Source organism: Georgenia thermotolerans, from assembly GCF_009193185.1.
GTDB lineage: Bacteria > Actinomycetota > Actinomycetes > Actinomycetales > Actinomycetaceae > Georgenia > Georgenia thermotolerans.
This window is the reverse complement of record NZ_VUKF01000014.1, coordinates 55843-102229: the sequence shown is the minus strand read 5'-3', so window position 1 is coordinate 102229 and position 46387 is coordinate 55843. Positions and strand designations below refer to the sequence as shown.

Annotated in this window: 46 protein-coding genes and 1 pseudogene; 23 read left to right on the top strand and 24 right to left on the bottom strand. The window is 74.8% G+C overall.

Annotated elements, in window-relative coordinates; translation table 11 throughout:
- A partial coding sequence (locus tag GD970_RS08730; RefSeq protein WP_152202492.1) for a chromosome segregation SMC family protein occupies positions 1–2544 on the bottom strand: 2544 nt, incomplete at its 3' end.
- A gap of 128 nt (positions 2545–2672) precedes the next feature.
- On the opposite strand from GD970_RS08730, the gene GD970_RS08725 reads away from it, so the two are divergent.
- Entirely contained in the window at positions 2673–3122 is a 450-nt protein-coding gene (locus tag GD970_RS08725; RefSeq protein ID WP_152202491.1) for a VOC family protein, read from the top strand.
- 12 nt (positions 3123–3134) lie between these two features.
- Here GD970_RS08725 and GD970_RS08720 read toward each other — a convergent pair whose 3' ends face one another.
- The 11 genes and pseudogenes from GD970_RS08720 to GD970_RS08670 all read right to left on the bottom strand — a co-directional run bounded on the left by GD970_RS08720 (position 3135) and on the right by GD970_RS08670 (position 16479).
- The gene (locus GD970_RS08720; RefSeq protein WP_152202508.1) at positions 3135–4091 is read right to left on the bottom strand and encodes an MsnO8 family LLM class oxidoreductase; all 957 of its coding nucleotides are present in this window, start codon (positions 4089–4091) and stop codon (positions 3135–3137) included.
- A gap of 165 nt (positions 4092–4256) precedes the next feature.
- A complete protein-coding gene (ndk, locus tag GD970_RS08715; RefSeq protein ID WP_152202490.1) occupies positions 4257–4691 on the bottom strand; it encodes a nucleoside-diphosphate kinase in 435 nt (144 codons plus the stop codon).
- 60 nt (positions 4692–4751) lie between these two features.
- Positions 4752–5177 carry a DUF4233 domain-containing protein gene (locus tag GD970_RS08710; protein WP_152202489.1) on the bottom strand — a complete coding sequence of 142 codons (426 nt, stop codon included), beginning with the start codon at positions 5175–5177 and terminating at the stop codon, positions 4752–4754.
- A 194-nt stretch (positions 5178–5371) separates the two neighbouring features.
- The gene (gene dhaM, locus GD970_RS08705) at positions 5372–6154 is read right to left on the bottom strand and encodes a dihydroxyacetone kinase phosphoryl donor subunit DhaM (protein ID WP_226925235.1); all 783 of its coding nucleotides are present in this window, start codon (positions 6152–6154) and stop codon (positions 5372–5374) included.
- Positions 6151–6789, bottom strand: a complete 639-nt coding sequence (gene dhaL / locus GD970_RS08700) for a dihydroxyacetone kinase subunit DhaL (RefSeq protein WP_152202488.1) — start codon at positions 6787–6789, stop codon at positions 6151–6153. Before dhaL ends, dhaM begins: the two co-directional genes overlap by 4 nt.
- Positions 6790–6891: 102 nt before the next feature.
- Entirely contained in the window at positions 6892–7893 is a 1002-nt protein-coding gene (gene dhaK, locus GD970_RS08695) for a dihydroxyacetone kinase subunit DhaK (protein ID WP_152202487.1), read from the bottom strand.
- 324 nt (positions 7894–8217) lie between these two features.
- Positions 8218–9894: a bifunctional folylpolyglutamate synthase/dihydrofolate synthase gene (locus tag GD970_RS08690; RefSeq protein ID WP_152202486.1), complete on the bottom strand. Its 1677-nt coding sequence runs from the start codon at positions 9892–9894 to the stop codon at positions 8218–8220.
- Positions 9894–13154 carry an isoleucine--tRNA ligase gene (gene ileS / locus GD970_RS08685; RefSeq protein ID WP_152202485.1) on the bottom strand — a complete coding sequence of 1087 codons (3261 nt, stop codon included), beginning with the start codon at positions 13152–13154 and terminating at the stop codon, positions 9894–9896. Before ileS ends, GD970_RS08690 begins: the two co-directional genes overlap by 1 nt.
- Positions 13155–13421: 267 nt before the next feature.
- Entirely contained in the window at positions 13422–13976 is a 555-nt protein-coding gene (locus tag GD970_RS21580; protein ID WP_155524116.1) for a hypothetical protein, read from the bottom strand.
- A 57-nt stretch (positions 13977–14033) separates the two neighbouring features.
- Positions 14034–15554: a N,N-dimethylformamidase beta subunit family domain-containing protein gene (locus GD970_RS08675; protein ID WP_152202483.1), complete on the bottom strand. Its 1521-nt coding sequence runs from the start codon at positions 15552–15554 to the stop codon at positions 14034–14036.
- A gap of 156 nt (positions 15555–15710) precedes the next feature.
- A pseudogene (locus tag GD970_RS08670) lies at positions 15711–16479 on the bottom strand (SDR family oxidoreductase).
- Positions 16480–16569: 90 nt separating this feature from the next.
- Here GD970_RS08670 and proC point away from each other — a divergent pair.
- Together proC and GD970_RS08660 are read left to right on the top strand one after the other, a co-directional pair.
- Complete coding sequence (gene proC, locus GD970_RS08665; RefSeq protein WP_152202482.1) at positions 16570–17391, top strand: pyrroline-5-carboxylate reductase; 822 nt, start codon at positions 16570–16572, stop codon at positions 17389–17391.
- Between the two features lie 115 nt (positions 17392–17506).
- Positions 17507–18760 carry an endonuclease/exonuclease/phosphatase family protein gene (locus GD970_RS08660; RefSeq protein WP_152202481.1) on the top strand — a complete coding sequence of 418 codons (1254 nt, stop codon included), beginning with the start codon at positions 17507–17509 and terminating at the stop codon, positions 18758–18760.
- 34 nt (positions 18761–18794) lie between these two features.
- Here the strand turns inward: GD970_RS08660 and GD970_RS08655 are convergent, their stop codons facing one another.
- The 4 genes from GD970_RS08655 to GD970_RS08640 form a co-directional block, all read right to left on the bottom strand.
- Positions 18795–19811 (bottom strand): TIGR03842 family LLM class F420-dependent oxidoreductase, encoded by a 1017-nt coding sequence (locus GD970_RS08655; protein WP_152202480.1) that lies wholly within the window; start codon positions 19809–19811, stop codon positions 18795–18797.
- Between the two features lie 16 nt (positions 19812–19827).
- Positions 19828–21246 (bottom strand): dihydropyrimidinase, encoded by a 1419-nt coding sequence (gene hydA, locus GD970_RS08650; protein ID WP_152202479.1) that lies wholly within the window; start codon positions 21244–21246, stop codon positions 19828–19830.
- Positions 21247–21258: 12 nt separating this feature from the next.
- Positions 21259–22107 (bottom strand): nitrilase-related carbon-nitrogen hydrolase, encoded by an 849-nt coding sequence (locus tag GD970_RS08645; protein WP_152202478.1) that lies wholly within the window; start codon positions 22105–22107, stop codon positions 21259–21261.
- A gap of 153 nt (positions 22108–22260) precedes the next feature.
- Entirely contained in the window at positions 22261–23289 is a 1029-nt protein-coding gene (locus tag GD970_RS08640; RefSeq protein WP_152202507.1) for a HoxN/HupN/NixA family nickel/cobalt transporter, read from the bottom strand.
- 300 nt (positions 23290–23589) lie between these two features.
- Here GD970_RS08640 and GD970_RS08635 point away from each other — a divergent pair, with 300 nt between their 5' ends.
- The 18 genes from GD970_RS08635 to GD970_RS08545 all read left to right on the top strand — a co-directional run bounded on the left by GD970_RS08635 (position 23590) and on the right by GD970_RS08545 (position 38572).
- Positions 23590–23919 (top strand): hydrogenase maturation nickel metallochaperone HypA/HybF, encoded by a 330-nt coding sequence (locus tag GD970_RS08635; protein WP_152202477.1) that lies wholly within the window; start codon positions 23590–23592, stop codon positions 23917–23919.
- 3 nt (positions 23920–23922) lie between these two features.
- Entirely contained in the window at positions 23923–24840 is a 918-nt protein-coding gene (hypB, locus tag GD970_RS08630) for a hydrogenase nickel incorporation protein HypB (RefSeq protein WP_152202476.1), read from the top strand.
- 46 nt (positions 24841–24886) lie between these two features.
- Positions 24887–26254, top strand: a complete 1368-nt coding sequence (locus GD970_RS08625) for a hypothetical protein (RefSeq protein WP_152202475.1) — start codon at positions 24887–24889, stop codon at positions 26252–26254.
- Positions 26251–26772 (top strand): hydrogenase maturation protease, encoded by a 522-nt coding sequence (locus GD970_RS08620; RefSeq protein WP_152202474.1) that lies wholly within the window; start codon positions 26251–26253, stop codon positions 26770–26772. The genes GD970_RS08625 and GD970_RS08620 overlap by 4 nt, the downstream gene beginning before the upstream one ends.
- A gap of 11 nt (positions 26773–26783) precedes the next feature.
- The gene (locus tag GD970_RS08615; RefSeq protein ID WP_152202473.1) at positions 26784–27878 is read left to right on the top strand and encodes an NADH-quinone oxidoreductase subunit B family protein; all 1095 of its coding nucleotides are present in this window, start codon (positions 26784–26786) and stop codon (positions 27876–27878) included.
- Complete coding sequence (locus GD970_RS08610; RefSeq protein ID WP_152202472.1) at positions 27875–29674, top strand: nickel-dependent hydrogenase large subunit; 1800 nt, start codon at positions 27875–27877, stop codon at positions 29672–29674. Before GD970_RS08615 ends, GD970_RS08610 begins: the two co-directional genes overlap by 4 nt.
- On the top strand, positions 29667–30209 hold the full coding sequence (locus GD970_RS08605) for a NifU family protein (protein ID WP_152202471.1): 543 nt from the start codon (positions 29667–29669) through the stop codon (positions 30207–30209). Before GD970_RS08610 ends, GD970_RS08605 begins: the two co-directional genes overlap by 8 nt.
- Positions 30206–30802 carry a DUF5947 family protein gene (locus GD970_RS08600; RefSeq protein WP_152202470.1) on the top strand — a complete coding sequence of 199 codons (597 nt, stop codon included), beginning with the start codon at positions 30206–30208 and terminating at the stop codon, positions 30800–30802. The genes GD970_RS08605 and GD970_RS08600 overlap by 4 nt, the downstream gene beginning before the upstream one ends.
- Entirely contained in the window at positions 30799–31002 is a 204-nt protein-coding gene (locus GD970_RS08595) for a hypothetical protein (RefSeq protein ID WP_152202469.1), read from the top strand. The genes GD970_RS08600 and GD970_RS08595 overlap by 4 nt, the downstream gene beginning before the upstream one ends.
- Positions 31003–31049: 47 nt before the next feature.
- Complete coding sequence (locus GD970_RS08590; protein WP_152202468.1) at positions 31050–31247, top strand: hypothetical protein; 198 nt, start codon at positions 31050–31052, stop codon at positions 31245–31247.
- A gap of 58 nt (positions 31248–31305) precedes the next feature.
- The gene (locus GD970_RS08585) at positions 31306–31566 is read left to right on the top strand and encodes a HypC/HybG/HupF family hydrogenase formation chaperone (protein ID WP_152202467.1); all 261 of its coding nucleotides are present in this window, start codon (positions 31306–31308) and stop codon (positions 31564–31566) included.
- Positions 31563–32348: a DUF6390 family protein gene (locus GD970_RS08580; RefSeq protein ID WP_152202466.1), complete on the top strand. Its 786-nt coding sequence runs from the start codon at positions 31563–31565 to the stop codon at positions 32346–32348. The genes GD970_RS08585 and GD970_RS08580 overlap by 4 nt, the downstream gene beginning before the upstream one ends.
- The gene (locus tag GD970_RS08570; RefSeq protein ID WP_226925233.1) at positions 32345–33526 is read left to right on the top strand and encodes an ABC transporter substrate-binding protein; all 1182 of its coding nucleotides are present in this window, start codon (positions 32345–32347) and stop codon (positions 33524–33526) included. Before GD970_RS08580 ends, GD970_RS08570 begins: the two co-directional genes overlap by 4 nt.
- Positions 33519–34589, top strand: coding sequence for a FecCD family ABC transporter permease (locus tag GD970_RS08565; protein ID WP_152202465.1), 1071 nt, complete (start codon positions 33519–33521; stop codon positions 34587–34589). Before GD970_RS08570 ends, GD970_RS08565 begins: the two co-directional genes overlap by 8 nt.
- Positions 34582–35358: an ABC transporter ATP-binding protein gene (locus GD970_RS08560; protein ID WP_152202464.1), complete on the top strand. Its 777-nt coding sequence runs from the start codon at positions 34582–34584 to the stop codon at positions 35356–35358. Before GD970_RS08565 ends, GD970_RS08560 begins: the two co-directional genes overlap by 8 nt.
- Positions 35359–35535: 177 nt before the next feature.
- Positions 35536–36633, top strand: coding sequence for a putative F420-0 ABC transporter substrate-binding protein (locus tag GD970_RS08555; RefSeq protein ID WP_405002569.1), 1098 nt, complete (start codon positions 35536–35538; stop codon positions 36631–36633).
- Positions 36630–37679 carry an iron chelate uptake ABC transporter family permease subunit gene (locus GD970_RS08550; RefSeq protein ID WP_152202463.1) on the top strand — a complete coding sequence of 350 codons (1050 nt, stop codon included), beginning with the start codon at positions 36630–36632 and terminating at the stop codon, positions 37677–37679. The genes GD970_RS08555 and GD970_RS08550 overlap by 4 nt, the downstream gene beginning before the upstream one ends.
- A complete protein-coding gene (locus tag GD970_RS08545) occupies positions 37676–38572 on the top strand; it encodes an ABC transporter ATP-binding protein (protein ID WP_152202462.1) in 897 nt (298 codons plus the stop codon). The genes GD970_RS08550 and GD970_RS08545 overlap by 4 nt, the downstream gene beginning before the upstream one ends.
- 63 nt (positions 38573–38635) lie before the next feature.
- Here the strand turns inward: GD970_RS08545 and GD970_RS08540 are convergent, their stop codons facing one another.
- The 3 genes from GD970_RS08540 to GD970_RS08530 are packed head-to-tail and all read right to left on the bottom strand — an operon-like array spanning position 38636 to position 40303.
- Positions 38636–39652 carry an NAD(P)-dependent alcohol dehydrogenase gene (locus GD970_RS08540; RefSeq protein WP_226925232.1) on the bottom strand — a complete coding sequence of 339 codons (1017 nt, stop codon included), beginning with the start codon at positions 39650–39652 and terminating at the stop codon, positions 38636–38638.
- Position 39653: 1 nt separating this feature from the next.
- Entirely contained in the window at positions 39654–39869 is a 216-nt protein-coding gene (locus GD970_RS08535) for a helix-turn-helix transcriptional regulator (RefSeq protein WP_152202461.1), read from the bottom strand.
- Complete coding sequence (locus tag GD970_RS08530; protein WP_152202460.1) at positions 39869–40303, bottom strand: hypothetical protein; 435 nt, start codon at positions 40301–40303, stop codon at positions 39869–39871. Before GD970_RS08530 ends, GD970_RS08535 begins: the two co-directional genes overlap by 1 nt.
- A 184-nt stretch (positions 40304–40487) precedes the next feature.
- On the opposite strand from GD970_RS08530, the gene GD970_RS22470 reads away from it, so the two are divergent.
- A complete protein-coding gene (locus GD970_RS22470) occupies positions 40488–40616 on the top strand; it encodes a hypothetical protein (protein WP_264372234.1) in 129 nt (42 codons plus the stop codon).
- Positions 40617–40638: 22 nt separating this feature from the next.
- On the opposite strand, the gene cofE is transcribed toward GD970_RS22470, so the two are convergent.
- The 5 genes from cofE to GD970_RS08505 all read right to left on the bottom strand — a co-directional run bounded on the left by cofE (position 40639) and on the right by GD970_RS08505 (position 45145).
- The gene (cofE, locus tag GD970_RS08525; protein ID WP_319593455.1) at positions 40639–41517 is read right to left on the bottom strand and encodes a coenzyme F420-0:L-glutamate ligase; all 879 of its coding nucleotides are present in this window, start codon (positions 41515–41517) and stop codon (positions 40639–40641) included.
- Positions 41514–42518: a TIGR03557 family F420-dependent LLM class oxidoreductase gene (locus GD970_RS08520; protein WP_152202459.1), complete on the bottom strand. Its 1005-nt coding sequence runs from the start codon at positions 42516–42518 to the stop codon at positions 41514–41516. The genes cofE and GD970_RS08520 overlap by 4 nt, the downstream gene beginning before the upstream one ends.
- 76 nt (positions 42519–42594) lie before the next feature.
- Entirely contained in the window at positions 42595–43044 is a 450-nt protein-coding gene (locus GD970_RS08515) for a TM2 domain-containing protein (protein WP_152202458.1), read from the bottom strand.
- A 253-nt stretch (positions 43045–43297) separates the two neighbouring features.
- A complete protein-coding gene (locus tag GD970_RS08510) occupies positions 43298–43696 on the bottom strand; it encodes a cupin domain-containing protein (protein ID WP_152202457.1) in 399 nt (132 codons plus the stop codon).
- Between the two features lie 102 nt (positions 43697–43798).
- Positions 43799–45145 (bottom strand): family 4 glycosyl hydrolase, encoded by a 1347-nt coding sequence (locus tag GD970_RS08505; RefSeq protein WP_152202456.1) that lies wholly within the window; start codon positions 45143–45145, stop codon positions 43799–43801.
- A 33-nt stretch (positions 45146–45178) separates the two neighbouring features.
- Between GD970_RS08505 and GD970_RS08500 the strand changes: the two genes are divergently transcribed.
- Positions 45179–46282 (top strand): carbohydrate kinase family protein, encoded by a 1104-nt coding sequence (locus tag GD970_RS08500; protein ID WP_152202455.1) that lies wholly within the window; start codon positions 45179–45181, stop codon positions 46280–46282.
- Positions 46283–46387 lie beyond the last annotated feature (105 nt).

Below are 46387 nucleotides of genomic sequence, written 5' to 3'. Positions count from 1 at the left end.
CACCTCGGCGGCCACCTGCGCCTGCGCGGCCCGGCGGGCCTCGCGCTCGGCGGCCTTGCGGCGGGCCTCGCGCTCGGCGCGGGCGGCGGCGGCCAGGGACGCGGCCCGCCCGGACAGGTTCTTGGCCTGCTCCTCCAGGCCCCGCAGCGCCAGGCGCGCCTCGGTCTCGGCGGCGCGGGCGGCGCGGGCGGCCTCGGTGGCCCGGTCGCGGGCCGCGGTGGCGCCGGCGAGGTCGTCCTCGGCCTGGACGGGCTCGCGCTGGGCGATCTCCAGCCGCTCGGCCAGGGCCTTCAGCTCGGCACCGTGCTCGGCGATCTCCGCCTCGACCCGCTCGATCGCCGGGCGGGCGCGCTCCGCCTCGGCCTGCGCGCCGCGCAGGGTGGACCCGAGCCGGCCGAGCTGCTCGGCGACGGCGGCCAGGCGGGCGTCCGAGGCGTGCAGGTCCTCCAGCGTCGCCCGGGCGCGCTCCCGGGCGGCCTCGACGCGCTCGCGCGCCGGTCCCAGGGCGAAGCGGGCGCGCTCGGCCCGGGCGGTGGCGGCGTCGACCGCCGCGGCGGCCTCCTCGTGGGCGGCGTGCAGCTCGAGCACGCTCGGCGCCCCCGGCGCCCCGCCGTGGGCGGCCGCCGCGGAGAGCACGTCGCCAGCACGGGTGACGGCGGTGAGGGCCGGGTCGGCCGCGAGCGCGCGGCGGGCGTCGGCGAGGTCCTCGACGGCGACGACGCGGGCGAGCAGGTGCTCGACGGTGCCGCGCAGCGCCGGGTCGGCGACGGTGACCAGCTCGGTGGCCGGGCGGGCGCCGTCGCCCGTGGGAGCCGCGCCGCCCGGCGCGGGGGCGCCGGCGACGAGGAGGCGGACCTGCCCGGCGTCGCCGTCGCGGGCCTGACGCACGGCGTCGACGGCGACGTCGACGGACTCCACGACGGCGGCCTCGGCCAGCGGGCCGAGCACCGCGGCGACGGCGTTCTCCCAGCCGGGCGCGACGGTGAGGTGCTCGGGCACCGTCCCGCGCAGGCCCGGCAGCCCGGACTCGACCAGGGCGCCGGTGCCGTCCTTGCGGCGCAGGGACAGGGCCAGGGTGTCGCGGCGGGCGGACCAGGTGGCGCGGTCGGCCTCGGCGGCCCGCTCCTCCTCGACGAGCGCGGCGACGGCCTGCTCGGTGTCCTCCAGCTCCGCGGTGGCCGCCTCGTGCGCCTCGTCCAGGCCCTCCTCGCCCTCCTCGACGCCGGCGACCTGCTGCTCGAGGGCGGTGAACTCGGCCTGCGCCGTCGCCGCCCGCTCCTCCGCAGCGGTCAGGGTGGCGCGCAACCGGCCGAGCTCGGCCTCGGCGGCCTCCAGCCGCGAGCGGCGCGCGCCCACCTGACCGGTCAGGCGCGCCAGCCCCTCACGCCGGTCGGCGACGCCGCGGTGGACGGCGGCCAGGGCCCGCTCGGCGTCGCGCTCGGCCTCCTCCGCGGCGGCCCGCTCGTCCACGACCCGCTCGAGGCCCTGGCGGGCGTCGTCGAGGCGGGCCTGCAGGGCCTCCTCCTGCTCACGGGCGGCGGCGGCCCGGGCCTCGAGCTCGTCCGGATCGCGGCCGGGGGTGGGCTCGGCCGTGGGGGCGCCGAGCAGGCGGCAGCGCTCGGCGGCGACGTTGCCCAGGGCGCGCAGCCGCTCGCGCAGCCCGGAGAGCTGGTACCACACGTCGGTGGCCTGCCCCAGGCGCGGGGCGGCCGCGGCGGCCTGCTGCTCGAGGGCGGCCAGGCGGTGGCGGCCCTCCTCCTGGGCGGCCTCGACGTCGGCGCGGCGCTCGCGCAGCGCCGTCTCGTCGGCGACGTCCTGGGCAAGGGCGGCGCTGAGCTGGACGAGGTCGTCGGCGAGCAGCCGGGCGCGGGCGTCGCGCAGGTCGGCCTGGACCACCTGGGCGCGGCGGGCGACGTCGGCCTGGCGGGCGAGGGGGCCGAGCTGGCGGCGGATCTCGGCGGACAGGTCGCCGACCCGGGCGAGGTTGGCCTGCATCGCCTCGAGCTTGCGCAGCGCCTTCTCCTTGCGGCGGCGGTGCTTGAGGACCCCGGCGGCCTCCTCGATGAAGCCGCGACGCTCCTCGGCGCTGGCCTGCAGCACCGAGTCCAGCCGGCCCTGGCCGACGATGACGTGCATCTCCTTGCCCATGCCGGTGTCGGAGAGCAACTCCTGGATGTCGAGCAGGCGGCAGGGGGTGCCGTTGATGGCGTACTCCGAGCCGCCGGAGCGGAACAGCGTGCGGGAGATCGTCACCTCGCTGTACTCGATGGGCAGCACGCCGTCGGCGTTGTCGATGGTCAGGGAGACCTCGGCGCGGCCGAGGGGGGCGCGCGAGGAGGTGCCGGCGAAGATGACGTCGGCCATCGACCCGCCGCGCAGGGTCTTGGCGCCCTGCTCGCCCATGACCCAGGCGAGGGCGTCGACGACGTTGGACTTGCCCGAGCCGTTGGGGCCGACGACGCAGGTGATGCCGGGCTCGAGGTGCAGGGTCGTCGCGGACGCGAAGGACTTGAATCCTCGCAGCGTCAGCGTTTTCAGGTGCACCCGCGCAGCATATTGCCCACCGGGGACGCGCCCGGGCAGACATCCCCAGGCGGCGGCGCGCCGGGCCGGCCAGGCCCGGCGCCGCGACGGGCCGTCGCCGCGGCCGGCCGGCCGTTACGGTGCCCGTCATGGATCAGCGGTTGAGCTTCATCACCCTGGCGGTGCCCGACCCCGCCGCCTCCCGGCGGTTCTACGCCGACGGGCTCGGCTGGGAGCCGGCCTTCGAGGCCGAGGGCGAGGTGGTCTTCTTCCTCGTGGCGCCCACGGTCGTGCTGTCGCTGTGGCGGGCGGACGACTTCGCGGCGGAGGTCGGGCCGCTCGACCGCCGGCCGGGGACGGCGCCGCTCACGCTCGCGCACAACGTGCCGACCCCAGCGCAGGTGGACGCCGTGCTCGCCGAGGCCGTCGCCGCCGGCGGCACCCTGGTCGGCGCGGCGCAGGACCGGGAGTGGGGCGGCCGCTCCGGCTACTTCGCCGACCCCGACGGCTACCGCTGGGAGGTGGCCTACAACCCCGGGCCGATCGGGGAGCAGCTCATGCGGGCCGCCGGCCTGCTCGGCGAGGCGCCCCCGGCCTGACGCCGCGAGCCCCTACGGCGTGAACAGCCCGGCCAGCGCGGCGTCGGCCCGGGCCTGCTCCGCGCGGTCGTAGGTCGACGTCGTCGCCATGACCTCGTCGACGCCCTGGCGGGCGAGCCGGCCCAGCCGCTCGGCCACCTGGTCCGCGGTGCCGTAGACGGCCTGGGCCAGGAACCGCTCGACGCTGGCGCGCTGCTTGGGCGTGCGTGGCCGGTCCCGCACGGCGTCGACGTCCTCCAGGGGTGGGAAGGCGCCGGTGGCCCGCGACGCGGCCATCGCCCAGGCCTCCGGGAGCAGCAGGTCCCGGGCGCGTTCCTCGGTCTCGGCGATCATCACGGTGACGCCGGCGATCACGTACGGCTCACCCCCGGCGGCGCGCACGTCCCGGCGGTAGGCCGCCAGCGTCTCGACCAGGTCGGGCGGGGCTCCGCCGACCGCCACGGGCAGGCCCGCGCGTGCGGCGAGGGTGAGGCCGTGGCGTCCCGCGAGGAGGAAGAGCGGCGGGGGCGCGGGCAGCCGGGGCATGGCGGTGATCGGTCCGCGGCCGGCGAGGAACGCGCGGACCGCGTCGACGTCGGCGAGGAAGCGCTCGGGGTCCGCGTCCGTGGCGCCCAGCGCCTGGCGCACCGGGGCGCTGAACCCGAGCGAGCGCCCCAGGCCGAGGTCGATCCGCCCGGGATGGAGGCTCTCGAGCACCGCGAACTGCTCCGCGACGACGAGCGGGGCGTGGTTGGGCAGCATCATCCCGCCCGAACCGACCCGGATGCGGGCGGTCCGCGCCGCGACCGCCGCGGCCAGCACGGCCGGGCTGCCACTGGCGATGCCGGGCACGCCGTGGTGCTCGGCCACCCAGAACCGGTGGTAGCCGAGCTCCTCGGCCCGTCGCGCGCGCTCGATCGTCGCCGCGAGGGCGAGCGCGTCCGGCTCGCCCGCGCGCGTACGCGATCGGTCCAGCAGGGACAGGGGCAGGTCGAGCGCGGCCATCGCCCAGGGCAACCGTCCAGCGGCAGCCGATATTTCGGCGTGGCGTCGGCTTGTCTGGTGCTCAGGTAGGCGAAGACTCCGTACGGCATACATATCCGTACGGAGTCCTCGGCTAGGGGCGTGATCGCCCGGGATTCGTGCCCCGACGACTCAGAGAGCGGGGAACCAGAGCCCGATCTCGCGGGCGGCCGACTCCGGGGAGTCCGAGCCGTGCACGAGGTTCTGGACGACGGCGGTGCCCCAGTCGCGGCCGAGGTCGCCGCGGATGGTGCCCGGAGCCGCCACGGTGGGGTCGGTGGTCCCGGCCAGGGACCGGAAGCCCTCGATGACCCGCTGCCCCTCGACGACGGCGGCAACGACCGGGCCCGAGAGCATGAACTCGACGAGCGGCTCGAAGAACGGCTTGCCCTGGTGCTCGGCGTAGTGCTGGGCGAGGAGGTCGCGGTCGGCGGTGCGCAGCTCCAGCGCGGCGATGCGGTAGCCCTTGGCCTCGATGCGGCGCAGCACCTCGCCGGTGAGCTGGCGGGCGACGCCGTCGGGCTTGACGAGGACGAGGGTGCGTTCGGTCTCAGAAGTGGTGGTCACGTCCCGGCACACTACCGGCCGCGCTCGACCGATTCCCAGGACCACCAGGCGCGGGGCCGGTCAGGAGTGGGTGCGGTGGTACTCCAGCTCCGCGGCGTAGCGCTCCTGGCGTTCGACGTCGATGCGGCTCCCCACGCGCAGGGCGACGACCCAGATGACCGCGAAGATCGCGCCGACGATGAACATCATCGGCAGCACGAAGCCGGACAGCAGCAGCAGCGCCTGGATCACCGATCCGAGGACGTAGCCGAGCCTGTGCCTGAGCAGGCCGGCGCACAGCGCGCACGCCAGCATGGCCGCGCCCCCGATGGCCCACACCACGCCTGGCTCGGCCAGCCGCAGCCCGAACGCCACGAGCGAGGCGAACAGGACGATGAAGACCTCGCTGACGAGGACCGACATGGCGAGGGTCTTGCGGGCGGAGCCCGGCGGGCGGGGCGCTCCCGGGGCCGGGCTCGCCGGCGCGGAGGACGTCTGGCTGCTCACCGTGCCAGGTTACCTACCCCGCGCCGGCGTCCACCCTCCCCGGCCGCGGAAGCCGTCACGCACCGTCGGCCCCTCGCGCGCAAACGTGACGACTCACGGCGAACTTGACGCCTCGCGACCAACTTGACGTCTCGCGACCAACTTGACGTCTCACGACCAACTTGACGTCTCACGGGAGGGGCGGGCGGGGGGCGCTACTCCTCGCCGAAGCCGTCGGCGACGGCCTGGGCGACGGCGGCCATCGCCTCCTCGGCCTGGGTGCCGCTGGCCCGCACGTGCATCTCGTCACCCTTCTCCAGGCCCAGGCCCATGAGGGCCAGCACGCTGGCGGCGTCGACCTCGTTCACGGAGACCTCGGCGTCGTAGCCGGCCACCAGGCGGGCCAGCAGCGCCGCGGGGCGGGCGTGCAGCCCGACCTTGTTGTGCAGCGTGAACGTCTCGGTCAGCTCCCCGGCCGCCGTCTCGGGCTCCGCCGCCGCGCCGGCACCCGCCGCGCCGTCGGCCCCCGCGGGCACCGCGCCGGCGGGCTCCGACGGCGCCCCGGTGCCCTCCGCGGCCGCGCCGAAGCTGCGGGCGGCCTCGGCCACCGCGGCGGCCACGGCGGCCGGCGCGGCACCCGACTGGGCGGCCACCGCGCCGGCGACCGCGCCCTCCACCAGGGGGCCGTCGGCGAGGACGACCCGCTCGCGCGCGTCGTCGTCGAGGAACTCCAGGACCGACTCGGCCGTCATCGTGGCCGAGCCGAGGTCGGTGAGCACCACCACCCCGCTGATCCCCGGCTCGTCCAGCAGCCCGGTCACCGCGGACTCGACCTTGTCGAAGCTCGTGCCGACGCGGTCGTCGTCGGTCCCGCCGGCGGGGCGCAGGCGCACGTCGGGGGCCATCTGGGCGGCCACCTCGACGACCCCCTCGGCCAGCCGAACCGAGTGCGAGACCACCACGAGGCCGGCGCGGGCCGTCCCGTCCCCCGCCGTCACAGCGCCGCCGCCGCCTCGGCCGCCGCGGTGAGGAGCAGGGAGGAGGACTCGGCCCCGGGGTCACGGTGCCCCGCGGACCGCTCGCCGAGGTAGCTGGCCCGGCCCTTGCGGGCGACCATCGGGATGGTCGCGTCCGAGCCGGCCGCGGCGGCCTGGGCGGCGGCGCGCAGCGCGTCGGCCGGCCCGCCGCCCTCGTCGGCCGTCATCCGCGCGGCCTCGGCGGCCGGCTCCCAGGCGTCGACCATGGTCTTCTCCCCCGGCTCGGCCTTGCCGCGGGCCTTGATGCCCTCCAGGCCGGCCGCGAGCATGGCCGCCACCCCCGCGGCGTCGAGCTCGCCGTCGACCGCCTTGGCCGCCCGCAGGAACGCGGTGCCGTACAGCGGGCCGGCCGCCCCGCCGACCGTCGACATCAGCGTGGTGGCGACCGTCTTGAGCACGTCGCCGACCGTGTCGGGCCGCAACGTGGCGAGCTTGGCGGTCACGGCGGTGAAGCCGCGGTCCATGTTCTCGCCGTGGTCGCCGTCACCGATGGCCCGGTCGAGCTCGATCAGGTCGATCCGGTGGTCGGAGACCGTCTTGGCGGCCCGGGCGACCCAGTCCAGCGCCCAGTCGGTGCCCAGGGTGGCAGCGCTCATGCATCCTCCTCGATTCTCGTGCCCGTGAGGGCGCTCACAGCGTGCGCCGCCCCGGCGCGGCGGTCAAAACCGGCGCCGGGGCGGCGGCGATCCCGTCCGCCGTCAGAGCCCGCGCCGCAGCGCGGGGGTGTTGACCGGCGCGTCCCACAGGGCGGTGAGGTCCTCGTCCAGGCGCAGGACGGTGACCGACGCACCCTGCATCTCCAGGGACGTGATGTAGTTGCCCACCAGCGACCGGCTCACCGTCAGCCCGCGGTTCTCGAGCACGTCGCGGGCGTGGTTGTAGACCAGGTAGAGCTCGGACAGCGGGGTGCCGCCCATGCCGTTGACGAAGAGCAGCACCGGTTCGCCGTCGGCGAGCTTGAGGTCCTCGAGCACCGGGTTGAGCAGCTGGTCGGTGATCTCGTCGGCGGTGGCCATGGGGACCTTGTGGCGGCCGGGCTCGCCGTGGATGCCGATGCCGATCTCGATCTCGTCCTCGGCGAGGTCGAAGGACGGCTTGCCGGCGTGCGGCACGGTGCACGCCGTCAGCGCCACGCCCATGGACCGGACGTTGTCGATGACCTTCTGGGCGACGGCGGTGACCGCGTCGAGGTCGTCGCCGCGCTCGGCGGCGGCGCCGGCGATCTTCTCCACGAGGACGGTGCCGGCCACCCCGCGCCGGCCGGCGGTGTACAGGGAGTCCTCCACCGCGACGTCGTCGTTGACGACGACGGAGCGCACCGTGATGTCCTCGGCCTCGGCCAGCTCGGCGGCCGTCTCGAAGTTGAGCACGTCGCCGGTGTAGTTCTTCACGATGTGCAGCACGCCGGCGCCGCCGTCGACGGCCTTGGTCGCCTCGAAGATCGGCTCGGGGGTGGGCGAGGTGAACACCGCGCCGGGCACCGCGGCGTCGAGCATGCCGGGACCGACGTAGCCGGCGTGCAGCGGCTCGTGGCCCGAGCCGCCGCCGGAGACCAGGCCGACCTTGCCCTGGCGCGGGGCGTCGGCGCGGACGACGTACATGGGGTCCTCGTTGACCCGCACGAGGTCGGCGTGCGCGCGGCCGAACCCGCGCAGGGACTCGGCGACGACGGTCTGGGGGTTGTTGATGAGCTTCTTCACCGACGTGCTCCTTCGGTAGCCGGGGAGGGTCCGATACCGGACCACGGCCTTATCCTCGCCCCTCCCGGCACCACCCGACCAGCATTTGGCCGTCCGTGCACGACGAGCGGACCGCGGTGAGCAGGTGTGCCGCGCCTCACGGGGTCTCGCGAGGCCCGGCGGCGCGCCCCGCCATCCGCCGGGCACGACGACGCCGAACGCCGACGAGGTCGAGGTTCTGGTCGCAGGTGCAACCAGAACCTCGACCTCGTCACGTTCTCCGACCGGCTGGCGCAGCCACAGTGGCAGGTTGGCTGCTGCCGGCACGGAGAACCGGGCGCGGCCTCAGGCGGAGGTCTTGCCCATCAGCGCCCGCGCCTCGGCCGCGAGCAGCACCGAGCCGGCCACGAGCACCCCGGTGGTGGTGACCACCTCGTCGGGGTCCCGCTCGGCCAGCGTCGCCGCCTTGTCGATGGCGTCGTCGAGCCGCTCGGCCACGTACACGCGGTCCTCGCCGAAGACGTCGACGGCGATCTCGGCCAGCTCCTCGACGTCCATCGCCCGGTCGGTGGTGGCGTGGGTGATGACCACCTCGCTGAGCAGCGGCTCGAGGCCGGCGAGGACCCCCTCGGCGTCCTTGTCCGCCATCACCCCGACCACGCCGACCAGGTGGGAGAAGGCGAAGGCCTCCTCCACCGCCGCGCGCAGCGCCTCGATGCCGGCGGGGTTGTGGGCAGCGTCGACCAGCACGGTGGGGCTGCGCCGGACCAGCTCGAGCCGGCCCGGGGAGTCGACGTTGGCGAAGCCCTGCTCGACCACGCCGCCGTCGAGGGCGCCGCCGCCGAAGAACGCCTCCACCGCCGCGAGCGCGAGGAGCGCGTTGTGCGCCTGGTGCTCGCCGTGCAGCGGGACGAAGACGTCCTGGTAGACCCCGGCCGGGGTGCGCAGGGTGAGCAGCTGCCCGCCCACGCCCAGCTGCCGGTCGAGCACCTCGAGCTCCTGGCCGTCGCGCAGCAGCCGGGCGCCGTGCTGGGCGGCGGCGGACATGATGACCGCGTCGACCTCCTCGGCCTGGTCCGCGGAGATGACCGTCGAGCGGTCGGTGATGATGCCGACCTTCTCCCCCGCGATCTCCTCCAGGGTGTGCCCGAGCCAGCGCTCGTGGTCGCGGTCGATGCGGGTGAGCACCTCCACCGTGCCGTCGGCGACGTTGGTGGCGTCCCAGCGCCCGCCCATGCCGACCTCGACGACGGCGACGTCCACCGGCGCGTCGGCGAACGCGGCGTACGCCATGACGGTGAACACCTCGAAGAAGCTCAGCCGCGGGCCGCCGGCGGCCTGCGAGCGGGCGTCGACCATCTCGACGTAGGGGGCGACGTCCTCCCACGTGGCGATGAACTGCTCGGGGCTGATCGGCTGGCCGTCCAGGGCGATGCGCTCGCGCACCGAGTGCAGGTGCGGGGAGGTGAACCGCCCCGTGCGCAGGCCCCGTTCGCGCAGCAGCCGCTCGACCATCCGCGCGGTGGAGGTCTTGCCGTTGGTGCCGGTGAGGTGGACCAGCGGGTAGGCCTTGTGCGGGTCGCCGAGCAGCTCGAGGACGTCGGCCACCCGCTGCAGGCTGGGCTGGACGTCGTGCTCGGGGGCGCGGGTGAGGATGGCCTGGTAGATCCGCCGGACCTCCTCCTCCGCCTGGGCGTGCGCGACGGCGCCGGCCCGCTGCTGCGCCTCGGTGGGGCCGGCGTCCTCCTCGTGCAGGACCTCCTCGGCCACGTCCGGGTCGGGCCCGGTGAACAGCGGCGAGCTGAGGAGGGCCTTGAGGCCCGCCTCGTGCTCGTCCTCCGCGCGCTCCTCCGCGGTGGGCGCGGCCGCCTCGTCGTCGGGGGCGTCGGCGGCCGCCATGAAGGCGGCGATCCGCTCGCGGGCCTCGCGCTCGGCCTCGGCCGGGTCGCGGGGGGACCGCTCGCCCTCGGGGGTGCGCTCGCCCTCGGGGGTGGGCTCGCCGTCGTTGGTGCGCTCGCTCATCACGCCTCCATCTTCCGCACGCGGGCCTCGGGGGCGTCGACGTCGCCGGCGGAGGCGGCGACCTCCAGGGCGAGGGTCTCGCGGGCGATGAGCTCCTCGTGGGCCTGGACCCACGCGAGCTTGTCCGCCGGGACGACCAGGTCGAGGTGGATCCGGTCGGCCACGTACAGGTCGGCGGCCTTGCGGGCGTCCTGGACCACGCGCACGACGTCGCGGGCGTAGCCCTCGGCGGCGAGCTCGTCGTCGACGGCGATGTCCAGCACCACGAACCCGCCGCCGGGCAGCACGGCGGCGACGTGGGCGTCGCCCTCCCGGCTCTCCACCTCGGTGGTGAGGGTGAACTCCTCGGGCAGCAGCTCGATGCCGTCGGCGACGACGACGCCGTCGCCCTCGCGCTGCTCCCAGAAGCCCTCGCGGGCGGCCTTGATGGCCCGCTGCACGTCCTTGCCCAGCCGCGGCCCGGCGGCCCGGGCGTTGACGGTGAGCTTGGTGACCACGCCGAACTCCTCGGCGGCGCCGTCGGCCAGCGCCCGCAGGTCCACGCGCTTGACGTTGACCTCCGAGGCGGCCAGGTCGGCGAACGGCGCGAGCGCGGCCGGGTCCTCGACGACGACGGTGAGGGTGCGCAGCGGCTGGCGCACCCGCCGGGCGTGCGCCTTGCGCAGCCCCAGGGTGGCCGAGACCACGTCGCGGACCTGGTCCATGGCCGCGACGAGGGCGTCGTCGGCCACCGTCTCGGGCAGCTCGGGCCAGTCGGTCAGGTGCACGCTGCGCCCGCCGGTCAGGCCCCGCCAGATCTCCTCGGTCACCAGCGGCGCCAGCGGCGCCATGACCCGGGTGAAGACCTCCAGCGCGGTGTACAGGGTGTTGAACGCGCCGGCGTCCTCCTCCCAGAACCGGTCGCGCGAGGTGCGCACGTACCAGTTGGTCAGCAGGTCGAGGTGCTCGCGCAGGGACTGCACCGCCCCGGGCACGTCGTAGGCCTCCAGCTGGGCCCGGACGCCCGCGGCCAGGTCGCGGGTGCGGGCGAGGAGGTAGCGGTCCATGACGTGCAGGGCGGCCACCTCCTCGGCGTCGTCCAGCGCCACCGGGCGGGCGAGGTAGCCCTTGCCGCCGTCGAGGGTGCCGGCGTAGAGCGCGAAGAAGTACCAGGCGTTCCACAGCGGCAGGAGCACCTGGCGCACGTTCTCCCGGATGCCCTCCTCGGTGACGATGAGGTTCCCGCCGCGCACCACCGGCGAGCCCATGAGGAACAGGCGCATGGCGTCGGAGCCGTCGCGCTCGAAGACCTCGTTGACGTCGGGGTAGTTGCGCAGCGACTTGCTCATCTTGCGCCCGTCGGAGCCGAGCACGATGCCGTGGGAGACGGCGGTGCGGAAGGCGGGCCGGTCGAACAGGGCGGTGGCCAGCACGTGCAGGGTGTAGAACCACCCGCGGGTCTGCCCGATGTACTCGACGATGAAGTCGCCCGGGTTGTGGTGGTCGAACCAGTCCCGGTTCGCCATCGGGTAGTGCACCTGGGCGTAGGGCATCGACCCGGAGTCGAACCAGACGTCGAGGATGTCCGGGATCCGGCGCATCGTGGACTTCCCGGTCGGGTCGTCCGGGTTGGGCCGGGTCAGCTCGTCGATGTAGGGCCGGTGCAGGTTGGGCTCGCCGTCGGGGCCGAGCGGCAGGCGGCCGAAGTCGGCCTCGAGCTCGGCGAGAGAGCCGTAGACGTCGGTACGCGGGTAGGCGGGGTCGTCGGAGACCCACACCGGGATGGGCGTGCCCCAGTAGCGGTTGCGGGAGATCGACCAGTCCCGGGCGCCGGCGAGCCAGTGGCCGAACTGCCCGTCCTTGATGTGCTCGGGCACCCAGGTGATGTCCTGGTTGAGCTCGACCATGCGGTCGCGGAACTCCGTGACCCGCACGAACCAGCTCGTCACCGCCTTGTAGATCAGCGGCGTGCGGCAGCGCCAGCAGTGCGGGTAGGAGTGGTCGTAGGTCTCCTGGCGCACCAGGACCGCGCGCTCGGCCTCGGGACGACGGGCCAGCGGGCCGGTGCCGCGCTTGAGGTCGGCGATGATCGCCTTGTTCGCCTCGAACACCTGCTGGCCGGCGTAGTCGTGCACCTCGCTCGTGAACCGGGCGGCGTCGTCGACGGGCACCACGGTGCCGATGCCGTGGGCCTGGCACACCGCCATGTCGTCCTCGCCGAAGGCCGGGGCCTGGTGGACCAGCCCGGTGCCGTCCTCGGTGCTGACGTAGTCGGCGGCCACCACCTGCCAGGCGTTCGGGCCGGGCGCCTGGTCGTCGGGGCGGCCCAGGAAGTAGTCGAAGATCGGCGCGTAGCGCCGCCCGGCCAGCTCGGTGCCCGGGAAGGCGGCGACCACGTCGGGCTCCTCGCCCAGCTCGCGGGCGTAGGCGTGCAGGCGGGAGCGGGCGAGGATGACCCGCTCCCCGGCCAGCGGCCCGTCCTGCGGGGCGACCGCGACGTACTCGATGTCCGGGCCGACGGCGACGGCGAGGTTGGACGGCAGGGTCCACGGCGTCGTCGTCCAGATGAGGGCCAGCTCGCCGGTCTCCAGGCGCACGCCGACGGTGACCGAGGGGTCCTGGCGCATCTGGTAGACGTCGTCGTCCATGCGCAGCTCGTGGTTGGACAGCGGGGTCTGGTCGTGCCAGCAGTACGGCAGCACCCGGTAGCCCTCGTAGGCCAGGCCCTTGTCGTAGAGCTGCTTGAAGGCCCAGATCACCGACTCCATGAAGGTGGGGTCGAGGGTCTTGTAGTCGTGGTCGAAGTCGACCCAGCGCGCCTGGCGGGTGACGTAGTCCTGCCACTCCTGGGTGTAGCGCAGCACCGAGTCGCGGCAGGCCTTGTTGAAGGCCTCGATGCCCATCTCGTCGATCTGGGTCTTGTCGGTGATGCCCAGGATCCGCTCGGCCTCGAGCTCGGCGGGCAGGCCGTGGGTGTCCCAGCCGAAGCGCCGCTCGACCCGGTGGCCGAGCTGGGTCTGGAAGCGGCCGACGACGTCCTTGACGTACCCGGTGAGCAGGTGGCCGTAGTGGGGCAGGCCGTTGGCGAAGGGCGGGCCGTCGTAGAAGACGAACTCGTTCTCGCCGTTCTCGCCCGCGGGCCGGTTGTCGATCGAGGCCTGGAAGGTGCCGTCCTGCTTCCAGTACTCGAGCACCTCCTGCTCGAGCGCGGGGAAGCTCGGCGAGGCCTGCACCTCGCTGCCCGGGCGGTGGAGAGGGTAACGCTGCGGCTGGTCAGCCAATGCTGCTCCTCGGTCGGTGACGACTTGTGCTGGCTGCGAGGACGACGCCGCCCCGCGGGTCCTCGCCCGCGCGGCCGGTGCCGCGGTACCACCTCGCTTGCCCCGCCCGGCGTGCGCCGGTCGTGACCGCTCGAGAAAGGCTGTGACGGGCCCTACCCGTCCGGTTCTACTGGGGGCCGGGGGGCCCTGTTCTTCCGGAGGCTCGCCGGTGATGGCCGGGTCGACGCCTGTTCGGGGAAGTCTAGCGCCGACCTGGGGGTGGCGCCGTCAGGGCGCCGCCACCCCCGGGAGCCGTTCGGTGAGGCCGCTCCACCAGATCGCCTGGACCAGTGATGCCGCCAGCACGGCCAGGGCACCGGCAACCGTGGCCGGCCGCAGGCTGGCGGACCACAGCAGCGTCAGGCGTCCGGCCCGCGCGGCCGGTGCCTGAATCAGCGCCGCGTAGGCCGGCGCCCACTCCTCCGGCGGCCCGAGGAAGACCTGTCGGCCGTGCTCGTCCACGAACCCGCGCAGCTCGGCGAGCTCCGCCATCTCCTCGTCGATGTGGTCGCGGCGGACCGTCGCGGCCGCCGCCTCCGTGGTGCTCACCACCAGCGCGATCTTCCGGCCGTGGATGCGCACGTCCTCGCCGTCGCGCACGGCCAGGCAGCGGCGAGGCCCGTCCGCGAGCACCGTGACCGCCACGGGGACGCGACGCCCGGCGCGGATGCGGGCCGGTGCGCGCCGGGCGCTGCGGTCGCGCCAGGCGGCGAGGGCGAAGCCGCCGACGAACTGCGCGAGCAGCACGACGCCGAGGACGATCAGGTACTCCCACCAGGCCACCGACGGAGCGTAGGGCCGCCGCTCGGCGCCCGAGACGAGAGTCGGACGCGGGCGCGGTCACGATCCGATCTCGGTGACGTTGTCGACGGCCGGGTGCGCCGCGCCGGCCGGGCCGGCGGCGAAGGCGTGCAGCAGGTTCGTCGTCACGCGGCTGACGATCGCCTCGTTGCGGGCGGCGTCGGCCCCGGTGCCGGCGCCGCGGTCCAGCGCCCGGACCCACATGTTGGTGCCGACGTTCAGCACGCCGGCCCCGCTCGGGGTGGAGTAGTAGGCCATGTCGGCGAACGAGCGACGCCCGCCGCAGGTGACCGGGGAGTGCGCGAGGACCTGGATGGGCCGGGGGGTGGGCACCGCGAGGTTGACCCGGTCGTACTCGGAGCCGACCAGGCGGGGCAGGGTCGTCCCGGGGCCGGCGCCGCTCCCGGCGAACAGCCACGCCGGGGTGGCGGTGAGGACCATGGGTGCGCGCACCGGGTTGCACTCGTAGAAGGTGCCGGTCAGGTCCGACTGCGGGCGCGGGCGGGGACCGCGGGGCCAGTCCGCCGTCACCTCCGCGTCGTTCTTGCCGAGCAGGGGGTCCAGCCGCGGCTCCTTGTAGTCGATCTCCAGGCGCCGGTCCCCGGTGGCGGCCCGGTCGAAGCGGATGTGCCGGTAGACGGCGTTGGCGCCGAGGAAGGCGACGTTCGTGCCGGCGTCGCGGGCGGCGGTGAGGCGGTCGCGCATGGCGGTCGACCAGTACTCGTCGTGGCCGAGGGAGATCACCGCGCGGGCGCCGCGCACGGCGTCGGGGTCGCGGTCGAGGTCGACGTCGGTGAGGTAGCCGAGGTTGATGCCGCTGCGCTCGGCCAGGCGGACGGCGGGCAGCTCGTCGATCAGGTACAGGCCCGTGCCGTCGTTGCGGTCGTAGGGCCGGTCGAAGCTCACCGCGTAGGAGCGGTCCGGGTAGCCGCGAGGGCCCTTGTAGAGGCTGCGCCCGCCCCAGCCGTTGTAGGCCTGCCAGGTCGTCACGGCGTTGAGGATCAGGACCCGGCCCGCGGCGTCCGGCGTGCGCAGGGTGAGCGGGACGTAGGTCTGACCACCGGAGTCGGCGGTGAGGCGGATCAGGTAGTTGCCCGGCGCCCAGCCCGCGGTCGGCATGGTCAGGGAGGGGCGCCAGGGGGCGCTGGCCGTGCGGGTGTCCGCGGTGGTCGTCGCGGGTGGCTGCCGGTGGCCGGCCACACGGGGCGAGGACCAGTACCGGCGGGCCCCGACGCCGTCGTACCAGCCCACCCGGAACGCCTCGGCACGGAACCGGGCCGCCGTGGTGGACACGAACAGGCGCACCTGCCGGCCGGGCTCGGCGCTGACGGTGTCGGCGTAGCCCTCGATCTCGCCGGGGCCGCTCGGCCGGGCGATCTGCCAGCCCGGCGTGCCGGCGTGGGCGTTCTCGGTGCGCACCCAGTCCGCGGAGGCGGCCGGCGGGCCGCTGGCCTCCGGCGGGGACGGGCTCGCCGGGACCGACAGGGACGACGTCGGGGTGCAGGCGGCGCAGAGCAGGGCGGCGGAGGCTGCGAGGAGCCGAAGTCGGCGCGAGCTCACGGCGCGCCCCCTTCCGGTGCGGCCCGCGGCGCCCGGCCCCGCGGCCGGCACGTCGCGCCCGCCCGACCACGTCATCGGGCGGCACGAGGAGCCTACGCGCGGCCCGGCCGGCCCCGCAGCGGGTGCAGCCGGCCGCGGCCGCGGCCCCGCGCTTCCTCAGCCCTCGCGCGCCACCACGGTGTTGGAGGCCTGCGCGCGCGGGCGGATGACGAGCTGGTCGATGTTGACGTGGGCGGGGCGGGTCAGCGCCCAGACGATGGCGTCCGCGACGTCGTCGGCCACCAGCGGCTCGGCCACGCCGGCGTAGACGCGCTCGGCGGCCTCGGCGTCGCCGCGCAGCCGCCTGAGGGAGAACTCCTCGGTCCTGACCATGCCGGGGGCGATCTCGATGACGCGCACCGGCTGGCCGACCAGCTCGAGGCGCAGCGTGGCCGGGATCATCCGCTCGGCGTGCTTGGCGGCCGCGTACCCGCCGCCGCCGGGGTAGGTGTCGTGGGCGGCGGTGGAGGTCACGGTCAGCACGTCGCCGCCGCCGTCGGGCCCTGAGGTGCGGCAGCAGCGCCTGGGTCAGCCGCAGGGTGGCGAGCACGTTGATCTCGTACATCCGGGCCCACTCCGCGACGTCCCCGGTCTCGACGGGGTCGGTGCCCAGGGCGCCGCCGGCGTTGTTGACCAGCGCGCGCAGCGGGCCGGCGCCGCGCACGTGGGCGGCCAGGGCGTCGACGTCGTCGGGGTCGCTGAGGTCCGCGGGGAAGGTCGCGCAGCCGGTCTCCGCGGCGAGGGCCGCCAGACGGTCCGCGCGGCGCGCGGTTGCCAGCACCTGCCAGCCCTCGGCCCGCAGCCGCCGCACGGTGGCGGCGCCGATGCCGGAGGAGGCGCCGGTGACGACGGCGCGCGGGCGGGTGGGCTCGTGGGGCGATGGCATGCCGCCATCATGCCGCCCCCGCGCCATACTGTGCCGACGGGCCGGGGCCGAGGGTCCCGCGCGAGCAGAGCGACGAGCAGAGGGAGCAGCATGCGGGTCGGGTTCATCGGCGCGGGCAACATGGCCGGCGCAATCGTGCGGGGAATCGTGGCGTCCGGGTCGGTCGCCCCCGAGGACGTAGTCGTCACCAGCGCCCACGGCAGCTCCGCCCAGGCCCTGGCGCGGGAGACCGGCGTGGACGTGCTGGGCACGAACGAGGAGCTCGTGGAACAGGTGGGCGCCGGCGGGGTGGTCGTCCTCGCCGTCAAGCCGCACCTCATCCCTGAGGTCCTGCGCCCGTTGCAAGACCTGCTCGCCGAGAACGGCTCCCTGGTCGTCTCCCTCGCCGCCGGCACCACGCTGGCCCGGCTGGAGGAGCTGCTGCCGCCGGGGCAGGCGGTGGTGCGGGTCATGCCCAACGTCAACGCCCAGATCGGTGCGGGGATGGCGGCCGTATGCGGCAACGCCGAGGCCGGCGACGAGCAGGTCGACACCGTCGTCGGGCTCTTCGAGGCGGTCGGGCGCGCGATCGTGCTGCCCGAGCGGGACTTTGCCGCCTACTCCGCCATCGCCGGGTGCTCCCCCGCCTTCGTCTTCACCTTCATCGACGCCCTCGCCCGCGGCGCGCTGCGCAACGGGCTGCCCAAGGCCCAGGCCGTGCGCATCGCCGCGCAGGCGGTGCTCGGCAGCGCGCAGATGGTCCTCGAGCGGGCGGCCGACGGCGCCACCCCGGCCGACCTCGTCGACATGGTCACCTCTCCCGGCGGGACGACCGTGGCGGGGCTGGTGGCCATGGAGGAGGCGGGCTTCTCCCCCGCCGTCGTCCGCGGCGTGCAGGGCGCGGTCGAGCGGGACCGCGAGCTCGGCGGCTGACCGCCCGGCCCACGCCGGCCGCCACCGCCCCCGGTGGCCCGCCCGCGCGACCGCGGACTGTCCCCAGGCGTCCCAAACTCTTTCCGTCCGATGACCAAGTTGTTACCTTGGCCATATGCGGACGCGAACGCGGGCGCTGGGGGCGCTCGGGGCACTGACGGTGGCAGCCGTCGGTGCGGCCGCGCCCGCCGGCGCGGCCACCGCGAGCGCGGCCCGCGACCACCCCGCCACGCTCCGGGTGGCGACCTTCAACACCTCGCTCAACCGGTCCGCGCCGGGCGAGCTCGTCGCCGACCTCGCCTCGGGCACCGACCGCCAGGCGCGCGCGGTCGCAGCGATCATCCGGACCACCGCCCCCGACGTCGTCCTGCTCAACGAGTTCGACCACGACGACGCCGGCGAGGCCGTGGACCTGTTCCGCCAGCGCTACCTCGAGGCCGACGACGCCGCGGACGGGTCGCCCGCCGTCGACTACCCCTACGCCTACGCCGCGCCGGTCAACACCGGCGTGCCCTCCGGCCACGACCTCAACCACGACGGCGCCGTCGGCGGCCCCGACGACGCCTGGGGCTTCGGCGCCTTCCCCGGCCAGTACGGCATGGTGGTGCTCTCGCGCTACCCCATCGCCGAGGACGAGGTGCGCACCTTCCAGCACTTCAGGTGGCGGGACATGCCCGGGGCGCTGCTGCCGGACGACCCGGCCACCTCCCAGCCGGCGGACTGGTACGCCCCCGAGGTGCTCGACGAGCTGCCGCTGTCGAGCAAGTCGCACTGGGACGTCCCGGTCGAGGTCGGCTCCACCACCGTGCACGTGCTCGCCGCCCACCCCACCCCGCCGACCTTCGACGGCGCCGAGGACCGCAACGGCCGGCGCAACCACGACGAGATCCGGTTCTGGGCGGACTACGTCGCCGGCGAGCGGGAGGGTGCCTACATCTACGACGACGCCGGCCGCCCCGGCGGGCTGGCCCGCGGCGAGCGGTTCGTCGTCGTCGGGGACTACAACGCCGACCCGCTCGACGGGGACTCCACCGACGGCGCCATCGACCAGCTCCTGGACTCCCCGCGCCTGCGCGACCCCGGGCCGACCTCCCGCGGCGCCGTGGAGGCGGCCGCCACCCAGCGCGGCGCGAACGTCACCCACCGCGGCGACGCCGCCCTGGACACCGCCGACTTCGCCGACACCCCCGGGCCGGGCAACCTGCGGGTGGACTACGTGCTGCCCTCGCGCAACCTGCCGGTGCGCGACGCGGGGGTGTTCTGGCCCATGGCGGACGAGCCGGGCTCGGAGCTGACCGGCCAGTACCCGTTCCCCAGCTCCGACCACCGCCTCGTGTGGGCGGACCTGCACGTGCCCGGGCTGCGCTGACCCCGTGCCCGGCCTGCGCTGACCGGCGGGGCGGTCACACCTTCGCGCGCACGGCCTCCCGCATCGCCGGGATGACGTGCTCGCCGTACACCCGGAGGGTCTCCTCCTTGTTGTCGTGCATGAGGTACCCGGCGAACTGGGTGACGCCGATCTCGCGCAGCCCGGTGAGCTTGGCGACGTGCTCCTGCCACGTGCCCAGCACGCAGAACCGCTCGACCACCTCGTCCGGCACGAACTCGGTGTGCGTGTTCCCCGCCCGGCCGTGCTCGTTGTAGTCGTACCCGGTGCGGCCGGCGATGTAGTCGGTCAGGGAGTGCGGCAGCTCCGCGTCGTGGCCGTACCGGGCGACGAGCTCGGCGACGTGGTTGCCCACCATGCCGCCGAACCAGCGGGTCTGGTCGTGCATGTGGGAGCGGTCGTCACCGATGTACATCGGCGCGGCGACGCAGAACTGCAGCGCGTCGGGGTCCCGCCCGGCCCGCTCGGCCGCCTCGCGCACCACCCGGATGGTCCAGGCGGTGACGTCGGGGTCGGCGAGCTGGAGGATGAAGCCGTCGGCGACGTCGCCCGTCAGGGCGAGCGTCTTGGGCCCGTACCCGGCCACCCACACCTCGAGCCGCGAGTCCCGGCTCCAGGGGAACCGGACCGTGGACCCGTTGATCTCCACCGCCCGGGAGTTCGCCAGCTCCCGGATGACGTGCACGGCCTCGCGCAGCTGGGCGAGGGTCGCCGGGCGCCCATTGAGCACCCGGACCGCGGAGTCGCCCCGGCCGATCCCACACACCGTGCGGTTGCCGAACATCTCGTTGAGCGTGGCGAAGGCCGACGCGGTCACGGTCGCGTCGCGGGTCACCGGGTTGGTGACCATCGGCCCGACCCGGACCTTGCGGGTGGCGGCGAGGACCTGGCTGTAGACGACGTACGGCTCCTGCCACAGCAGGTGGGAGTCGAACGTCCACACGTAGTCGAAGCCCTGCGTCTCCGCCTGCCGCGCGAGCTCGACCACCCGCGAGGCGGGCGGGTTGTTCTGCAGGACGACACCGAAGTCCATGGGGCCCTCCTCGGGCTCAGACAAGGTACTGCGACAGGCCGCGCTTGAGGTAGCGGCCGTGCCCCACCCGGCCGCGGAACTCGCCGTCGTCCACGAGGACGGTGCCCCGGGAGATGACGGTGTCGACGTGGCCGTCGATCTCGAAGCCCTCCCAGGCCGAGTAGTCCATGTTCATGTGGTGGGTCTTGCCCATCCCGATGCTCGTGCGCCCGTTCGGGTCGTAGACGACGACGTCGCCGTCGGCCCCGGGGGCGATGACGCCCTTCTGGCCGTACATGCCGAACATCCGGGCCGGCGTCACGCAGCACAGCTCGACCCAGCGCTCGAGGGAGATCTCCCCGGTGACCACGCCCTGGTAGAGCAGGTCCATCCGGTGCTCCACCGAGCCGATGCCGTTGGGGATCTTCGAGAAGTCCCCGCGGCCGAGCTCCTTCTGGTCCTTCATGCAGAAGGGGCAGTGGTCGGTGGAGACGACCTGCAGGTCGTTGGTGCGCAGGGCCTTCCACATGTGCTCCTGGTGCCCCTCCGCCCGCGAGCGCAGCGGGGTCGAGCACACCCACTTCGCGCCCTCGAACCCCGGGGCGCCGAGCTGCTCCTCGAGGGAGAGGTAGAGGTACTGCGGGCAGGTCTCGCCGAAGACGTTCTGGCCCCGGCCGCGGGCGGCGGCGATCTGCTCGACGGCCTGCTTGGCCGAGACGTGGACGACGTACAGCGGGGCCCCGGTGAGGTGGGCCAGCATGATCAGCCGGTGGGTGGCCTCCTCCTCGGCCTGCCAGGGGCGGGTGAGGCCGTGGTAGATCGGCGCCGTCTCGCCGCGGGCGAGGGCCTGCTGGACGAGGACGTCGATGACCGAGCCGTTCTCCGCGTGCCCCATGACCATCGCGCCGTTGGCCGCGGCGCGCTGCATCGCCGTGAGGATCTGCCCGTCGTCGGACAGGAAGACGCCCTTGTAGGCGGTGAAGACCTTGAAGCTCGTCACGCCCTCGGCCACGAGCTCGTCCATGGCGTCGAGGGAGGGGGCCTGGATGTCGGAGAGGATCTGGTGGAAGCCGTAGTCGACGGCGCAGCGGCCGGCCGCCTTGTCGTGCCACAGGGCGTACTGGTCGAGGGGGTTCTGCCCGGGGTACTGCACGACGAAGTCCACGATCGTCGTCGTCCCGCCCCAGGCGGCCGCCACGGTGCCGGTCTCGAAGGTGTCCGAGGCGAAGGTGCCGCCGAAGGGCATCTCCATGTGGGTGTGGGCGTCGATGCCGCCGGGGATGACGTACTTGCCGGTGGCGTCGACGACGACGTCGACGTGCGCCGCGACGTCGAAGCCGAGCAGGCTCGAGCCGGGGGCGAGGACCGCGGCGATCTTCTCGCCGTCGATGAGCACGTCGGCCCGCGCCCGGCCGGTGGCGTTGACGACCGTCCCGCCGGTGATCAGGGTCTTCACGGCGCGCCCCGCTCAGCGCGCCGTGATGGCGGCGTAGGAGTCCGGCCGCCGGTCGCGGTAGAACTGCCAGCGCTCGCGCACCTCGCGGATGAGGTCGAGGTCGATCTCCCAGACCTTGACCTCCGCCTCGGTGCTCGAGGCCCAGTCGCCGACGAACATGCCGTCGGGACCCACGACGTAGGAGCTGCCGTAGAAGGTCACGGCCTCGTCGCCGTACTCGTTCGTCTCCGCGCCCACCCGGTTGGCGGCGGCGACGAAGTAGCCGTTGGCCAGCGCGGCGGCCGGCTGCTCGAGCTCCCAGTTGCGGTTGGAGATGCCCGGGGCGGTGGCGTTGGGGTTGAAGACGATCTCGGCGCCGCCCAGGCCCAGCTCGCGCCAGCCCTCGGGGAAGTGCCGGTCGTAGCAGATGTAGACGCCGACCTTGCCCACCGCGGTGTCGAACACGGGATACCCGAGGTTGCCGGGGCGGAAGTAGAACTTCTCCCAGAACTTGGGCAGGTGCGGCAGGTGGTGCTTGCGGTAGGTGCCGAGGATGCTGCCGTCGGCGTCGATGACCACGGCGCTGTTGTAGTAGACGCCGGGCTGGTCCTCCTCGTACAGGGGCAGGACGATCACCATGCCCAGCTCCTTGGCCAGCGCGCTGAACCGTTCGGTCGTGGGACCGGGGATCGGCTCGGCGTACCGGTAGTACTTCGGGTCCTGGGTGATGCCGAAGTACGGGCCCGTGAAGAGCTCCTCGTAGCAGATCGCCTGGGCGCCCTGGGCCGCCGCCTGCCGCGTGTACTCCTCGTGGAGCGCGATCATCGACTCCCGGTCACCGGTCCAGGGCGTCTGGGTCAGGGCCACCTTCACGATCGTCATCACGGTCCTCCAGGTCGGGCAGCGGAACGGGCCACGGCGGAAACGCAGGGATGCAGCAGGGCGTGGAACGAGGACTTCTCCGGCGCGTCCTTGCACCGGTTGGGCCGGGAACGTATCAGAGCTCTGGCCGTCCAGTGACCGTTTCGGCGCGGGTCAGGCATCGGGCACGCGCCGGCCTTGCCGTCGGCGGTCCGGGCGCCACCGCCACAGGGCCGCGCCGAGGAGCCACACGGCGAGGAGGACCCCCGCGATGGCGAACCCGGCGTGCTCGAGGTCGGCCCCCGCCGCCAGGGCCAGCGGGCCCGTGGCGGCCCCGGTGCGCTCGGAGAGGAGCTGGAGGAGAAGCACCGTGCCGACCGTCAGCGCCGCCACGACGGAGAGCACGGTCACGGTCAGCCCGTAGTACGCCCGGCGCAGCGGCACGTCGACGGCCCACCGGTAGGCCCGGGCCATGACCACGCCGTCGGCGGCGTCGAACAGGCTCATCCCGGCGGCGAAGAGCACGGGGAGCACCAGCAGGGCGTACCAGGGCAGCGTGAGCCCGGCCGTGCCCGCGGCGAGGACCAGCAGGGCGACCTGGGTGGCGGTGTCGAACCCCAGGCCCATGAGCAGGCCGACGGGGTACAGGTGCCAGGGCTTGCCGACCCGGCGCAGGGTCCCGCCGAGCAGGCGGGCGAGGAACCCGCGGCTGGCGAGGTGCCGCTCGAGCTGCTGCTCGTCGAGCGTCCCCTCGCGCGTGCGCCGGAGCGTGCGGACGAGGCCCGAGACGGCGGCCAGGTTGGCCAGGCCGACGAGGAAGAGGAAACCGGCAGCCACGGTCGTGCCCACCGCGCCCAGGGTCTGCTGCAACGGCGAGCCGGCGTCGGCGACCGGCCCGACGAGGGCCCGCATGCCCAGGGCCAGCAGCAGGCACAGGCCGAAGACGACGCTCGAGTGCCCGAGGGAGAACCAGTACCCCGCGCTCACGGCCGGACTGCCCTCGCCGACCAGCTTGCGGGTGGTGTTGTCGATCGCGGCGATGTGGTCCGCGTCGAAGGCGTGCCGCACGCCGAGGAAGTAGGCGGTGGCGCCGAGGCCGACGCCGAACACCCCGCCCGCGCCGACGCTGAGCGCCCGGGGCGCGACGACGAGGAGGAGGACGCCCCATCCGAGGAGGTGGAGCAGGAGGACGACGGCGCCCATGCCGGCCAGGGACCGCCGCTCGCCGGCACCCCAGGCGGGGCACGTCGCTGCCGAGGGGGCGCCGCGTGGGGATCTGTTCCTGCGCTGCATCCGACGTCCTTGCCGTCGCGGACCAGGATCGTGTGCTGCACGGCCACAGTAGCGACGTCGCCGGGCGGCGTCAGCAGGCGCCTCCGGGCAGCGCCTCTCCCTCCGTCCGGTCGGCGCCGATCCCCCCGGTCCGGTCGGCGGCACCTCCCCCCGAAAGTGCGGTTGCACAGTCGTCGACAGGCGTCTACGTTGGCGCGGACAGGTGTGCTGATGCACGAACTCTCGATCACCCAGAGCATCGTCGAGGCGGTCCTGGACCGCACCGGCGACCGGAAGGTGACGGTCGTGAACCTGACGATCGGCCGGCTCTCGGGCGTCGTCCCCGATGCAGTGCGTTTCTGTTTCGACCTCGTCGCGGACGGCACCCCGCTCGCCGGTGCCGAGCTGCGCATCGAGGAACCGGTCGGGGCCGCGGTGTGCCGCTCCTGCGCGCGGGAGTTCGAGCTCACCGACCCCATCCCGCTCTGCCGGTGCGGCAGCGCGGACGTCTCGATCCTGCACGGCCGGGAGCTCTCGGTCACCTCGGTGAAGGTGCTGTGAACCATGTGTGCCACCTGCGGGTGCGGCGACGAGGCCGCCACCCGCGTGCTGCTGCCGCTGGACGTCCACCCCGAGCACGGCGGTCATCCGCGGCACGAGCACCACGAGCACGAGCACGACCACCACGAGCACGATCACGACCACGACGACTCCGGCCACGGTCACGGTCACGGTCACGACCACCACGACCACGACCACGGCCGCCCCCGCCCCGAGCACCCGCACGAGGACGCGAGCCCCGCGGGCCAGACGATCAGCATCGAGCAGGACGTCCTCGCCAAGAACGACCTGCTCGCCGCCCGCAACCGCGGCTGGTTCGAGGGCCGGGAGATCCTCGCCGTCAACGTCATGAGCTCGCCGGGGGCCGGCAAGACCACCCTGCTCGAGCGGACGATCCGCGAGCTGGCCGCCGACCGTGACGTCGCCGTCGTCGAGGGCGACCAGGAGACCCTCCTCGACGCCGACCGCATCCGCGCCACCGGGGCGCCCGTCGTCCAGATCAACACCGGCGCCGGCTGCCACCTCGACGCGGACATGCTCCGTCGGGGTCTCGACCGCCTGGCGCCGCGGCCGGGGTCCTACCTGTTCGTCGAGAACGTCGGCAACCTCGTGTGCCCGGCGCTCTTCGACCTCGGCGAGGCCGCCCGGGTCGTGATCATCTCGGTCACCGAGGGCAACGACAAGCCGCTGAAGTACCCGCACATGTTCGCGTCGGCCGACCTCGTGCTCGTCAACAAGGCCGACCTGCTCCCCTTCGTCGACTTCGACGTCGAGCGGTGCGTGGCGCAGGCCCGCCAGCTCAACCCCCGGGTCCAGGCCCTGGTCGTCTCGGCGACCACCGGGGAGGGCTTCGCCGAATGGCTCGAGTGGCTCGCCGCCCACGCTCCCGAGCGGGAGGCGGTGCGGGCGCAGCAGCCCTAGACGAGAGGGACTCCAACCGGCGACGAGGCCACAGGGAGGTGCGAGAGTGAACGATCCGGTGCCCGACCCGTTCGCGCGCGCCCAGGCCGTCGCCGACGCCGTCCTCTACGAGGGCTACGTCCTCTACCCCTACCGCAAGTCCTCGCCCAAGAACCAGGTGCGCTGGCAGTTCGGCGTCCTCGCCCCGCGCGGCTGGATCGAGGCCCGCGGCGACGCCCGCGACAGCGTGGCGGGGTCGAGCGAGGGGTGGTGGCAGCAGAGCGAGTGCCTGCTCGAGGCGCCGCCGACGGCGACGGTGCGGGTGCGGGTGCGCTACCTCCGGCTCCAGGCCCGCGACGTCGAGGCGCTCCGGCCCGACGGCTCGTTCCAGCGGGTCGAGCGGCTCGAGACCGGCGACCGCGCCGAGCTGAGCTTCGAGGAGGCCGTCCCCCGGCTCGCCGACGTGGTGGTGCCGCTCGCGCGGCTGCGCGAGGGGCCCCTCACGGCCGACATCTCGGCCCCGGGCGGCGAGGACGTCGAGCCCGTGCCCGACGGCGCCACCCGCCCGGCCGGCCGGGTGGTGCGCCGGCGCCGGCCGCTCGCGGCGCGCGTGCACGTCACGGCGGAGCCGGCCCCCACGCCGTTCCCGCTCCTGCGCCTGCGCGTGCGCACCGAGAACACGGCCGCGGGCCCGCCGCCGGACGCGCCCCGGCCGGTGGCCCTGCGGTCCAGCCTCGTCGCCGCGCACACCCTGCTGGCCACGGACGACGGCGCGTTCCTGTCGCTGCTCGACCCGCCCGCCTGGGCCGGCGAGTCCGCCGGGCAGTGCGCGAACGTCCGCACCTTCCCGGTGCTCGTCGGCGAGCCGGGCAGCCGCGACCTGGTGCTGTCCTCGCCGATCATCCTCTACGACCACCCGCGGGTCGCCCCGGAGAGCCCCGGCGACCTCTTCGACGCCGCCGAGATCGACGAGATCCTCTCCCTGCGCACCCTCACGCTCACCGACGCCGAGAAGGCGGAGGTCCGCGCCACGGACCCGCGCACGGCCGCGATCGTCGACCGCGTCGACACCATGCCGCCGGAGGTCATGGCCCGGCTGCACGGGGCCATCCGGTCCCTGCGCCCGGCCCGGACCCCGCCGGGCGCCGAGAGCGTGGTCGTCGCCGGGGTGCCGGTCGCCCGCGGCAGCAGGGTGCGCCTGCACCCGCGTCCCCGGGGCACGGACGCGCACGACATGTTCCTCACCGGGCGCACCGCCCGCGTCGAGGGCGTGTACCGCGACGTCGACGACGCCCGCCACGTCGCGGTCACGCTCGAGGACCCCTCCAGCGAGCCGCACCGGTGGTACGGCCGCTTCCACTACTTCGCGCCCGAGGAGGTCGAGCCGCTGGCGGACGACGCCCCCGTGGACGGCACCGCGGGAGGCGCGCCATGACCGTGCTGGTGGCCGGCATCGGCAACGTCTTCCTCGGCGACGACGCGTTCGGGGTCGAGGTGGTCCGCCGGCTCGCCCCGGCCGACGTCCCCGCCGGCGTCGAGGTGGCCGACTACGGCATCCGCGGCATCCACCTCGCCTACGAGCTGCTCGACGGCCGCTACGACACCCTCGTCCTGGTCGACGCCGTGCCGCTGGGACAACGGCCCGGGACCCTCGCCGTCCTCGACGCCACCGGCCAGGTCGACGTCGGCGCCCCCGGCGCCGTCGACGCCCACGCCATGAGCCCCGACGTCGTCCTGGCGGCGCTGCGCGGCCTCGGCGGCTCCGTCGGCCGGGTGCTCGTCGTCGGCTGCCAGCCGCAGGTCCTCGCCGAGGGCATGGGGCTGTCCGCGCCGGTGCGCGCCGCCGTCGAGCGGGCCGTCCCCCTCGTCCTCGACGTGGCGCGTGAGGCTGCCGGGCCGTCGTCCAGCACCCTCGCGCCGTCCCCGGGTTCCCAGCGCCGGCCCGTCCGGTGAAGGAGGCAGAGATGACCACCACCCCGCAGACCGCCCCCGGCGACCAGCGCGCCGGCTTCGACGAGATCGACATCCTGTGGATCTCGGAGGGCATGAGCTGCGACGGGGACACCGTCTCGATCACGGCGTCCAGCCAGCCCTCCATCGAGGACGTCGTCACCGGGCTCATCCCGGGTCTGCCGAAGGTGAACCTGCACAACAAGGTCCTCTCCCCCACCCTGGGCGGCGAGGAGTTCCTCGCCCCCTTCCGGGCGGCGGCGCGCGGGGAGCTGGCCCCGTTCATACTCGTCATCGAGGGGTCCATCCCCAACGAGAACATCAACGGCGAGGGCTACTGGACCTCCTTCGGCAACGACCTGGCCACCGGCGAGCCGCTGACCCTGAACTGGTGGATCGACCGGCTCGCGCCCCGGGCGTGGGCGGTGGTCGCCATCGGCACCTGCGCGGCGTACGGCGGCATCCACGCCATGGCGGGCAACCCGACGGGCTCGATGGGCCTGGCGGACTACCTCGGCTGGGACTTCCGCTCCGCCGGCGGGCTGCCGATCGTCAACATCCCCGGCTGCCCGGTCCAGCCGGAGAACTTCATGGAGACCCTGGCCTGGGTCCTCTACCACGCGGCCGGCGCCGCGCCCCCGCCCCCGCTGGACGACCTGCTGCGCCCGCAGTGGCTGTTCGGCAAGACCGTCCACGAGGGCTGCGACCGGGCCGGGTACTACGAGCAGTCCGACTTCGCCTACGACTACAACTCGCCCAAGTGCCAGGTGAAGGTCGGGTGCTGGGGCCCGGTGGTCAACTGCAACGTGCCCAAGCGGGGCTGGATGCACGGCGTGGGCGGGTGCCCCAACGTCGGCGGCATCTGCATCGGCTGCACGATGCCCGGCTTCCCCGACAAGTTCATGCCGTTCATGGACGCCCCGCCCGGCGGGTACCTCTCCGCCACCCTGGGCAAGCCCTACGGCCTGTTCGTCCGCCGCATGCGGGGCATCACCAACGCCTCGCTCAACAAGGAGCCGCGCTGGCGGCACAACCGCGACGAGCTCACCACCGGCTACGACCCGCGCTGGCGCGCCGACGTCCCCACCACGGCAGGAGGCCCGCAATGACCGCCACCGACCGCCGGGGCGCCGGCCCGGGGCAGGAGCAGGAACAGCTCGTCGAGATGTCCTGGGACCCCATCACCCGCATCATCGGCAACCTGGGCATCTACACCAAGATCGACTTCCGGAACCGGCGGGTCGCCGAGTGCCACTCCACCTCCTCGCTCTTCCGCGGCTACTCGGTGTTCATGCGGGGCAAGGACCCACGCGACGCCGGCTTCATCACCAGCCGGATCTGCGGCATCTGCGGGGACAACCACACCACCTGCTCCAACTACGCCCAGCAGATGGCCTACGGCATCAAGACCCCGAAGCTGGGCGAGTGGATCGTCAACCTCGGTGAGGCCGCGGAGTACCTCTTCGACCACACCCTGTTCCAGGACAACCTCGTCTTCGTCGACTTCTGCGAGGCGATGGTCCGGGCGACCAACCCCAGCCTGCTCGCCAAGGCGGAGAACACCCCCGCGCCGCACGCCGAGATCCACGGCTACCGCACGATCGCCGACCTCATGCGCGCCTTCAACCCGTTCGAGGGCGAGGTGTACAAGCAGGCGCTGCACATGAGCCGGGTCACCCGCGAGATGTTTTGCCTCATGGAGGGCCGCCACGTCCACCCCTCGACGATGTACCCCGGCGGGGTCGGCACCATGCCCTCCCCGACGCTGTTCACCGACTACCTGTCCCGGCTGATGTCGATCATCGACTTCGTCAAGCAGGCCGTGGCGATGAACGACGACGTCTTCGACTTCTTCTACGAGGCGCTGCCCGGCTACGAGGAGGTCGGCCGCCGCCGGGTCCTGCTGGGCTGCTGGGGCGCCTTCCAGGACCCCGAGGTCGTCGACTACCGCTACGAGACGATGAACGAGTGGGGCAACGCCATGTTCGTCACCCCCGGCGTCGTCGTCGACGGCCAGCTGGTGACCACCAACCTCGTCGACATCAACCTGGGCATCCGGATCCTGCTGGGCAGCTCCTTCTACGAGGACTGGGCGAACGAGCCGCCGTTCGTCACCCACGACCCGCTCGGCAACCCGGTGGACCACCGCCACCCGTGGAACCAGACCACCCTGCCCGCGCCGGGCAAGCGCGACTTCGACGGCAGGTACAGCTGGGTGATGAGCCCGCGCTGGTTCGACCAGCGCACCGGCGACCACCTGGCCCTGGACACCGGCGGCGGCCCGTTCGCGCGGCTGTACACCACGGCGCTGGCCAACCGGGTGAACACCCCGTACGTGCGCTCGACCGGCTCGAGCGTGCAGATCACCCTGCCGCGCAGCGCGAGCCTGCCCGAGCAGACCCTGGAGTGGCGGATCCCGCCGTGGTCCAACGCCATCGAGCGCGACCGGGCCCGGGCCTACTTCATCGCCTACGCCGCCGGCATGGCGCTGTACTTCCTCGAGGAGGCCCTGACCCGGGTGCGCGGCGGGGACCAGAAGGTCTTCCAGACCTTCGAGCTGCCCGAGGAGGCCATCGGCTGCGGCTTCCACGAGGCCGTCCGCGGGGTGCTGTCCCACCACCTCGTCATCCGCGACGGCAAGATCGCCAACTACCACCCCTACCCGCCCACGCCGTGGAACGGCAGCCCGCGGGACAGCTACGGCACCCCCGGACCCTACGAGGACGCGGTGCAGGACATGCCGATCTTCGAGGAGAACGGCCCGGACGACTTCCGCGGCGTCGACATCATGCGCGCCGTGCGCAGCTTCGACCCGTGCCTGCCGTGCGGGGTGCACATGTACGTCGGCGGGGGCCGGACCATCCGCCAGACGCACTCACCGATGTTCGGGGCCTCCCATGGCTGAGCCACGGCTGGACGACGCGGCGGTCGGGCAGCTGCTCGCCCGCTTCGACGAGCTCCTCGACGTCGTCGAGTCCGCACCCGGCGCCGCCGCGGAGGCCGCCGTCGAGGCGATCCGGACGCTGGCGGAGATCTACGGCGAGGCGCTGCGCCGCTTGCTGGCGCTCGCGCCCGCCCTGCACGCCGACCTCGCCCGCGACCAGCTCCTCGGGCACCTGCTGGTCGTCCACGACCTCCATCCCGGCACGGTCGAGGACCGGGTGGAGCAGGCGCTGGAGACGGTGCGCCCGTACGTCGAGTCCCACGGCGGGCGCGTCGAGCTGGTCGGCATCGACGCCGGCGTCGCCCAGGTCCAGCTCTCCGGGGCGTGCTCGAGCTGCTCGTCGTCGGCGGTCACCCTCGAGCAGACGGTGTCCGAGGCCGTGCTCGCCCTGGCCCCGGAGCTGCGCGACGTCGCCCCGGTCCGCCCGCCCGCCGCGGCCGCGGTCATCCCGGTCGAGGCGCTGTTCCACCGTCCCGCCGCCCTGGGCACGCCGTGAGCAGCGGCGCGCTGGAGCGGGTGCTCCGCGGGGCCGGCCGGGCCCCGCTGCTCGCCGAGCGGTGCGACGTGTGCGGCGCCCCGCTGCCCGAGCGGCACCGGCACCTGCTCGACACCGAGCGGGCCGACGTCATGTGCGCCTGCCGCCCCTGCGCGCTGCTCTTCGTGCGCGACGTGGCCAGCCTGGGGCACTACCGCCTCGTGCCCGAGCGCCGGCTGCGGCTCGGCGCGGTGGCCACCGACGAGCTCGGCGTCCCGGTGGGACTGGCGTACGTCGTCCGCGGCGCGGACGGCGCGGTGGTGGCGCACTACCCCAGCCCGCTCGGCTCCACCCGCTGGGAGGTCGACCCCGCGGGGTGGGCGGCGGTCGTGGCGCGCCGCCCCGAGCTGGCCGGCCTGGCGCCGGAGGTCGAGGCCTTCCTCGTCAACACCGCCCGCGGCGCCCGGCACCACTGGATCGTGCCGATCGACGACTGCTTCCGCCTCGTCGCCGTCGTGCGCCGGGAGTGGCGGGGCCTGTCCGGCGGGAGCCGGGTGTGGCCGGCGGTCGAGGAGTTCTTCGCCGAGCTCGAGCATCGCGAGGAGGAGCCATGACCATCCGGGTAGGCAAGCCCGACGTCGCCCCCGACGTCTCCGCGCACGTCAAGGGCGTCGACCAGGGCAACGCCGGGCCGGTGCAGAAGCAGCGCGGCCACCACGCCGACGACACCGTGGACGCGCGGCGCTCCACGGGCATCAACCCGCGCCGGCGCGACCCGATCTCGAAGGCCATGCCCAACCTGCCGCCGGGCTGACCCGGCGGCGCACCGCAGGCAAGGACGCCCAGCAGGAGGTGAGGACCGTGTTCATCGCGTGGAAGCGGCCGCCGTCCCGGGCGGCATCCCGGGGGACGACGGCGCCGCCCGAGCCGGCGGCGGCCGGCGGCTCCGGGGCGCTGGTCAAGGTGGCGCTGGCCGCCGCGGGCGCCGCCGGGCTGGTGTACCTGACCCGCAAGGAGCTGCCGGCGCTCAAGCGCGAGTACCGGCTGCTGCGGATGTGACCATCCGCCGCGGACCCGGTGCCGCGCGGCTCCCCGCCGACGAGGACGGAGACAGCACATGTGCCTAGGGATTCCCGGCAGGATCGTCGCGGCCGTGGAGGGCCACGGCGGCATGCTCGCGCTCGCCGACGTGCGCGGGGTGCGCGACACGATCAACCTCGGGATGCTCGACGGCCCGCCACCGGGCCCGGGCGCCTGGGTGCTCATCCACATGGGCTTCGCCATGGAGGTCATCGACGAGGACCGGGCGGCGCGGGCGATGGAGGGCCTCGAGCTCCTGGGGCCCGGCCGGGACGCGGACCCGCGGGGGGCACCATGACGGCGACGACGACGCGGACGACGGTGGCCGGGCCGGTGCTGTTCGCCCGGTACGCCTTCCCGCCCAACCGCCACGGCTACTGCGGCCCGGCGGACCACCTGGCGTTCTTCGAGAGCGGCACCGCCGGTGACGCCGGCGGGCTGCGCGCGATGGCGCGGGAGTTCGCCGGCGCCTGGCCGTACCTCGAGCTCATCGCCGGGGCCACCGGGCTGCCCGACCCGCTCGACCGGCGCGCGGTGGAGGCCTACTGGGTGGGCAGCCGGCTGCTCGACCGCGTCGGGGTGGGCAACGTCGCCGGGTCGATGGAGGACCGCTTCCGGTACCTGGCCGGCCCGCGCTTCGGCCGCCTCACCGCCGAGGTGCTCGCCGGCGGCGTGCCCCACCACAGCTTCGCCGTGCTCTGCGTCTACCCGTGGACCGGGCTGCTGGGCGACGACCGCCGGGCCGCCCAGGCGCTGACCGTGCTGGACATGTGCCGGATCCGCTGGGGCCGGGTCCTCCACGTCCACGGCGACCGGGTCGAGGTCGCGGCGCGACACCTGACGTGGGACGGGCGCCGCCTCGACCTCGGCGGCCCCCGGCCGGAGACGGTCGAGCGGGCCGTCGACGGCCTCGGCCCGGGCGCCGACCTGCGGGCGGGCGACTGGGTCGCCATGCACTGGGAGTGGGTCTGCGACCGGCTCACCGCCCCCCAGGTGCGGGCGCTGGGCCACTACACCGCCCGGCACCTGCGGATCGTCAACGACGCCGCGGACGCCGGGCCGCTGGGGCTGCTGGCATGAGCGGGGCGGGCGAGCCGCCGGCGCTCTCGCGGCGCGACGTCCTGCGGGGCGCCGCGCTCCTCGGGGGCGTGGGCCTGCTCGCCGCCTGCACCGACCGCCCCGCCCCGCCCGGCACCCCGACCGGCGCGGGCACCGGGACGGCGCCCGGGACCGGCACCGGCACCGGCGCGATCACGGTGACCGACCAGCGCGGCACCACCCTGACCTTCGACCACCCGGTGACCCGCATCGTCACGCTGCCGATGCCTGCCGCGTCGCTGGCGATCGCCGTCGACGCCTCGGCCGAGCACGTGGTGGGGATGCACGAGGCGTCCTGGACGGCGATCCGCGACGGGATCCTGGGCAAGATCTTCCCCGCGGCCACCGGCATCGCCCACGACGTCGCCGGGCAGGACTTCACCCCCAACGTCGAGAGCATCCTCGCGCTGCGGCCCGACGTCGTCGTGCAGTGGGCGGAGGAGGGCACGGGCACCATCGCCCCGCTGGAGAACGCCGGCCTGAAGGTGCTCGGGGTGACCTACGGGACCCAGGAGGACCTCGAGACCTGGACGACCCTGTTCGCCACCCTGCTCGGCAAGCCCACCCGCGCGCTGGACATGATCGCCCGCAACGACGAGGCGCTGGCGGAGGTCAAGGCCCGCACCGCCAAGGTGGCCCGCGGCTCCCCGAAGGTCGTGTACTTCAACCGGTTCGCGGCCGGGCTGAAGGTGGCCGGCCCTCAGACCTACAACGACTACTACATCCGCCTCGTCGGCGCGGAGAACCCGGCGACGGGGCCGGCCGGGGTCCAGGGCGCCGGGATGGTCGGCGTGGACGCGGAGCAGGTGCTGCGGTGGGACCCCGACGTCGTCCTGCTGGGCAACTTCGACGGGGCGATGCCCGACGATCTCTACCGCGACCCCGTCTGGGCCTCCCTCGCCGCCGTGCGGACCCGCCGCGTGTACAAGGTCCCGCTGGGCGGGTACCGCTGGGACCCCCCGGGGCAGGAGTCCGGGCTGATGTGGCGCTGGCTCTCCCACGTCGTCTTCCCCGGCGACGACGGCCCCTCCCTGCGGGACCGGATGCGGGAGGCCTATGGCTTCCTCTACGACTACCGGCCCACCGACGACGACCTCGACCAGGTCCTGTGGTCGGCGGCCAACCACGGCTCGGCGGACTACGGGCAGTTCGATGCTTGACGAGGCGGCCCGCACCACCCGGCGTGCCCCGCGGGCGCCGCGGGCCCGCGACGGCCTGACCGCCGCGGCCGTTCCGGTGGCGGTCATGACGCTGGTCGTCCTCGCCGTCGCGCTGGCGGCACTGTCGGTGGGCCGGTTCCCGGTGCCCCCGGGCGACGTCGTGCAGATCCTCGCCGGCCGGGTGCGGGGCGGGGAGGCGGCGAGCGCGGAGAACGTCGTCCTCCTCGTCCGCCTGCCCCGGGTCCTGCTCGCCCTGCTCGTCGGCGGCGGCCTGGGCATCGCCGGCGCGGCGCTGCAGGCGACCTTCCGCAACCCCCTGGTGAGCCCGGAGATCATCGGCGTCTCGGCCGGCGCGTCCTTCGGCGGGGCGCTGGCCCTGCTGCTGGGGCTGGGCACCGTGTACCTGGTCGCCGGGGCCTTCGTGTGCGGGCTGGGCGCCCTGGTCGTGCTGTTCGTGCTCACCCTCGCCCGCGGCGGCGCCTCGATGCTCATGGTCGTCCTGGGCGGGGTGGTCACCGGCTCGTTCTTCTCCGCCCTCGTCTCGCTCGTGACCTACCTCGCCGACCCCTACACCACCCTGCCGGCGATCGTGTTCTGGCTGCTGGGCAGCGTCGCCACGGCGACCTTCGCGAAGGTCCTGGTCGCCGCCGTGCCGGTGCTCGCCGGCGCGGCGACGCTGGTCCTGCTGCGCTGGCGCCTCAACGTCCTGTCGCTGGGCGACGAGGAGGCCGCCGCGCTCGGGCTGCGGCCGGCCCCGCTGCGATGGGTCGTGCTCGGGGCCGCCGCGCTCGTCGTCGCCGGCGGGGTGGCGGTGTGCGGCGTCATCGCCTGGGTGGGGCTGGTGGTCCCCCACCTGGCCCGCATGTGGGTCGGCCCGGACCACCGGGTGCTGCTGCCGGTGTCCTTCCTGCTGGGCGGGGCCTATCTCGTCGCCGTCGACACCCTGGCCCGCACGGCGACCGCCGCGGAGATCCCGCTGGGGGTCATCACGGCGCTGGTCGGGGCGCCGGTGTTCTTCGTGCTGCTGCGCCGCAACCGGGACAGGATCTGGGACAGTGCTTGAGCTCGACCGCGTCGGCTTCGGCTACCCCGGCCGCGGGTGGCTCTTCCGGGACGTCAGCCTGGCGGTGCCGGCCGGGACCGCCACCGCCGTGCTGGGCCCCAACGGGCGCGGGAAGACCACCCTGGTGCGCTGCGCCGCGGGGCTGCTCGCCCCGCGCGAGGGCGCGGTGCGCTGCGGCGGTGCCGTGGGGTACGTGCCGCAGGCCCGCGGCGGGGCGTTCGCCTACCGGGCGGTGGACATGGTGGTCATGGGCCGCACCCGCCTCATCGGGGTGTTCGCGACGCCGGGCCGGGCGGACCGGATCGCGGCCCTGGAGGCGATGGGCCGGGTCGGGATCGGACACCTGGCCGAGCGCCGGTTCCCCACCCTGAGCGGTGGGGAGCAGCAGCTCGTCCTCATCGCGCGGGCGATCGCCGCGGAGTGCCCCACCCTCGTGCTCGACGAGCCCTGCGCGGCGCTGGACCTGCAGAACCAGGCCCGCGTGCTGCGGCTGCTGCGCCGCCTCGTGGGCGAGGGCCTGGCGGTGCTGCTGACCACCCACCACCCCGACCACGCGCTGGCCCTGGCCGACGCCGCGGTGCTCATGATGGCCCCGCACGACGTGCGCGCCGGGGCCGCGCGGGACCTGCTCACCGACGGCGCGCTCTCCGAGCTCTACGGCGTCGAGGTCCGGACGGTCACCTACCGCGAGGGGGGAACGCAGCGGCGGGCGGTGGTCACGCCCTTCGGCGCCGGGCGGGGTGAGGTTCCGGCCGGTCCCGCCGGGTGAGGTTCCGGCCGGTCCGGCCGCGTGAGGTTTCGGCCGTCCGCTACGCTGCCCCACGGATCCCGGGCCGGACGTGGCCCGGTAGCGCGGGCCCGGGCTGGGCCCGGTCGATCCCCGGGCCTGGCGCGCAGCGCGGTGACTGCGCGTGCCGGCCCCGGCCCGCTCCCCCGAGGAGTCCCCGTGCGCACGCGCCGTCACCCCCGCCAGCTGCCCACCCAGCCCACCCAGCGACCGGACCGCCACGCCGGTCGCAGCCAGAATGGCGGTCCGGCTGCGCGGGCGGGCCGGCACCTGCTGCCCGCCCTCGGTGCGGCCGCCGCCGCGCTCACCCTCGCCGCCTGCGGCGCGGCCCCGGCCGCCACGCCGTCGCCGTCCGCCGACGCCCCGGCCGCCCCCGGCTTCCCGCGCACCGTCGCCAGCTGCGGCGTCGAGGCGACCCTTGCCGCCCCGCCGCAGCGCATCGTCACCATCAAGTCCTCCGCCACGGAGATGGTGCTCGCCCTGGGGGCCGGCGACCGGCTGGTCGGCACCGCCTTCGCCGACGGCGAGCCGCCCGCCGCCCTGGCCGACGCCGCCGCCACGGCGCCCGTCCTGGCCGAGAAGAACCCCGCGCCCGAGGCGGTGCTCGAGCTCGAGCCGGACCTGGTCTACGCCGGCTGGGAGTCGAACCTCTCGGCGGACGGCGCCGGCGAGCGCAGCATGTACGCGGACCTGGGGATCGCCACCTACGTCTCGCCCGCGGCGTGCAAGGCGCCGACCTACCAGCCGGACAAGCTCACCTTCGACCTCGTCTTCGACGAGATCACCGAGGCCGGCCGGATCCTCGGCGAGGAGGACGCCGCCGCCCGCCTCGTGGCCGACCAGCGCGCCGAGCTGGCCGCGGTGGCCCCCTCGGACGCCGGGCTGAGCGCGCTGTGGTACTCCTCCGGGGAGGACGCCCCGTACGTCGGGGCCGGCATCGGCGCCCCGCAGATGATCCTCGAGGCCGTGGGGCTGGAGAACGTCGCCGCCGACGTCGCCGACACCTGGACCGCCCTGTCCTGGGAGGCGGTGGCCGAGCGGGCGCCGGACGTCATCGTGCTCGTGGACTCCTCCTGGAACACCGCCGCGCACAAGATCGACCTGCTCGAGGCGAACCCGGTCACCGCGGCGCTGCCCGCGGTGCGCGAGCGCCGCTACCTCACCGTCCCCTTCCCGGCCACCGAGGCCGGGGTGCGCAACGTCGCCGCCGTGACCGACCTCGCCGCCCAGCTCACCGCGCTGCAGGGGGCCGGATGAGGGGCCGACGGCGCCAGCCGCCCCTCGCCGTCGTCCTCCTCGCCCTGACCGCGGCGCTGCTCCTGGCGGCCGGCTGGGCGGTGACGCTCGGGCAGGCGGACATCACCGTCGCCCAGGTCGCCGCCTCGGCCGGGCACCGGCTGTGCACCGCGGTGCTGGCCGCGGCCGGGTGCCCGGCCGACCCGCTCACCCCGGTCCAGGACGCCATCGTCTGGCAGGGCCGGGCTCCGCGCGTGGTCGCGGCGGCCGCCGTCGGCGCCGGCCTGGGGGTGGTGGGCGCCGTCATGCAGGCGCTCACCCGCAACCCGCTGGCCGACCCCTACCTGCTGGGGGTCTCCTCCGGGGCGTCGGTGGGGGCGGTCGCGGTGCTCGTGCTCGGCCTGACCGCGGCGCTGCCGGTGGCGGCGTTCGTCGGGGCGCTGGCGGCGCTGGCCGTCACGCTGGCGCTGGCCACCGGCCGCGGCGGCGGGCTCTCGCCGGTGCGCACGGTGCTCGCCGGCGTGGCGGTCGCCCAGGCCGGCTCCGCCGTCGTGAGCTTCGTGATCATCTGGTCCGCCACCGGCGACTCCTACCGCGAGGTGCTGTCCTGGCTCATGGGCTCCCTCGGCGGGACCACCTGGTCCGAGGCGCTGCTGGCGCTGGGGGCGACGGCGGTGGTCGGCACCGTGCTCGTCGCGCAGGGGCGCACCCTGGACGCCTTCACGTTCGGGGACGTCTCGGCGGCCTCCCTCGGGATCGCCGTCACCCGGGCCCGGTGGCTGCTGCTGGGCGCGGGGGCGCTGCTGACGGCGCTGCTGGTGGCGGTGGCCGGGTCGATCGGGTTCGTCGGGCTGGTCGTGCCGCACGCGGTGCGGCTGGTCGCCGGGTCCCGCCACCACCGGCTGCTGCCCGTGGCCGCGCTGGCCGGCGCGATCTTCCTGCTGGTGGCCGACACCGCGGCGCGCAGCCTGTTCGAGCCGCGCGAGCTGCCGGTGGGCGTGCTCACCGCGGCCATCGGCGCACCGGTGTTCGCCGTCCTCCTGCGTCGGAAGGCCGGCACCGCATGACCCACCCGCGAGACGTCAAGTTGGGCGCGAGACGTCAACTGCGCACCGAGGCGTCACCTCCGTCCCCGCCGCCGGTGCCGGGCGCGGCGCCCTCGCCGCCGGACGCCGCCGCTCCCCTGGACGTTCCCGCCCTGGACCTCGCCGGCCTGCGGGTCAGCGCCGGGCGGGCCGTCCTGCTCGACGGCGTGGACGGCGCCGTCCCGGCCGGGGCGGTGACCGCCGTCGTCGGGCCCAACGGCGCCGGGAAGTCGACCCTGCTGCGGGCGGTCGTCGGCGCGGTGCCTCTGGACGCCGGGGCGGTCCTGCTGTCCGGCCGCGACCTGGGCACGCTGACCCGCCGCGAGCGCGCCCGCGAGCTCGCGCTGGTCGAGCAGGACGCCCCCGCCGACGTCTCCCGCGACGTCCTCGACGTCGTCCTGCTCGGCCGCACCCCGCACCGGGCCCGGTGGGGCGCCGACAGCGCCGCCGACCTCGCGGTCGCCCGCGGGGCGATGGCCCGCACCGGGGCGGAGGCGCTGGCCGGCCGGGACTTCGCCACCCTCTCCGGCGGGGAGCGCCAGCGGGTGCACCTGGCGCGCGCGCTCGCCCAGGAGCCGGCGCTGCTGTTGCTGGACGAGCCCACCAACCACCTCGACGTCGGCGCCCAGCTCGCGGTGCTGCGCCTGGCCCGGGACCTGGCCGCGGACGGCGTCACCGTGCTCGCCGCGCTGCACGACCTCAACCACGCCCTGCGCTTCTGCGACCACGTGCTCGTCCTGGCCGGCGGGACCGTGGTGGCCGCCGGGCACCCGCGCGAGGTGCTCACCGCCGACCTGGTCAGCGACGTCTACGGGGTGCGGGCGCACCGCCTGGCGGTGGCCGGGCGGGACCTGCTGGTGCTCGACCCGGCCTGAGCACTCGGCGCGACGGGGGACACCCGTGTGCCCCCGCGACCGCACGCGCAGGTGCCGGCGCGCTCAGTGTCCGGGGACCACGATCACCTTGCCGACGGTGTGGCCGGCGTCGACGTGGGCGAGCGCCTCGCGCGCCTCGGTCAACGGCCACGTGCGCTCGATCACCGGCGTGATGCTGCCCCTCGCGGCGAGCGCGAGGAGCTCGGCGAGGATCTCGGGCTTGGCGACCGCGGCCAGCGGGCGGATGCGACGCTTCGATCCGATCGAGAGCAGCGCTGCCCGCAGGATCCGCGGTATCGGGCCGAGCACCGGGCCGCCGAGGCCGGCCACCATCACCAGCGTTCCGCCCGGCAGGAGCAACCGGCGCAGCGCGCGGAGCGGAGCGGTCCCGGCGATGTCGATGATCGCGTCGAACGATGCCGCGGGGAGCTCCGCGATGGCCGTGGAGCGGTAGTCGAACGTGCGCGTGGCGCCCAACCGCTCGAGCAGCGACCGGTTGCGCTCGCCGCACAGCGCCCAGACCTCGGCGCCCCTCATCGCGGCGAGCTGCACGGCGAAGGTGCCGACGCCGCCGGACGCGCCGATCACGAGAACGCGACGACCGGATGATCCGGCGGCCACTGCCCCTCGCTCCAAGGCCTGCCACGCCGTGCCCCCGGCCAGCGCGAGCGCGGCCGCCGTCGCCGGGGCGAGGCCGGCGGGGCGGCGCACCAGCCGCGCGGCGGGCGCGACGGCATACTCGGCGAGCGCCCCGCCGGGAAGCTCGCCCACCACCTCGTCGCCCACTGCGAGGCCGGACACGTCCGCGCCGACGGCAAGGACCACGCCCGCGGCATCCATCCCCCTCACGGGCTGCTTCGGGCGGCGGATGCCGAACGCGAGACGCAGCAGCAGCGGATCGCCGCGCAGCAGACGGACGTCGGCGGCGTTGAGCGCGGTTGCGCCGATCTTCAGCAGCACGTCTCCGCGACCCGGGGTCGGAACCGGCACCTGCTCGGCGCGAAGGACCTCCGGCCCGCCGTATTCGGTCTGCCGCCACGCCGTCATGGTCTGCCTCGCTGCATCCGTCTTGCCGGTCACGTCATCCCTCCGGGTACTGGAAGAGGTCGTCGAGGCCGAGGCCGAAGACGCGGGAGATCTGGAAGGCGAGCTCGAGCGTCGGCGAGTACCTGCCCTGCTCGATCGCGATGAGGGTCTGGCGCGTGACACCGATCTGCTTGGCGAGCGCGGCCTGCGTCATCCCGGCTCCCTCTCGCGCCGCGCGGATCGAGTTGGTGACCTTTGTGGGCCTGACCATCAGGCCAGCCCGCGCCTGTAGGCGATCACGCCAGCGATGCCGCCGACGATGGCTGACAGGGCGAAGCCGAAGAACATCACGTTCGCGATCCAGAACCAGTGGGCCTGGAAGCCGCACAGCACGATCACGCCGACACCGGCGATCACGACGAAGGCCTGGCCGACGCGCGAGCCCATGCGCGCGATCTCGCGGTCGCGTTCGTCGGACCTGCCCACTCCGTCGGGGTCGCGCGTGCCCGCGATGATTCCCCAGACGATGCTCACCGCGATCGCGGCGACGATGCTGCCGCCGATGGTCCAGAGCATGACCGGCCACCAGTCGACCTCCGTGAGCGGGCCCCCCGCCGCCCGCTGGAGCACGACCACGACGTACATGATCACGCCGATCACGCTCACGACGAGGCTCGACCACATGTTGCGCTCTTCGTAGACCATCGCCCGCTCCTCATGTCAGGAATTCTTGACATCAAGGTAGGGGGCCGACGGGTGATGTCAAGAACTCTTTACACGCTCGCCTGGCGCGCCTGCCCAAGGCCGGAGATCGCCCGGGTCGACGGGCGGATGCCACGAGGCGGGTCGGCGGGCCGGCGCTGGTCGCCGGCACCGCAAGGAGCAGCTCGTGCACCTGCGCGTCCTCGCCGCGAACCCGGCCGAACGCTTCTGGGCATTCATGACCGGGGCGAGCCCTCACGTCATCGGTGACCTCGACGGGCGCGACGCGCAGCCCGCGACCAGCAGGACCGCTTGACAGCCCGATCTCCCTGAGGGAGTCAGTCGGCGTCCACGCCGTGGCGGAACATGTCCTCCGCGGGCGGGCGGATGAGCGTGGCCGCGCCGTCGCCGTCCTCGAGGGTCACCGCGTGCGCCATCCCGCGCACGACGGCGACCGGGCGCCCGGCCGCCTTGCCCTTGACCAGCTCGGCCGCGGCGGCGATCTCGTCGGCCAGGCTGATGACGGTGACGTTGAGCTCGCGGCCGTAGGCGTCGCGGCGGCCGCGATGGTCGGCGAGCACCCGCACGCCGGCCGCGCCGATGGCCATGTCGACCAGCCCGCGGCGCCACGGCCGCCCGGCGGTGTCGGTGACCAGCACCCCCGGGCGCACGCCCAGCCGGGCGTGCAGCCCGCGCCGGAGCCGGCGGGCGGAGGCGTCCGGGTCCTCGGGCAGGAGCAGCGCGGTGCCGGCCGGCACGTCGGAGGAGTCCACGCCCGCGGCGGCCATGACCAGGCCCTGGGTGTTCTCGACGATGCGCAGCATGGTCCCGTCCGGCCGCTGCCGGGTGGCCACCACCCGCACGGTCTCGCCGGCGATGACCGCCTCGCGCTCGGCGGCGTCCCGGGCGGCCACGAGCCGCCCCTCGGCCTTGGCGACGACCTTCGAGGCGACGACGACGACGTCGCCCTCGGCCACCCCGGTGGACCCGTCGGGCCAGCGCAGGGCCGCGAGCGCCGGGGTGAGCCGGGCGGCGAGGTCGTCGCCGCGCGTGATGACCGGCACGCCGTCGGGCGCCTGGGCCATGACGAGGGCCGCCGGGGCGGTGACGTCGGCGCCGGCCGTTGCGGCGGCGCCGGCCGTTGCGGCGGCGCCGGTCGGCGCGGCGGCGTCCGGGCCGGTGGGCGCGGCGGCGTCCGGGCCGGGCGTGGCGCTCATCGGGCGAGCTTCGGCAGGACGTCGCGGCCGAAGACCTCGAGCCACTCGGCCTGGTTGCGCCCGACGTTGTGCAGGTAGATCCGGTCGAAGCCCAGGTCGACGTACTTCTGGATCTCGGCCCGGTGGGCGTCGGGGTCGGCGGAGATGACCATGCGGCCGGCGAAGTCCTCCTCGCGCACCAGCTTGGCCATGGCGGCGAAGTCGTACGGGGAGCGGATGTCGGCCTTGGGGAACTTCATCCCCCCGTTGGGCCACTGCTCCATCGCGTTCGCCAGCGCCTCCTCGTCCGTCGGCGCCCAGGACAGGTGCAGCTGGAGCACCTTGGGCATCGCGTCGGGGTCCTTGCCGGCCTCGCGCGCCCCGGCGGCGAACTTCTCGAACAGCCCGCCGATCTTCTCCAGCGGCGCGCCGACCGTGATCAGGCCGTCGGCGTGCTTGCCGGCCCGCTTGGCCGTCACCGGGCCGCCGGTGGCCACGAGGATGGGCGGGGCCTGCTCGGGCATGGTCCACAGCCGGGTGGACTCGAGCTTGTAGAACGTCCCGGCGTGCTTGGTGTCCTTGCCCGCCAGGGAGTTGGTGAACAGCTTGCGGATGATCTCGATGGCCTCGAACATCCGGTTGATCCGCTCGGGGGCCTCGGGCCAGTACTGCCCGATGATGTGCTCGTTGAGCGCCTCGCCCGAGCCCAGCCCCAGCCAGTGCCGGCCCGGGTACATCGCGGCCAGGGTGGCCGAGGCCTGGGCGACCATCGCCGGGTGGTACCGGAACGTCGGCGCGGTCACCCCGGGGCCGAAGTCCCCGCGCGTGCGCTCGCCGACGGCGGTGAGCACGTTCCACACGAAGGACGCCTGGCCCTGGGTCGGGGTCCACGGCTGGAAGTGGTCCGCCGCCATGACGCCGGAGAACCCGTGCTCCTCCGCCTGCGCGGAGTAGTCCACCGCCTCGGTGGGGTGGAACTGCTCGAGCGCCGCCGCGTATCCGATGGTCAGGCCGTCTGCCACGATGTGTCCGCCTCTCGTTCGGGGTCCGGCCCATCATCGTAGGACCCCGGCGCGACGGCCCCACCGGCGGGCGCTGTCAGTTCAGGGGCACGCCGTTGGCGCTCCTCGAGTACCGGCCCTCCTTGGCGACCAGGAACAAGATGAGCTCGACGATCACCCAGATCCAGAGCGGGACGAGGATGAAGAACCCGACGATGATGAAGGAGGTGAGCCAGCCGACGATCCCCAGGACCAGCTGGGCGACCGCCGTGCCGGTGTAGCCGAGGTAGAAGTTGTGCACACCCAGGTGGCCGAAGAAGGACGCGAGCACCGCCGTCAGCAGCCGCGACTTCGGCATCACGATCACCGTGGGCTGGGGGTAGGGCTGCGGCAGGTGGGGGTACTGGTACGACGGCGGGTACGGCACCTGACCCGCTGGCGGGTACGGCGCCTGGCCCGCCGGCGGGAACGGAGGCTGCTGGTACGGCTGCGGCTGGTAGGGCTGCGGGAGGTACCGTTCCGGGTTCGGCTGGGGCTGGTCGGACATGGGTGTTCCTTCTGGCGGTCGGACGACGACGGGCGCTGCGTTGGCAGGGGTGCTGGCTGACGAGCACCTCGATGTCGTCCGTGCGAAGTCGAACAGCGACGGCCCCTCTGCAGCCGCAGGGTGGGAACGGGTGTCGCGCCGACCTCGAGCCCGACCTGCCGGGCGATCATACGGGCGGGCACGGCGCGGGCAGGCGATTTCGGACGGCACGCCGAGGAACGCCTGGGCGCGGCGTCGGTCAAGCCGGGATCGCTCAGCCCTGCGGCGGCTCGTCCCGGCCGGACTCCTCGGCGGCGTCGGCCTCGGCCTTGGTCGCGTACACCGCGCCGTCGGCGTGCTCGGGCGGGCTGTAGATCGTGTACAGCACCAGCGGGTTGGGCCCGACGTTGAGGAAGTTGTGCCGTGCCCCCGCCGGCACGACGACGATGTCGCCGGGGGCGACGAACTTCTCGTCGCCGTCGATGACCGCCTTGCCCGCCCCCGCCACGAAGCTGAGGATCTGGTCGGTGCCCTCGTGCGTCTCCTCGCCGATCTCCTCGCCCGGCGGGACGGTCATGATCACGAGCTGGCTCTGCTCCCCGGTCCACAGCACGCGGCGAAACTCCGCGCCGTGCTCCGGCTCGCCCTCGCGCGACCACAGTCGGACGGTCATCGGCTCCCCCTTCCCTCCGGCGCGCTCGTGCGCCGGTGCGTGGGCCCCCAGGTTGCCGCACACCGGCCGGGCGCGCAGGCGGAACGGCGGGCGGCGGGAGGCTCAGGCCGGCAGGTAGGCGTCCACCAGCCGGCGGGCCACGGCCACCGAGTCGACCAGGGGGTGGCGGGCGAACGCCAGCCAGGCCGCCTCCCGCGAGCGGGTGCGGGCGGCGTCGATGACGAGCCGCTCGCAGGCCTTGACCGTCGCCACCCGCGCGAGCATCGAGGGCGCCAGCGCGGTGCGCTGCCCGAGCGGGTGCACCCCGGCGCCGTCGACCCGCACCGGCACCTCGACGACGGCGTCGGTGGGCAGGCCCGCCAGCAGGGGGGCGCCGTCGGGACCGGTGTTGGCGACGTCGAGGATCATCCGGTGCTCCTCGCCGCCGAGCAGGGCGGCCATGAGGTCGACGGCGACCTCGTGGTAGCCGCCGCCGAGGTCCTCCGCGTGCCGCTCCCCCGCGGCCGTGCTCTCGCGCTCGGTGGCCATGTAGGTCGCCTCCCGCTCGGCCAGCGCCCCGCGCCACAGCGCCAGCGCCAGCGCCGGCTCGGCGGCGGCCGCGGCGTAGAAGGCGCCCTGCTGCCCGGCGAGGAACTCCCCGCGGGTGCGCTGCTCGGCCGCGAGCGCCGCGACCGCCTCGCGGGTGTAGTCGTAGTAGTACAGGTACTCGTTGGGCAGGGCGCGCTGGGCCCGCACCCACTCGGCGCCCATGAGCCGGACCTCCTCCAGCCCGCGCAGGGCGGCGTCGTCGGCCAGCAGGCCGGGCAGCAGGTCCCGGCCGCCGGCGCGCACCCCCCGCAGCCAGCCGAGGTGGTTGAGCCCGGCGTAGTCGACCTCCGCCTCGCCGCGGTCGAAGGCCATCGGGTCCAGGCCGACGGCGCGCAGGGTGCGGCGCACGAGCGCGATGGGGGTGTCGCAGATGCCGACGACGCGGTCGCCCAGGTGGGCGCGCATGGCCTCGGTGACGATCGAGGCCGGGTTGGTGAAGTTGATGGTCCACGCCCGCGGCGCCAGCGCGGCGATCCGCTCGGCGAGGGCGTCGGCGACGGGCACGGTGCGCAGCGCGTAGGCCAGCCCGCCCGGGCCGACGGTCTCCTGGCCCAGGACGCCCAGGCCCAGGGCGGCGCGCTCGTCCTGGGTGCGCCCGCCGGTCCCGCCCACCCGGATGGCGGAGAAGACGACGTCGGCGCCGCGCACGGCCTCGTCGACGTCGGTGGTGGCCCGCACGGCCGGGCCGGTGCCCGCCTCGGCGCGGAGCTGGGCGAGGACGTCGGTCATGACGGCGAGCCGGGCGGCGTCGTCGTCGAGGAGGACCACGCGGTCGACGCCGACCCGCTCGCGGGCGGCGGTCACGGCCTGGTAGACGAGCGGGACGCGGAAGCCCCCGCCGCCGAGGATCGTCAGCTGCACGGGGCCACGGTATCGGGATGGGAGGATCCCCCCATGACCACCGCCCCCGCCGAGCCGCTGGACGTCCTCGTCGCCGGACCCGTCTTCTTCGACGTCGTGTTCACCGGGCTGCCCGCCGCTCCCAGCCCGGGCACCGAGGTGTGGGCGCAGGGCATGGGCACCGCGCCCGGCGGCATCGCGAACCTCGCCGTGCCGATGGCGCGGCTGGGCCTGCGCACCGGGATGGCCGCCGGGTTCGGCGACGACGCCTACGCCGACTGGCTGTGGACGGTGCTGGCCGAGCAGGAGGGGGTGGACCTGTCCGCCTCGCGCCGCTACCGGCACTGGCACACCTCGGTGACGGTGTCCATGGCCTCGGGCCGCGACCGGGCGATGGTGACCCACGGCCACCCGGACCCCGAGCCGGCCCACCACCTGCTCGGCGACCCGCCCGCCGCCCGCGCCGTCGTCACCGAGCTCGTCCCGGCTGGCGAGACGGACGGGTGGTGGCGGCCCATGGCCGACGAGGGGACCCTGGTGTTCGCGGACGCCGCCTGGGACCCCTCCGGGGCGTGGGACGCCGCCCTGTCCGAGCGGCTGGACGGCTGCTACGCCTTCACCCCCAACGCCGCGGAGGCGATGGCGTACACCCGCACGGCGGACCCGGCGGAGGCGGCACGGGTGCTGGCCGAGCACGTCCCGCTCGTCGTCGTCACGCTCGGAGGGGACGGGGCGCTGGCCGTCGAGGGCGGGCGGGAGGTGCGGGTGGAGCCGCTGGACGTCGACGCCATCGACGCCACCGGCGCCGGCGACGTCTTCGCCGCCGCCCTGGTCACCGGCACCCTGCACGGCTGGCCGCTCGAGCAGCGGCTGCGCTTCGCCACCTTGTGCTCGGGGCTGGCGGTCCAGCACTTCGGCGGGTCGCTGGCCGCCCCGGGCTGGGGCGACATCGCCGACTGGTGGGACGCCACGGTGGGGGCCGCGCGCACGGGCGCGCCGGGCGCGCGGGCGACGGCCGACCGGTACGAGTTCCTCACCGACGTCCTGCCCGGCCGGGCGCTGGCCCGGGTCCGGCGGGCGGAGGCGACCATCGCCCGCCTGTCCGACGCCCAGCACGGGACGGCGGCGCCCGCCACGCCCACGCTGCGCACCCGCTGACGGCCCCACCACCCGGGCGCACCCGCTGACGGCCCCACCACCCGGGCGCACCCGCTGACACTGGCCCCACCACCCGGGCGCACCCGGTCACGGAGGCGCGTCGGC

Bases quoted from the DNA above. Each gene is read 5' to 3' on its own strand.
- GD970_RS08725 (WP_152202491.1), top strand. From the start codon at position 2,673: ATGGATCAGCGGTTGAGCTTCATCACCCTGGCGGTGCCCGACCCCGCC.
- dhaL (WP_152202488.1), bottom strand. From the start codon at position 6,789: ATGAGCGCTGCCACCCTGGGCACCGACTGGGCGCTGGACTGGGTCGCC.
- GD970_RS08690 (WP_152202486.1), bottom strand. From the start codon at position 9,894: ATGAGCGAGCGCACCAACGACGGCGAGCCCACCCCCGAGGGCGAGCGC.
- proC (WP_152202482.1), top strand. From the start codon at position 16,570: ATGCGGGTCGGGTTCATCGGCGCGGGCAACATGGCCGGCGCAATCGTG.
- GD970_RS08660 (WP_152202481.1), top strand. From the start codon at position 17,507: ATGCGGACGCGAACGCGGGCGCTGGGGGCGCTCGGGGCACTGACGGTG.
- GD970_RS08655 (WP_152202480.1), bottom strand. From the start codon at position 19,811: ATGGACTTCGGTGTCGTCCTGCAGAACAACCCGCCCGCCTCGCGGGTG.
- GD970_RS08645 (WP_152202478.1), bottom strand. From the start codon at position 22,107: ATGACGATCGTGAAGGTGGCCCTGACCCAGACGCCCTGGACCGGTGAC.
- GD970_RS08640 (WP_152202507.1), bottom strand. From the start codon at position 23,289: ATGGGCGCCGTCGTCCTCCTGCTCCACCTCCTCGGATGGGGCGTCCTC.
- GD970_RS08635 (WP_152202477.1), top strand. From the start codon at position 23,590: ATGCACGAACTCTCGATCACCCAGAGCATCGTCGAGGCGGTCCTGGAC.
- hypB (WP_152202476.1), top strand. From the start codon at position 23,923: ATGTGTGCCACCTGCGGGTGCGGCGACGAGGCCGCCACCCGCGTGCTG.
- GD970_RS08620 (WP_152202474.1), top strand. From the start codon at position 26,251: ATGACCGTGCTGGTGGCCGGCATCGGCAACGTCTTCCTCGGCGACGAC.
- GD970_RS08615 (WP_152202473.1), top strand. From the start codon at position 26,784: ATGACCACCACCCCGCAGACCGCCCCCGGCGACCAGCGCGCCGGCTTC.
- GD970_RS08610 (WP_152202472.1), top strand. From the start codon at position 27,875: ATGACCGCCACCGACCGCCGGGGCGCCGGCCCGGGGCAGGAGCAGGAA.
- GD970_RS08605 (WP_152202471.1), top strand. From the start codon at position 29,667: ATGGCTGAGCCACGGCTGGACGACGCGGCGGTCGGGCAGCTGCTCGCC.
- GD970_RS08595 (WP_152202469.1), top strand. From the start codon at position 30,799: ATGACCATCCGGGTAGGCAAGCCCGACGTCGCCCCCGACGTCTCCGCG.
- GD970_RS08585 (WP_152202467.1), top strand. From the start codon at position 31,306: ATGTGCCTAGGGATTCCCGGCAGGATCGTCGCGGCCGTGGAGGGCCAC.
- GD970_RS08580 (WP_152202466.1), top strand. From the start codon at position 31,563: ATGACGGCGACGACGACGCGGACGACGGTGGCCGGGCCGGTGCTGTTC.
- GD970_RS08570 (WP_226925233.1), top strand. From the start codon at position 32,345: ATGAGCGGGGCGGGCGAGCCGCCGGCGCTCTCGCGGCGCGACGTCCTG.
- GD970_RS08565 (WP_152202465.1), top strand. From the start codon at position 33,519: ATGCTTGACGAGGCGGCCCGCACCACCCGGCGTGCCCCGCGGGCGCCG.
- GD970_RS08550 (WP_152202463.1), top strand. From the start codon at position 36,630: ATGAGGGGCCGACGGCGCCAGCCGCCCCTCGCCGTCGTCCTCCTCGCC.
- GD970_RS08545 (WP_152202462.1), top strand. From the start codon at position 37,676: ATGACCCACCCGCGAGACGTCAAGTTGGGCGCGAGACGTCAACTGCGC.
- GD970_RS08535 (WP_152202461.1), bottom strand. From the start codon at position 39,869: ATGGTCAGGCCCACAAAGGTCACCAACTCGATCCGCGCGGCGCGAGAG.
- GD970_RS08530 (WP_152202460.1), bottom strand. From the start codon at position 40,303: ATGGTCTACGAAGAGCGCAACATGTGGTCGAGCCTCGTCGTGAGCGTG.
- cofE (WP_319593455.1), bottom strand. From the start codon at position 41,517: ATGAGCGCCACGCCCGGCCCGGACGCCGCCGCGCCCACCGGCCCGGAC.
- GD970_RS08515 (WP_152202458.1), bottom strand. From the start codon at position 43,044: ATGTCCGACCAGCCCCAGCCGAACCCGGAACGGTACCTCCCGCAGCCC.
- GD970_RS08510 (WP_152202457.1), bottom strand. From the start codon at position 43,696: ATGACCGTCCGACTGTGGTCGCGCGAGGGCGAGCCGGAGCACGGCGCG.
- GD970_RS08500 (WP_152202455.1), top strand. From the start codon at position 45,179: ATGACCACCGCCCCCGCCGAGCCGCTGGACGTCCTCGTCGCCGGACCC.